At 66.3% G+C, this 55,702-nt stretch carries 59 protein-coding genes, 1 pseudogene and 1 riboswitch (1 of these 61 cut by a window edge); of the genes and pseudogenes, 32 read left to right on the top strand and 28 right to left on the bottom strand.

The features are described from left to right. Positions 1-298, top strand: the 3' end of a protein-coding gene (locus QRN34_RS13520) for an LTA synthase family protein (protein WP_285405158.1). The gene continues 1,595 nt to the left of window position 1, outside the view; 298 of the gene's 1,893 nt are visible here — the last part of the coding sequence; its start codon lies beyond the left edge, outside the window; it ends in the stop codon at positions 296-298. Between the two features lie 213 nt (positions 299-511). After that, positions 512-1,519 carry a hypothetical protein gene (locus QRN34_RS13515; protein WP_285405156.1) on the top strand — a complete coding sequence of 336 codons (1,008 nt, stop codon included), beginning with the start codon at positions 512-514 and terminating at the stop codon, positions 1,517-1,519. Positions 1,520-1,623: 104 nt separating this feature from the next. On the opposite strand, the gene QRN34_RS13510 is transcribed toward QRN34_RS13515, so the two are convergent. The 3 genes from QRN34_RS13510 to QRN34_RS13500 form a co-directional block, all read right to left on the bottom strand. After that, positions 1,624-2,535: a hypothetical protein gene (locus QRN34_RS13510; protein WP_285405154.1), complete on the bottom strand. Its 912-nt coding sequence runs from the start codon at positions 2,533-2,535 to the stop codon at positions 1,624-1,626. A 188-nt stretch (positions 2,536-2,723) separates the two neighbouring features. Beyond that, positions 2,724-4,370, bottom strand: coding sequence for a chaperonin GroEL (gene groL, locus QRN34_RS13505; protein ID WP_285405152.1), 1,647 nt, complete (start codon positions 4,368-4,370; stop codon positions 2,724-2,726). Positions 4,371-4,430: 60 nt separating this feature from the next. Then, the gene (locus QRN34_RS13500; protein WP_036110126.1) at positions 4,431-4,724 is read right to left on the bottom strand and encodes a co-chaperone GroES; all 294 of its coding nucleotides are present in this window, start codon (positions 4,722-4,724) and stop codon (positions 4,431-4,433) included. A gap of 244 nt (positions 4,725-4,968) precedes the next feature. Between QRN34_RS13500 and QRN34_RS13495 the strand changes: the two genes are divergently transcribed. The 6 genes from QRN34_RS13495 (at position 4,969) to accC (ending at position 10,818) form a co-directional block, all read left to right on the top strand. Further along, positions 4,969-7,230 carry a protein-disulfide reductase DsbD gene (locus QRN34_RS13495; RefSeq protein ID WP_285405148.1) on the top strand — a complete coding sequence of 754 codons (2,262 nt, stop codon included), beginning with the start codon at positions 4,969-4,971 and terminating at the stop codon, positions 7,228-7,230. Next, positions 7,227-7,766 (top strand): TlpA disulfide reductase family protein, encoded by a 540-nt coding sequence (locus tag QRN34_RS13490; RefSeq protein ID WP_285405147.1) that lies wholly within the window; start codon positions 7,227-7,229, stop codon positions 7,764-7,766. The genes QRN34_RS13495 and QRN34_RS13490 overlap by 4 nt, the downstream gene beginning before the upstream one ends. A gap of 20 nt (positions 7,767-7,786) precedes the next feature. After that, positions 7,787-8,341 (top strand): DUF1415 domain-containing protein, encoded by a 555-nt coding sequence (locus QRN34_RS13485; protein WP_285405145.1) that lies wholly within the window; start codon positions 7,787-7,789, stop codon positions 8,339-8,341. A gap of 129 nt (positions 8,342-8,470) precedes the next feature. Beyond that, positions 8,471-8,920 (top strand): type II 3-dehydroquinate dehydratase, encoded by a 450-nt coding sequence (gene aroQ, locus QRN34_RS13480; RefSeq protein ID WP_285405143.1) that lies wholly within the window; start codon positions 8,471-8,473, stop codon positions 8,918-8,920. A 61-nt stretch (positions 8,921-8,981) separates the two neighbouring features. Then, entirely contained in the window at positions 8,982-9,443 is a 462-nt protein-coding gene (gene accB, locus QRN34_RS13475; protein WP_285405141.1) for an acetyl-CoA carboxylase biotin carboxyl carrier protein, read from the top strand. A gap of 10 nt (positions 9,444-9,453) precedes the next feature. Beyond that, complete coding sequence (accC, locus tag QRN34_RS13470; protein ID WP_036137929.1) at positions 9,454-10,818, top strand: acetyl-CoA carboxylase biotin carboxylase subunit; 1,365 nt, start codon at positions 9,454-9,456, stop codon at positions 10,816-10,818. Positions 10,819-11,025: 207 nt separating this feature from the next. Here the strand turns inward: accC and prmA are convergent, their stop codons facing one another. After that, a complete protein-coding gene (prmA, locus tag QRN34_RS13465; RefSeq protein WP_285405140.1) occupies positions 11,026-11,925 on the bottom strand; it encodes a 50S ribosomal protein L11 methyltransferase in 900 nt (299 codons plus the stop codon). A gap of 61 nt (positions 11,926-11,986) precedes the next feature. On the opposite strand from prmA, the gene QRN34_RS13460 reads away from it, so the two are divergent. The 3 genes from QRN34_RS13460 to purH all read left to right on the top strand — a co-directional run bounded on the left by QRN34_RS13460 (position 11,987) and on the right by purH (position 14,916). Next, a complete protein-coding gene (locus QRN34_RS13460) occupies positions 11,987-12,796 on the top strand; it encodes a zinc-ribbon and DUF3426 domain-containing protein (protein WP_285405138.1) in 810 nt (269 codons plus the stop codon). Positions 12,797-13,021: 225 nt separating this feature from the next. Further along, the gene (locus QRN34_RS13455) at positions 13,022-13,255 is read left to right on the top strand and encodes a helix-turn-helix domain-containing protein (RefSeq protein ID WP_051938476.1); all 234 of its coding nucleotides are present in this window, start codon (positions 13,022-13,024) and stop codon (positions 13,253-13,255) included. A 71-nt stretch (positions 13,256-13,326) separates the two neighbouring features. Beyond that, on the top strand, positions 13,327-14,916 hold the full coding sequence (gene purH / locus QRN34_RS13450; protein WP_285405136.1) for a bifunctional phosphoribosylaminoimidazolecarboxamide formyltransferase/IMP cyclohydrolase: 1,590 nt from the start codon (positions 13,327-13,329) through the stop codon (positions 14,914-14,916). Here the strand turns inward: purH and QRN34_RS13445 are convergent. Continuing rightward, complete coding sequence (locus QRN34_RS13445) at positions 14,888-15,892, bottom strand: bile acid:sodium symporter family protein (protein ID WP_285405294.1); 1,005 nt, start codon at positions 15,890-15,892, stop codon at positions 14,888-14,890. The genes purH and QRN34_RS13445 overlap by 29 nt on opposite strands. 87 nt (positions 15,893-15,979) lie before the next feature. Here QRN34_RS13445 and QRN34_RS13440 point away from each other — a divergent pair, with 87 nt between their 5' ends. Together QRN34_RS13440 and QRN34_RS13435 are read left to right on the top strand one after the other, a co-directional pair. Continuing rightward, positions 15,980-16,870, top strand: a complete 891-nt coding sequence (locus tag QRN34_RS13440; RefSeq protein ID WP_285405134.1) for a LysR family transcriptional regulator — start codon at positions 15,980-15,982, stop codon at positions 16,868-16,870. Between the two features lie 64 nt (positions 16,871-16,934). Then, positions 16,935-17,633: a glutathione S-transferase gene (locus tag QRN34_RS13435; protein WP_285405133.1), complete on the top strand. Its 699-nt coding sequence runs from the start codon at positions 16,935-16,937 to the stop codon at positions 17,631-17,633. Between the two features lie 66 nt (positions 17,634-17,699). Here the strand turns inward: QRN34_RS13435 and QRN34_RS13430 are convergent, their stop codons facing one another. Then, positions 17,700-18,224, bottom strand: a complete 525-nt coding sequence (locus tag QRN34_RS13430; RefSeq protein WP_285405131.1) for a DUF2782 domain-containing protein — start codon at positions 18,222-18,224, stop codon at positions 17,700-17,702. Between the two features lie 96 nt (positions 18,225-18,320). On the opposite strand from QRN34_RS13430, the gene polA reads away from it, so the two are divergent. Then, positions 18,321-21,056, top strand: a complete 2,736-nt coding sequence (gene polA / locus QRN34_RS13425; RefSeq protein ID WP_285405129.1) for a DNA polymerase I — start codon at positions 18,321-18,323, stop codon at positions 21,054-21,056. A 424-nt stretch (positions 21,057-21,480) separates the two neighbouring features. Then, positions 21,481-22,137, top strand: a complete 657-nt coding sequence (locus tag QRN34_RS13420) for a VOC family protein (protein WP_285405128.1) — start codon at positions 21,481-21,483, stop codon at positions 22,135-22,137. 52 nt (positions 22,138-22,189) lie between these two features. On the opposite strand, the gene QRN34_RS13415 is transcribed toward QRN34_RS13420, so the two are convergent. The 3 genes from QRN34_RS13415 to QRN34_RS13405 form a co-directional block, all read right to left on the bottom strand. Then, positions 22,190-22,726, bottom strand: a complete 537-nt coding sequence (locus tag QRN34_RS13415) for a hypothetical protein (protein ID WP_285405126.1) — start codon at positions 22,724-22,726, stop codon at positions 22,190-22,192. A gap of 10 nt (positions 22,727-22,736) precedes the next feature. Then, entirely contained in the window at positions 22,737-23,462 is a 726-nt protein-coding gene (locus QRN34_RS13410) for a hypothetical protein (RefSeq protein WP_285405124.1), read from the bottom strand. Between the two features lie 780 nt (positions 23,463-24,242). Further along, on the bottom strand, positions 24,243-24,788 hold the full coding sequence (locus QRN34_RS13405) for a hypothetical protein (protein WP_285405122.1): 546 nt from the start codon (positions 24,786-24,788) through the stop codon (positions 24,243-24,245). Positions 24,789-25,011: 223 nt separating this feature from the next. On the opposite strand from QRN34_RS13405, the gene QRN34_RS13400 reads away from it, so the two are divergent. From QRN34_RS13400 to QRN34_RS13385, 4 genes are all read left to right on the top strand, one after another. After that, a complete protein-coding gene (locus QRN34_RS13400; protein WP_036137951.1) occupies positions 25,012-25,230 on the top strand; it encodes a hypothetical protein in 219 nt (72 codons plus the stop codon). Positions 25,231-25,272: 42 nt separating this feature from the next. Beyond that, entirely contained in the window at positions 25,273-27,480 is a 2,208-nt protein-coding gene (uvrD, locus tag QRN34_RS13395; RefSeq protein WP_036137954.1) for a DNA helicase II, read from the top strand. A 67-nt stretch (positions 27,481-27,547) separates the two neighbouring features. Continuing rightward, positions 27,548-29,263 (top strand): molecular chaperone HscC, encoded by a 1,716-nt coding sequence (locus tag QRN34_RS13390; RefSeq protein WP_285405119.1) that lies wholly within the window; start codon positions 27,548-27,550, stop codon positions 29,261-29,263. Beyond that, positions 29,260-30,465, top strand: a complete 1,206-nt coding sequence (locus QRN34_RS13385; RefSeq protein WP_285405118.1) for a hypothetical protein — start codon at positions 29,260-29,262, stop codon at positions 30,463-30,465. The genes QRN34_RS13390 and QRN34_RS13385 overlap by 4 nt, the downstream gene beginning before the upstream one ends. Before the next feature lies 1 nt (position 30,466). On the opposite strand, the gene QRN34_RS13380 is transcribed toward QRN34_RS13385, so the two are convergent. The 3 genes from QRN34_RS13380 to QRN34_RS13370 are packed head-to-tail and all read right to left on the bottom strand — an operon-like array spanning position 30,467 to position 33,745. Next, a complete protein-coding gene (locus QRN34_RS13380) occupies positions 30,467-31,720 on the bottom strand; it encodes a heme biosynthesis HemY N-terminal domain-containing protein (protein WP_285405116.1) in 1,254 nt (417 codons plus the stop codon). After that, positions 31,717-32,928: a uroporphyrinogen-III C-methyltransferase gene (locus tag QRN34_RS13375; protein WP_285405115.1), complete on the bottom strand. Its 1,212-nt coding sequence runs from the start codon at positions 32,926-32,928 to the stop codon at positions 31,717-31,719. Before QRN34_RS13375 ends, QRN34_RS13380 begins: the two co-directional genes overlap by 4 nt. A gap of 46 nt (positions 32,929-32,974) precedes the next feature. Next, a complete protein-coding gene (locus QRN34_RS13370; RefSeq protein WP_285405114.1) occupies positions 32,975-33,745 on the bottom strand; it encodes a uroporphyrinogen-III synthase in 771 nt (256 codons plus the stop codon). Positions 33,746-33,866: 121 nt separating this feature from the next. Here QRN34_RS13370 and QRN34_RS13365 point away from each other — a divergent pair, with 121 nt between their 5' ends. The 3 genes from QRN34_RS13365 to QRN34_RS13355 are packed head-to-tail and all read left to right on the top strand — an operon-like array spanning position 33,867 to position 35,268. Beyond that, on the top strand, positions 33,867-34,331 hold the full coding sequence (locus tag QRN34_RS13365) for a YiiD C-terminal domain-containing protein (protein ID WP_036137968.1): 465 nt from the start codon (positions 33,867-33,869) through the stop codon (positions 34,329-34,331). Positions 34,332-34,360: 29 nt separating this feature from the next. Beyond that, the gene (locus QRN34_RS13360; RefSeq protein ID WP_285405110.1) at positions 34,361-34,774 is read left to right on the top strand and encodes a hypothetical protein; all 414 of its coding nucleotides are present in this window, start codon (positions 34,361-34,363) and stop codon (positions 34,772-34,774) included. 47 nt (positions 34,775-34,821) lie between these two features. Continuing rightward, entirely contained in the window at positions 34,822-35,268 is a 447-nt protein-coding gene (locus QRN34_RS13355; RefSeq protein ID WP_285405108.1) for a rhodanese-like domain-containing protein, read from the top strand. Between the two features lie 34 nt (positions 35,269-35,302). On the opposite strand, the gene QRN34_RS13350 is transcribed toward QRN34_RS13355, so the two are convergent. Further along, positions 35,303-36,406 carry a 2Fe-2S iron-sulfur cluster-binding protein gene (locus tag QRN34_RS13350; RefSeq protein WP_285405106.1) on the bottom strand — a complete coding sequence of 368 codons (1,104 nt, stop codon included), beginning with the start codon at positions 36,404-36,406 and terminating at the stop codon, positions 35,303-35,305. Here QRN34_RS13350 and QRN34_RS13345 point away from each other — a divergent pair, their 5' ends adjacent. The 7 genes from QRN34_RS13345 to pssA all read left to right on the top strand — a co-directional run bounded on the left by QRN34_RS13345 (position 36,407) and on the right by pssA (position 42,477). Further along, entirely contained in the window at positions 36,407-36,859 is a 453-nt protein-coding gene (locus tag QRN34_RS13345; protein WP_285405104.1) for a hotdog fold thioesterase, read from the top strand. It begins immediately after the preceding gene. Beyond that, entirely contained in the window at positions 36,856-37,800 is a 945-nt protein-coding gene (locus tag QRN34_RS13340) for a serine/threonine protein kinase (RefSeq protein ID WP_285405102.1), read from the top strand. The genes QRN34_RS13345 and QRN34_RS13340 overlap by 4 nt, the downstream gene beginning before the upstream one ends. Positions 37,801-37,857: 57 nt before the next feature. Continuing rightward, positions 37,858-38,301 (top strand): hypothetical protein, encoded by a 444-nt coding sequence (locus QRN34_RS13335; protein ID WP_285405101.1) that lies wholly within the window; start codon positions 37,858-37,860, stop codon positions 38,299-38,301. 28 nt (positions 38,302-38,329) lie between these two features. Continuing rightward, positions 38,330-39,499 (top strand): class I SAM-dependent rRNA methyltransferase, encoded by a 1,170-nt coding sequence (locus tag QRN34_RS13330; protein ID WP_285405100.1) that lies wholly within the window; start codon positions 38,330-38,332, stop codon positions 39,497-39,499. Positions 39,500-39,546: 47 nt separating this feature from the next. After that, positions 39,547-40,629, top strand: a complete 1,083-nt coding sequence (locus QRN34_RS13325; protein WP_285405098.1) for a DNA topoisomerase IB — start codon at positions 39,547-39,549, stop codon at positions 40,627-40,629. Positions 40,630-40,770: 141 nt separating this feature from the next. Next, positions 40,771-41,616, top strand: a complete 846-nt coding sequence (locus QRN34_RS13320) for a hypothetical protein (protein ID WP_285405096.1) — start codon at positions 40,771-40,773, stop codon at positions 41,614-41,616. Between the two features lie 240 nt (positions 41,617-41,856). Next, complete coding sequence (gene pssA / locus QRN34_RS13315; protein ID WP_285405094.1) at positions 41,857-42,477, top strand: CDP-diacylglycerol--serine O-phosphatidyltransferase; 621 nt, start codon at positions 41,857-41,859, stop codon at positions 42,475-42,477. 6 nt (positions 42,478-42,483) lie between these two features. On the opposite strand, the gene pnuC is transcribed toward pssA, so the two are convergent. The 3 genes from pnuC to QRN34_RS13300 all read right to left on the bottom strand — a co-directional run bounded on the left by pnuC (position 42,484) and on the right by QRN34_RS13300 (position 46,603). Next, positions 42,484-43,071 carry a nicotinamide riboside transporter PnuC gene (gene pnuC, locus QRN34_RS13310; protein ID WP_285405092.1) on the bottom strand — a complete coding sequence of 196 codons (588 nt, stop codon included), beginning with the start codon at positions 43,069-43,071 and terminating at the stop codon, positions 42,484-42,486. Then, entirely contained in the window at positions 43,061-45,241 is a 2,181-nt protein-coding gene (locus tag QRN34_RS13305) for a TonB-dependent siderophore receptor (protein WP_285405090.1), read from the bottom strand. Before QRN34_RS13305 ends, pnuC begins: the two co-directional genes overlap by 11 nt. 56 nt (positions 45,242-45,297) lie before the next feature. Further along, a riboswitch (TPP riboswitch) is annotated at positions 45,298-45,394 on the bottom strand. A gap of 3 nt (positions 45,395-45,397) precedes the next feature. Continuing rightward, on the bottom strand, positions 45,398-46,603 hold the full coding sequence (locus tag QRN34_RS13300) for a phosphotransferase (RefSeq protein WP_345782902.1): 1,206 nt from the start codon (positions 46,601-46,603) through the stop codon (positions 45,398-45,400). A gap of 143 nt (positions 46,604-46,746) precedes the next feature. On the opposite strand from QRN34_RS13300, the gene QRN34_RS13295 reads away from it, so the two are divergent. Next, positions 46,747-47,661: an MASE1 domain-containing protein gene (locus QRN34_RS13295; RefSeq protein WP_285405088.1), complete on the top strand. Its 915-nt coding sequence runs from the start codon at positions 46,747-46,749 to the stop codon at positions 47,659-47,661. A gap of 15 nt (positions 47,662-47,676) precedes the next feature. On the opposite strand, the gene QRN34_RS13290 is transcribed toward QRN34_RS13295, so the two are convergent. From QRN34_RS13290 to QRN34_RS13250, 9 genes are all read right to left on the bottom strand, one after another. Beyond that, on the bottom strand, positions 47,677-48,135 hold the full coding sequence (locus QRN34_RS13290) for a hypothetical protein (protein ID WP_285405087.1): 459 nt from the start codon (positions 48,133-48,135) through the stop codon (positions 47,677-47,679). A gap of 135 nt (positions 48,136-48,270) precedes the next feature. Continuing rightward, positions 48,271-48,570, bottom strand: coding sequence for a hypothetical protein (locus QRN34_RS13285; protein WP_285405085.1), 300 nt, complete (start codon positions 48,568-48,570; stop codon positions 48,271-48,273). Continuing rightward, a complete protein-coding gene (locus QRN34_RS13280; protein ID WP_036137994.1) occupies positions 48,567-48,893 on the bottom strand; it encodes a hypothetical protein in 327 nt (108 codons plus the stop codon). The genes QRN34_RS13285 and QRN34_RS13280 overlap by 4 nt, the downstream gene beginning before the upstream one ends. Before the next feature lie 10 nt (positions 48,894-48,903). After that, positions 48,904-49,281, bottom strand: coding sequence for a hypothetical protein (locus QRN34_RS13275; RefSeq protein WP_285405082.1), 378 nt, complete (start codon positions 49,279-49,281; stop codon positions 48,904-48,906). 52 nt (positions 49,282-49,333) lie between these two features. Then, positions 49,334-49,597: a hypothetical protein gene (locus QRN34_RS13270; protein ID WP_285405080.1), complete on the bottom strand. Its 264-nt coding sequence runs from the start codon at positions 49,595-49,597 to the stop codon at positions 49,334-49,336. 60 nt (positions 49,598-49,657) lie between these two features. Continuing rightward, positions 49,658-50,287: a DUF2589 domain-containing protein gene (locus QRN34_RS13265; protein ID WP_285405078.1), complete on the bottom strand. Its 630-nt coding sequence runs from the start codon at positions 50,285-50,287 to the stop codon at positions 49,658-49,660. Positions 50,288-50,358: 71 nt separating this feature from the next. Next, positions 50,359-50,892, bottom strand: coding sequence for a DUF2589 domain-containing protein (locus QRN34_RS13260; RefSeq protein WP_285405076.1), 534 nt, complete (start codon positions 50,890-50,892; stop codon positions 50,359-50,361). 3 nt (positions 50,893-50,895) lie between these two features. Continuing rightward, entirely contained in the window at positions 50,896-51,453 is a 558-nt protein-coding gene (locus QRN34_RS13255) for a glycosyl hydrolase 108 family protein (protein WP_285405074.1), read from the bottom strand. Positions 51,454-51,570: 117 nt separating this feature from the next. Next, a complete protein-coding gene (locus QRN34_RS13250) occupies positions 51,571-52,290 on the bottom strand; it encodes a response regulator transcription factor (RefSeq protein ID WP_285405073.1) in 720 nt (239 codons plus the stop codon). Between the two features lie 199 nt (positions 52,291-52,489). Here QRN34_RS13250 and QRN34_RS13245 point away from each other — a divergent pair, with 199 nt between their 5' ends. After that, positions 52,490-53,230 (top strand): winged helix-turn-helix domain-containing protein, encoded by a 741-nt coding sequence (locus QRN34_RS13245; RefSeq protein WP_285405071.1) that lies wholly within the window; start codon positions 52,490-52,492, stop codon positions 53,228-53,230. A 141-nt stretch (positions 53,231-53,371) separates the two neighbouring features. On the opposite strand, the gene QRN34_RS13240 is transcribed toward QRN34_RS13245, so the two are convergent. Together QRN34_RS13240 and QRN34_RS13235 are read right to left on the bottom strand one after the other, a co-directional pair. Next, positions 53,372-54,166: a hypothetical protein gene (locus QRN34_RS13240; protein ID WP_285405069.1), complete on the bottom strand. Its 795-nt coding sequence runs from the start codon at positions 54,164-54,166 to the stop codon at positions 53,372-53,374. A 3-nt stretch (positions 54,167-54,169) separates the two neighbouring features. Next, complete coding sequence (locus tag QRN34_RS13235; protein ID WP_285405067.1) at positions 54,170-54,469, bottom strand: helix-turn-helix transcriptional regulator; 300 nt, start codon at positions 54,467-54,469, stop codon at positions 54,170-54,172. 174 nt (positions 54,470-54,643) lie between these two features. Between QRN34_RS13235 and QRN34_RS13230 the strand changes: the two genes are divergently transcribed. After that, positions 54,644-54,982, top strand: a complete 339-nt coding sequence (locus QRN34_RS13230; RefSeq protein WP_285405065.1) for a hypothetical protein — start codon at positions 54,644-54,646, stop codon at positions 54,980-54,982. A gap of 24 nt (positions 54,983-55,006) precedes the next feature. Here QRN34_RS13230 and QRN34_RS13225 read toward each other — a convergent pair. Further along, positions 55,007-55,702, bottom strand: a pseudogene (locus QRN34_RS13225) (IS3 family transposase); the annotation flags it as partial.

Raw genomic sequence — 55,702 nt, 5'->3', positions numbered from 1 at the left:
GTGGATGCTGCCTGGCAAACTGCTGGAGCAGGCCGGCATACACGACGATCCCTACTTCGCCCTCACCCAGGTTGTGGGCCAGCAGCTGGCATCGCTGACCCATGCCCCGGATGCGAAAGAGGCAGCCGAGGACGCCGGGCTGGCGTTCACCGACACGTCGATGAAGAACATCGCGATGCTCCGGATGAAGCGCAAGCTTGATCCGCTGGTAGCCAGCTATGCGCCTGCCGACGCAGGGACGACTCCCCCTCGTCAGGGCGATGCCGAACCCGCGGCGGGAGCCGGCGCCGGGCAATGATCCGCTTTCGCAACATAATGCGAAGGCGTGCCGAATTTACAGCGTGATTGCAGGCCCCTGCCGGCTATCGGTGCCCTGGATCACGAAACACCTGTCATCGCAGCGATAGCTTGGTTTTGCACCCATGGCGGTGCGGGAGCCGGGGGGACGCGCGCCGACCACCGTTGGTCGACGGCACAGGGACGACGCCCTTTCAACGCAGGAGTCGTACGCATGAAAAGGTTCGCTTCCATCGGCAAGGTCGTGGTGCGCGCAGGCATGATCGCTGCCCTGTTCTCCCTCGCGGCGGGCGCCGCCGCGGCGGATACGCCGACATTGGCACCGCTGGCCCAGCTCACCCGCGTCGGTACGATGCCGGACAGTGCCAAACCGGCCGGCATCCCCGACGATTACGTCGTCACACCCAATGGCTATTTCTCCCCCGATTGCGTGGCTACCGTGCATGCCGGGGACGAACTGCAAACGAACGGCATGATCCGCCGCGCCTCGGGCACCATGGAAAAAGCAGCCACCTGCGGCAAGGCCAATTACACCTTGCAGGGTGAACGCATCGAAGCCGACGGTCGGCGCACGCTGCGCAGCACGGCGACGCCGCCACCGGAACAGAGCGGCTGGGTGCAGTCGGCGAACTACACCAGCAGCAAACCGATCGGCCGCATCGTTGCCACGTGGACGGTGCCGAGCGCCCCCACGACGAAAGACGACCAGGTCATCTATTTCTTCCCCGGCCTGGAACAGCTGCCCACGGTGAAGTCCATCCTCCAACCGGTACTGGGCTGGAACGGCTACAACGACAAGGCCTGGACGCTGGCCAGCTGGAACTGCTGTGTCGACGGCACCACCTTCCATAGCGATCCGATTCCGGCGAGCGCGGGCGATACCGTGGTGGGCGACACTTACTCCACCTGTGCGGCGGGCCAAGCGTGCGCCACGTGGAAGATCGACTCGCGCAACACCACCACGGGCAAGACCAGTTCGCTGACCACCAACCCGTATGCCGACCTGACCTGGGTCTTCGGCGGTGTGCTGGAGGTCTACAACGTCTCCACCTGCGGCGAGTATCCCGGCGGCCCGATCACCTTTCGCAACATCCAGGTGTATGACCGCAACAACACGCGCGTCGCGTCGCCCCCGTGGCAGGGCAGCAACACCTCCGGCATCAATCCCCAGTGCAATTACGGCCTGAGCACCACGGCGACATCGGCCACGATCTCGTACTGAGCCCATGGCCTGACAGGGCTTGCCCGGCGATGACTCCGAAAGGACGGGTGGCGATGCTGCCCACCCGGAGGAGTCATCCTCCCGTCACCTGGCCTAACGAGACATCAGCGAGGGCGGAGCTCAGGCGCCTGGTCGTTCTCGCTGTAATTGAATGGGGGAACGGCATCGTTTCCTTCCAGTTTCACGATGGGCACTACACGCCCTGTCGCGGATGCGAAATCCCGCTGCCCCTTACGCGCTTCCTCGACGCCGGCGGCACCACGCTCGGCTGCGTAGAAGATGGCCTCGATCGGCAGACGGGCCGGAATGTCCTGCGGCCACTCCGCGATCATCAGTTCCATGTAACGCCTCGAGGGAATCTCCAGTCGGCCGCCCTGACGAGCGAGGATACTGAGCTCGAACGAGAAGGTATCCACGCCGAACGAGCACTGGTGCAATGCCCGACGGCGAAACGCATCGGGTGGATTCTCCGGCTCGGGCGCCACTGAGAGGTAGTGCTGTGCGAAGGCTTGCGTGGTCACGATGCCTTGCTCGGCGCAGGGCCGGCTGTCGACCGGATAATCCGCACTGGCACCGCATCCGTAGGGGCCGCGCTCCAGGCTCGTAACGGCGTCGTACGGAAACGAGCACTTCATCTGCCACACGTAGCCACCGTCCTCGCTCCAGCGATCCGCGGGTACGGCGATGAAGCCTGCCGTCTGGCCGAACAGTTCACGCGAACCGACGTCGCGGCGAAAATAACTGAACGACACACCGTAGTACTCGTCGTCGGGGCGAGGATTCCAGAAGTGATAGCTCGCTCCCAGAGCCGCATTGCGTATCAGTACGCCACTGCAGAAGTACGCGGCAGGCTGGCCACCGTCACAGGCCGATCGAACGTCGTCATAACGGGCGTTGAGCGCGGCGGCGACGTCGTCGCCTGCGGACTGCGCCTGCGGTGGGCGGGATGGTTGCCGTGTACAGGCAACGGACAACGTCAAAACGATGAACAACCAGAACCGGCCTTTCCTTGCCATGGATAGCGCTCCTGCGCGTGGGATGAGCGCCCAGATAAGCCTTCCCCGCCGCGGATCGCAAGCCCGATCGCCAGGCGTTTAAGGCCGTGCACATAGCAAACGGTTGATCGGTAGACGCATTTGCTCGGCGCATAAAAAAGGCCCCGCTTGCGCGGGGCCTCTCATGGAGCAAGCCGGAAGGCAGGGACTTAGAAGTCCATGCCGCCCATGCCGCCCATGCCGCCGCCCGCGCCACCGTGGCCGGCGCCGTCGTCCTTCTTCGGCACTTCGGTCACGGCCGCTTCGGTCGTGATGATCGAGCCGGCGACCGAGGCCGCGAACTGCAGGGCCGAACGGGTCACCTTGGTCGGGTCCAGGATGCCGAAGGCGATCATGTCGCCGAACTCACCGGTCGCGGCGTTGTAGCCGAAGTTGCCTTCGCCGGCCTTGACCTGGTTGACGATGACCGACGCTTCTTCACCGGCGTTGGTGACGATGGCGCGCAGCGGGGCCTCCAGCGTGCGACGGGTGATCGCGATGCCGAGGTCCTGGTCGGTGTTCTTGCCCTTCAGGCCTTCCAGCGCCTTCAGTGCACGGATCAGCGCAACGCCGCCGCCCGGGACCACGCCCTCTTCGACGGCTGCGCGCGTAGCGTGCAGGGCGTCTTCGACACGGGCCTTCTTTTCCTTCATCTCGACTTCCGTCGCGGCGCCGACCTTGATGACGGCCACGCCGCCGGCCAGCTTGGCCACGCGCTCCTGCAGCTTCTCACGGTCGTAGTCCGACGAGGTCTCTTCGATCTGCGCCTTGATCTGCTTGATGCGCGACTGGATGCCTTCGGCATCGCCGGCACCGTCGATGATCGTGGTGTTTTCCTTGGTGATCACGACGCGCTTGGCGCGGCCCAGATCGGTGATCGTGGCCTTGTCGAGCGCCAGGCCCACTTCCTCGGAAATGACCGTGCCGCCCGTGAGGTTGGCGATGTCTTCCAGGATGGCCTTGCGGCGATCGCCGAAGCCCGGCGCCTTGACGGCGGCGACCTTGACGATACCGCGGATGGTGTTGACGACGAGGGTGGCCAGGGCTTCGCCCTCGACTTCCTCGGCGACGATCAGCAGCGGCTTGGCGGCCTTGGCGACGGCTTCGAGCACCGGCAGCAGCTCACGGACGTTGGAGATCTTCTTGTCGTGGATGAGGATGAACGGGTCGTCCAGTTCAACCTGCTGCGACTGCTGGTTGTTGATGAAGTACGGCGAGAGGTAGCCGCGGTCGAACTGCATGCCTTCGACGACGTCCAGCTCGTTCTCGAGGCCCGAGCCTTCCTCGACCGTGATCACGCCTTCCTTGCCGACCTTGCCCATCGCCGTGGCGATGATGTCGCCGATGTTCGCATCGGAGTTGGCCGAGATGGTGCCGACCTGGGCGATGGCCTTGTCGTCGGCGGTAGGGTTGGAGAGCTTCTTCAGCTCGCCGACCGCCGCGATGACGGCCTGGTCGATACCGCGCTTGAGGTCCATCGGGTTGATGCCCGCGGCCACGGCCTTGAGGCCTTCCTGGATGAACGCCTGGGCGAGGACGGTCGCGGTCGTGGTGCCGTCACCGGCCACGTCGGAGGTCTTCGAGGCGGCTTCCTTCACGATCTGCGCGCCGATGTTCTCGTACTTGTCGGCGAGCTCGATTTCCTTCGCGACCGAGACGCCGTCCTTGGTGACGGTCGGGGCGCCGAAGCTCTTCTCGAGCACGACGTTACGGCCCTTCGGGCCCAGGGTGACCTTGACGGCGTTGGCGAGGGTGTTGACACCCTTCAGCATGCGGGCGCGGACGTCTTCGCCGAAGCGGACTTCTTTAGATGCCATGATCGTTGAATCCTTGGATATTTAGATAAGAGGAAACGCGGTGGACGAGGCGAGCGGTGCTCAGCCTTCCAGGACCGCCACGATGTCGTCTTCCTTCAGGAAGACCAGCTCTTCGCCGTCGACCTTGATTTCCTGGCCGGCGTACTTGCCGAACAGGACCACGTCGCCTTCCTTCACGCCCATCGGGCGGAGCTGGCCGCTGGCGAGCAGCAGGCCGGTACCGGCGGCGATGACCTTGCCGCGGGTGGGCTTCTCGGTGGCACTGTCGGGGATGACGATGCCACCGGCCGAGACGCGCTCTTCTTCGAGACGCTTGACGATGACGCGATCGTGCAGCGGGCGCAGTTTGCTCATGACTTCTCCAAACATGTGTTTGACGGGAAAGGATTTGTTATCACCCTGTTAGCACTTGGCCAGGGTGAGTGCCAGAATTTTAGCCAGAAGAATACGTCAACCGGAAGTCTTTCTGGATGCTCGACAGATGGCGGCGCGGACGCCGGGTTCAAGGGCGCGGTCGGAAAATAGTTGCCCGCACGGCGCGTGCAAGCCAGAGCGCGCCGGCCCGGTCATAATGTCCAACGCCTTCCCGGAGAGTCCCATGCCGTCGCTTTCCCGCCTCACGCGGAACCTCGTCGCCCTCGTCCTGCTGCTCGCCACGCTGCCCGCGCTTGCCCAGGATCCCGAGGACGGCCTGCTGCCGGTCACTCAGGCGTTCCAGCTCACCGCCGACGCCAGCCAGCCTGGCACGGTCGGGCTGCACTGGCGCATCGCTCCGGACTATTACCTGTACCGCGGGCGGATCGTCATCAAGCCGACCGATCCGGCGGCCCTGACGCTCGGTACCCCGGCGCTGCCCGACGGCCTGAAGAAGCACGACGAATACCTGGGCGACGTGGAGATCTACCACGGGGACATCCAGGCCACCGTGCCCTACACGCTGGCCGATGCCTCGATGAAGACGGTGGCGCTGGACGTGCAGTACCAGGGCTGCCACGAGGTGGAGCCGAAGATCTGCTACCCGCCGCATACCGAGCACCTCAAGCTCGTCGTCGGCGCGCCCTCGACGATCCCGGCGGCCCCTACCGCGGCGCCAGCGACAACGACGGCAGCCACGGCACCCGGCGCCGGCGCCGCACTGCTTGGCAAGCCCGCCACGCTGCCCGGGACGGATGCCCAGGCCCTCCCGGCCGACCAGGCGTTTCGCTTCGAGGCACTGGTCAAGGGTGGCGACGCGCTGCTGCTGCGCTGGACGATGCCCAAGGACTATTACCTCTACCGCGACAAGACCGCGATCAAGGTCGTATCGCCCGCTGGGGTCACCGCTGGCGAGCCTGACTGGCCCAGCGGCACGGCGCACCACGACGAGCATTTCGGCGACACCATCGTCTACTTCGACCAGGTGGAACTGCCGGTACCGCTGGCGGGTGCCGCGAAGGACGGCAAGCTCCAGCTCGACGTGTCCTACCAGGGCTGCCTGGAAAACGGCATCTGCTATCCGGTGATGACCCGCCGACTCGATGTCGACCTGGCCACCGGCGCCGTCGTCGTCGCCGCACCGGCCAGTGCGACGACCGGCACGCCGGCGACGACACCCGCCGACGTCGCCCCGACACCGCCGCCCAAGGGCCTGGTCCCGGCCGGCGCGGATGCACCGGTCGGCATCCTCGCCGCGATTGGCCTGGCCCTGCTCGGCGGCCTGGTCCTGAACCTGATGCCCTGCGTCCTGCCGGTGCTGTCACTGAAAGCCATCACCGTGCTGGAAAGCGGCGAGAGCCCGACCGCCGCGCGCAAGCATGCGCTCTGGTACACCGCGGGCGTGCTGGTCGCCTTCGCCGCGCTGGGTGTCGTCATCGTCGGCATCCGTGCCGCCGGACACGGCATCCAGTGGGGCGCGCAGTTCCAGCAGCCGGTCGCCATCGGCCTGCTGGTCTACGTCATGCTCGCGGTCGGCCTGTCGATGTCGGGCGTGTTCGAGATCGGCGGGTCGCTGGGCAACCTGGGCAGCGGCCTGGCCTCGCGCTCGGGCCCCTCGGGCGACTTCTTCACCGGCGTGCTCGCTGTCGTGGTGGCCAGTCCGTGCACGGCGCCGTTCATGGGCTCGGCCATCGCGTTCGCGTTCGCCGCGTCCGTGCCCGTTGCCTTCCTGATCTTCCTCGCCCTGGGCCTGGGCCTCGCCCTGCCCTTCCTGCTGATCGGTTTCGTGCCAGCCATCGCCCGGCTGCTGCCGCGACCGGGTCGCTGGATGGAAACCCTGAAACAGGCGCTGGCCTTCCCGATGTACCTCACCGCCGTGTGGCTGCTGTGGGTGCTGACCAAGCAGCGCGGTGCCGATGCGACGGCGCTGGTGCTCGTCGGTGCCGTGCTGCTGGCGATGGCCTTGTGGTGGTACGGCCGCAGCCGCCGCCCGGGGCTGTCGTGGGTATTCACGGCCTTGCTCGGCGCCGGCGCGCTGGCTGCCCTGTGGATGGTGCACGGTTTGCCGGCCGCCACCAGGACGGCGACGGCCACCGATGGCTCGGTGCCTTACTCGCCGGCCAGGCTGGCGGAACTGCGCGCGGCCGGTACGCCCGTGCTGGTCGACATGACCGCGGACTGGTGCATCACCTGCAAGGCGAACGAGAAAGCCGTGCTGGACACCGATGCCTTCAAGGACCTGCTCAAGCGCACCGGCACCGTCTACATGAAGGGCGACTGGACCGACGTGAACCCGACCATCGCGGCGTTCCTGGAGCAATACCATTCCGTGGGCGTGCCGCTCTACGTCGTCTACCCCAAGGGCGGCGGCGATGGCAGGAAGCTATCCACGGTGCTCACCTACGACACCGTGGCCGGGGCGCTCGATACCGCGTCGCACCCATGACCCGCGGGCCGACGTTCTGGATCGTGGTGCTGGCCATTGCCGGCGCGGCGCTGGGCGGGTATGTCGAGCACCGTCTCCAGGACCCGCCACCGCCCGAGGGCGTGACGGTGGCCGGGCCGGGGGAGCTGCCGCCCGATGCCGTCTACGTCGGCCTGGACGGCACGGCGCATCGCCTGTCCGAATGGCGCGGCAAACGCATCCTGGTCAATTTCTGGGCGTCGTGGTGCGCGCCCTGCCGTCGCGAGATGCCCTTGCTGGACGCTGCCCACGAGCGCATGGGCGCTGGCGCCTCGGGCGCCGTGATCCTCGGGGTGGCCGAGGACACCGCGGCGGACGCACGCCGTTACCTCGCGCAGCGGCCCGTCGGTTATCCGATCGTGCTGATCGACGGCCAGTCGCCCGGCGGTTCGCTGTCGCTGGGCAATACGCGCCGCGTCCTGCCTTACAGCGTCCTCATCGGCGAGGACGGCCACATCATGAAACGCCGGGTCGGCCCGCTCAGCGCGGCCGACATCGAGTCGTGGCTCGCGCCCTGAACCCACGGAGACCCTTGCCCATGGACCCTATGCCCACCGCCGACGAGACGATCGAAGCCACCCGCCAGTGGCTCGAACGCGCCGTCATCGGCCTCAACCTGTGCCCCTTCGCCAAGGCGGTGCACAAGAAAGGCCAGGTCCGTTTCGTGATCAGTGACGCCGAGCAGCCGCTACCCCTGCACGATGAACTGGTTCGCGAGCTGAAGTTCCTGCGCGACGCCGATCCGGAGGTCGTCGACACCACGCTGCTGATCCATCCCCGCGTGCTGGGCGACTTCATGGACTTCAACGATTTCCTGGAGATCGCCGACGACACCGTCGCGGAGCTGTCGCTGGACGGCCAGATCCAGGTCGCCAGCTTTCATCCGGACTTCCAGTTCGAAGGCACGGCGCCTGACGACATCACGAACTACACGAATCGCTCACCGTTCCCGACCCTGCACCTGCTGCGCGAGGCCAGCATCGACCGCGCGGTGGCCGCGTTCCCGGACGCGGCAAGTATCTTCGAAGCCAACATGGCCACCCTGGACGCGCTCGGCCACGACGGCTGGCGCGCGCTCTTTCCCAAGGCCTGACCATACGGCGGCGTCTGGAAAGTCGCTATCTCCAGCGAACTGCGTCGATCTTCACCGAACTGGACAAGGCGGGACGACAGGCGCACACTGCGCGGCGTTCCGGAACTCCGGACCCAAGGCAGGTGAACAGTGGCCAGGCTCCTCGTCCTTCACGGACCCAACCTCAACCTCCTCGGCGTACGCGAGCCCGCGGTGTACGGGCGCGAGACGCTCGCCGACATCAACGCGTCGCTGCAGGCGCGCGTGCAGGGCACCGGCCACGACATCAGCTGGTTCCAGTCCAACGCCGAGCACGAGCTGATCGCGCGGGTCCACCAGGCCCGCGACGAAGGCATGGCCTGGATCCTGATCAATCCCGCCGCGTTCACCCATACCTCGGTGGCGCTGCGCGACGCCTTGTCCGGCGTGGCCATCCCGTTCATCGAGATCCACCTGTCCAATCCGCATGCGCGTGAGCCGTTCCGGCACCATTCCTACCTTTCCGACATCGCCGCCGGCGTGATCTGCGGCTTCGGCGGCGACAGCTACCGCCTCGCGCTGGAAGCGGCGTTGCTGCGCCTCGCGGTGCCCGCCGCCTGACATCCCCTTCGCGGCGCGCCCTCCGGCGCCCGCACCTCCACCACTGACTAAGGGTTGCCCCATGGACCTGCGCAAGATCAAGAAGCTCATCGACCTGCTCGAGGAATCGAACCTCGCGGAGCTGGAAATCAAGGAAGGCGAGGAAGTCGTCCGCCTGTCACGCGTGCCCAAGGGCACGGCCGTCGCCCAGCCGATGTACGCGGCACCGCCCGCGCCGGCGCCTGTCGCCGCCGCACCGGTAGCCGCCGCTGCCGCGCCCGCTCCGGCCGCCGAACCCGGCCTGCCGGCCGGCCATGTGGTCAAGGCGCCGATGGTCGGTACGTTCTACGCCGCCTCCACCCCCGGCTCACCGGCGTTCGCCAGCGTGGGCCAGCAGGTCAAGGCCGGCGAGACGCTGGGCATCATCGAAGCCATGAAGATGTTCAACCAGATCGAAGCCGACGTGGCCGGTACGGTCGTCGCGGTCCTGGTCGAGAACGGCCAGCCGGTCGAATTCGACGAACCGATGTTCGTCATCGCCTGAGGCCACACCCATGCTCGAGAAGGTCGTCATCGCCAACCGCGGCGAAATCGCGCTGCGCGTGCTGCGCGCATGCCACGCGCTGGGCATCAAGACGGTCGCGGTGCATTCCACCGTGGACCGCAACCTGAAACACGTCGGCCTGGCCGATGAATCGGTGTGCATCGGCCCGGGCCCCTCCGCCGAAAGCTACCTGAACATTCCGCGGATCATCGCCGCCGCCGAGATCACCGACGCCGCCGCGATCCACCCGGGCTACGGCTTCCTGTCCGAGAACGCGAACTTCGCGGAGCAGGTCGAGCAGTCGGGCTTCATCTTCATCGGCCCCACCGCCGACGTCATCCGCCTGATGGGCGACAAGGTCGAGGCAATCCGCGCCATGAAGGCCGCCGGCGTGCCGTGCGTGCCCGGCTCCGGTGGCCCGCTGGGCGATGACGTGGACGAGAACGCGCGTATCGCGCTGGAGATCGGCTACCCGGTCATCATCAAGGCGTCCGGCGGTGGCGGCGGTCGCGGCATGCGCGTCGTGCGCACCGAGGCCCACCTCGCCAACTCCATCGTCATGACCAAGCAGGAAGCCAAGGCGGCTTTCAGCAACGATCAGGTCTACATGGAGAAGTTCCTGGAAAATCCGCGCCACGTGGAGATCCAGGTGCTGGCCGACGGCCAGGGCAATGCCGTCCACCTGGGCGAACGCGACTGCTCGATGCAGCGCCGCCACCAGAAGGTGGTGGAAGAAGCCCCGGCACCGGGCATCACGCCGGAACTGCGCGCGGAAATCGGCAAGGTCTGCGTCGATGCCTGCCTGCGTATCGGCTATCGCGGCGCGGGCACGTTCGAGTTCCTGTTCGAAGGTGGCCGCTTCTACTTCATCGAGATGAACACCCGCATCCAGGTGGAGCATCCGGTGACGGAGCTGGTCACCGGCATCGACCTCGTGCGCGAACAGCTGCTGATCGCCGGCGGTGAGAAGCTGTCCATCCGTCAGGAAGACATCGTGCTCACCGGCCATGCCATCGAGTGCCGCGTCAACGCCGAAGACCCCGACACCTTCATGCCCAGCCCCGGCACGGTGAAGCGTTTCGAGGCGCCGGGTGGCCCGGGCGTGCGCGTGGATACCCACCTGTACGACGGCTACCGCATCCCGCCCAACTACGACTCGATGATCGGCAAGATCATCGTGCACGGCCCGGATCGCGCCACCGCCATCGCGCGCATGCGCATGGCACTGAACGAGACGGTGATCGAAGGCGTGAAGTGCAACATCCCGCTACAGCAGCGCATCATGGCCGACGTCGGCTTCCAACTCGGTGGACAGAACATCCACTACCTGGAAAAACGCATGGCCGAACAAAAGGAAACGCCGCCCTCGGCGTGATACGAAAATCCCGCCAACCGGCGGGATTTTTTTTGCATGCGCATCGGCAACCGTGCCACAACGGCAACGGCGACCGTCGTAGGAGCGCACGATGTGCGCGACATGTCTTCGCGGTGACCATGGGCTGGCGCGCCAACTCCATGTCTCGGCCTCAACACATGTCGCGCACATCGTGCGCTCCTACGCCACGCGGATCCCCTGGGGTAATCAACGCTTCCGGAGGCCGCTGATGCGGACCCAGTCTTCCAGCTGGCGGATTTCCAGGTTGTCGAACCATTCCGCATAGCGCGTCAGCAGTTCCTCGTGCTGGCCGAAGAGGATGCCCGAGATCGCGAACGGCGCGCCCGGCTTCACGGCCGCGGCGAAGGTCGGCGCGAGATCGCCGAGGGGGCCGGCAAGGATGTTCGCCACCAGCACGTCGGCGAGTTCGACCGGTGCTTCGCCTGGCAGGTAGACGGCCAGGTCGGCCTGTACGCCATTGCGCTCCGCGTTGTCGTGCGAGGAGACGATGGCCTGCGGGTCGTTGTCGATGCCCACGGCACGCACGGCGCCCAGCTTCAGTGCGGCGATGGCGAGGATGCCCGAGCCGCAACCGAAGTCCAGCACCGACTTGCAGGCCAGCTGCTGGCCGTCCAGCCACTCCAGGCACATCGCCGTGGTCGGGTGCGTGCCCGTGCCGAAGGCGAGGCCGGGATCGAGACGGACGACCACGATGTCGCCATCGACCGGCGGTTCGATGTTCGACGGATACACCCACAGGCGACGACCGAAGGGCATCGGCTTGTAGTCTTCCATCCACACACGCGTCCAGTCCTGGTCGCCCACGTCACGCCATGCGATCTGCGCGGGCTCGATGAAGGGCAGGTCGTCGGCGATCGCCGCCGTGAGGCCGCGACGATCGGCGTCCGCCTCGAACAGCGCGTTCAGCACGATCTGGTTCCACAAGGGCAGCTCGCCCACGCCCGGCTCGAAGATGGCTTCCTCGTCGGGCGTTTCGGCGTCCGCGTCCTGCAGGGTGATGGAGAGTGCGCCCAGGTCCTCCAGCGCGGCTTCGACGCGCGGCTGCTCGGCGGCGCGGATCGTCAGGGAAAGTTCGAGCCAGGGCATGGGGTAGCCAATCGGTGGGCGGGGAGACGATTCTAGCGGGCCCGCACGTTATGATCGAACGATGTACACGCAGTGTCCCGGGTGCCTCACCGTCTACAAGCTCGACGCCGCGGCGCTCGTGCCCGCCTGCGGCTGCGTGCGTTGCGAGCATTGCGACACGGTGTTCAACGCGCTCGGCACCCTGGCGGCGCAGCTGCCGCCCGAGCCGTTCACGCGACTTCAGGAACATGCGCTGGACCGCGAGCCGCCGACGGCCGGCGTGGCGGTGTTCCGCCCGCGCGCACTGCCCGACGAGCCGTTACCGGTCGCCCCCTCACCGGCGGACGACGAGCCGGGCGACGACGCCACTGACTTCTCCGGCCTCACCTTCACGCCGCGGTTCGCGCGACGGCCGCGCCGTTCGTGGCGCACCGCGATGTGGGTGGTCGTCTGCGTGGCGCTGATGCTCGGCCTGGGCGCACAGCTGGCCTGGGCCAAGCGCGACGTGCTCGTCGCCGATCCCACCGTGGGCCCGCTGCTGGCGGCGGGTTGTGCCGTCGTCGGCTGCCACCTCCCGCTGGTCGCGGCGCCGTCCCAACTCCGCCTGCTGGCGCGCGATGTCGAGCAGCATCCCTCCGTGCGCGACGGGCTGCTGATCACTGCCAGCGTACGCAACGACGCCTCGTTCGCGCAGCCCTACCCCGTCGTCACCATCGTGCTTGCCGACGCCAACGGCCAACGCCTGGCCATGCGGCGATTCCAGCCGGCCGATTACGTCGGCGACGCGGATGTGCGCGAGCGCGGCCTGCCTGGCGGGGCCACTACCGCGATGGTGTTCGAGGTGCAAGACCCGGGCCAGCGCGCGGTCGCCTTCGCGTTTTCGTTCGACTGAACCGGCAAATAAATTTTCTTTTTGCAAGCCTGCACTTCACCGCCCGGGACGAGTACACTCGGTTCCCTTCGCGACGCCAGACCCCCGTTCACGGCGTGTCCCAGTCGTAGCCCAAGCGACCATCATCATCAAGAACCGACCGAGGACCCGCGCCCCGGCCTGCGAGAGGGGAATGCCTTGAACGCTGTGAGACTGACTGCCGGCGAGGCCGCCAACGAGACCTCCATGCAGAGCGCCCTCAGCGAATGCGTCAGCCGCACCGTGCTTCGTTACCTCGCCGACATCGGCGACACCGAAGGCGGTGAAGGCCTGCATGCCCTGGTCATCCGCGAGGTCGAAGGCCCGCTGCTGCGCGAGGTGCTGGCCTTCCACGAAGGCAACCAGAGCCGCGCCGCCGTCGCGCTGGGCATCAATCGTGCCACCCTCCGCAAGAAGCTGGCGGCCCACGGCCTGTCCTGAGTGCCGCCACGGCCAAGCCGCACGGCCATCCGGGCGGCTATAATGGAGCGCTTTCCGCCCCGGAAGTGCCCATGCCCACGCCCGATCTCGTTCCCGTCCGCCGCGCGCTCGTCAGCGTTTCCGACAAGCAGGGCCTGACGGAACTCGGCCGCCGCCTCGCGGCCGCGAACATCGACATCCTCTCCACCGGCGGTTCCGCCAAGGCACTGCGCGATGCCGGCATCCCCGTGCGCGATGTGGGCGATCTCACCGGCTTCCCGGAAATCATGGCGGGTCGCGTGAAGACCCTGCACCCGCGCGTGCACGGCGGCCTGCTCGGCCGCCGCGGCACCGACGACGCCGTGATGGCCGAGCACGGCATCCTGCCGATCGACCTGCTTGTGCTGAACCTGTATCCGTTCGAGCACACCGTGGCCGATCCCGCATGCTCGCTGGATGACGCGATCGAGAACATCGACATCGGTGGTCCCGCCATGTTGCGTGCCGCCGCCAAGAACTGGAACGACGTCGGCGTGCTGACCGACCCCGCGCAATACGACGCCGCGCTCGCGGAGATCGAAGGCCGGGGCGGTTTATCCCGCGCCACGCGTTTCGCGCTATCGGTGGCTGCGTTCAACCGGGTGTCCAGCTACGATGCGGCCATCAGCGATTACCTGTCCGGCGTGACCCTCGACGACACGCACACCACCGTCGCCTCGCGCGCCGAATTCCCGCAGCAGTCCAACGGACGCTTCGTCAAGGTCATGGACCTGCGCTACGGCGAAAACCCGCACCAGGCCGGCGCGTTCTATCGCGACCTGTACCCCGCGCCCGGCACGCTCGCCACGTTCCGCCAGCTGCAGGGCAAGGAACTGTCGTTCAACAACATCGCCGATGCGGATGCCGCGTGGGAATGCGTGCGCCAGTTCGATGCGCCGGCCTGCGTCATCGTCAAGCATGCCAACCCCTGTGGTGTCGCCGTTGCCGCCGATCCGCTCGCCGCGTACGAACTCGCCTATGCCACCGACCCCACTTCGGCTTTCGGCGGCATCATCGCGTTCAACCGTCCGCTGGATGCGGCCACGGCGAAGGTGATCCTGAAGCGTCAGTTCGTCGAGGTGCTGATCGCTCCGGCCGTGGATGCGGGCGCGGTGGAAGAAGCGACGAAGAAGGCGAATGTGCGCGTGCTCGAGATTCCGCCGGGTGAAGGGCGTAATACGCACGACGTGAAACGCGTCGGCTCCGGCCTGCTGGTGCAGACCGCCGATCACCGCCAGGTGGGCCGCGACGAACTGACCGTGGTCAGCAAGCGCCAGCCCAGCGCACAGGAAATCGATGACCTGCTGTTCGCCTGGCGCGTGGCCAAGATGGTCAAGTCCAACGCGATCGTCTACGCGAAGGACAACCGCACGGTCGGCATCGGCGCCGGGCAGATGAGCCGCGTGGTCAGCGCGAAGATCGCCGGCATCAAGGCCGAGGAAGCCGGCCTCACGGTGCCCGGCAGCGCCATGGCCTCGGACGCGTTCTTCCCCTTCCGCGACGGCATCGACGCCGCCGCCGCCGCGGGCATCCGTGCGGTCATCCAGCCCGGTGGTTCCATGCGCGACAGCGAGGTGATCGCCGCCGCGGACGAGAACGACATGGCGATGGTGTTCACGGGCGTGCGCCACTTCCGGCACTGAGCTCCTGCACCGGGTCGCGGCGCAGCGCATAGCGCCGCGCCAGCACCGCGCAGGTCATCAGCTGGATCTGGTGGAACAGCATGATCGGCAGCACGATCAGCCCCAGCGGGTGGCCGGCGAACAACACCTTCGCCATCGGCACGCCGGACGCCAGGCTTTTCTTCGAGCCGCAGAAGACAATGGTGATCTCGTCTTCCGCGGCGAAGCCTAGCGCCCGCGCCCCGTAGCGCGTGGCCAGCAGCGCACAGGCCAGCAGCACGATGTTCACCAGCACCAGGCCGCCCAGCACCGGCGGCGGCAACTGGTGCCACAGGCCCTGCAGCACCGCCGCGCTGAACGCGGTGTAGACCACGAGCAGGATCGAACCGCGATCGACATACGTCAGCAGCGTGGCGTGCCGACGCACCCAGCCACCGATCCAGCGCTGCGCCACCTGCCCGGCCACGAACGGCACGAACAACTGCAGCACGATGGCCCCGACCGAATGCCACGACAGGCCGCCCTGCCCGGTGCCGGCAATCATCGCGCCGACCAGCAGTGGCGTAATGAAGATACCGAGCAGGCTCGACGCGGAGGCCGAGACGATCGCCGCAGGTACGTTGCCCCGCGCGATCGAGGTGAAGGCGATGGACGACTGCACGGTGGAGGGCAGCGTGCACAGGAACAGGATGCCCAGGTAAAGGTCCGGCGTCACCAGTGGCGACAGGATCGGCTTCAGCAGCAGGCCCAGCAGCGGAAACAGGATGAACGTGCTGGCCAGCACGGTCAGGTGCAGGCGCCAGTTCGTCATGCCCGCCACCACGGCCTCGCGGGACAGCTTGGCGCCATGCAGGAAGAACAACAGGGCGATGGCGATGTCGGTCACGACCTCGAACACACCGGCTGCAGCGCCGCGGCAGGGCAGCAGGCTGGCCAGGACCACAGTGGCGATCAGGGACAGGGTGAATCCGTCGGGAAGGAAACGGCGCATGGCGATCAGCCTGGGAATATCGAGGCACCCATTGCAGCGCCGGTCGCTTGATAAGACAAATCGTTTTATCTGATCCGGTGATACATTAATCGCATGAATGTCTCCCTGCGCCAGTTGCGTGCGTTCCTCGCCGTCGCGGACCAGCGGCATTTCCGGCGTGCGGCCGACGCACTGCACCTCACCCAGCCGGCCGTCAGCCGCCTGGTGGCCGACCTGGAAAGCGAGCTGGACGTCCGCCTGTTCGATCGCAGCACGCGCGAGGTCGTGCCCACCGAGGCCGGCCGCTACCTGGAGCAGGCGCTGGCCCGGGTGCTCGACGAACTGGACGGGGTGCTCGCGCATGCCCGCACCCAGGCCGATCCGTTACGCGGCCGTGTCCGCCTCGCGGCGGTGCCCACCCTGGCGGCCGGGCTGGTGCCACCCTGCATCGCCTGGTGCGCGCGGCACCACCCGGCGCTGGAGATCATCCTGCGCGACCAGAACCAGGCCCAGGTGCTGGATGCCGTGCGTGGCGGCGAGGTGGACTTCGGCCTGACGGTGGAGCCGGCCACGGTGGAAGAATTCGACACCGAGACACTCATGCAGGACCCGTTCGTCGTGGTCTCGCCCCCGGACCATGCCTTTGCCACGCGTCGCACCGTGCCGTGGGAGGCCTTGGCCGATCAGCCGCTGGTGCTGCTGGATCATGCATCGGGCAGCCGCCGCCTCATCGATGCCGCGTTCGCGCGGGCGAACATCCCCATGCGGGTCGTGCTCGAGGTCGGTCATCCCCATACCGCCTTCCGCATGGTGGAAGCGGGGCTCGGCATCACCGTCACGCCCCGGCTTTCGCTGGATGCCCTGCGCTCCGGCCTGGTCGCCACGCCGCTCACGCCACGACGCGGCCGCGCGGTGACACTGGTGCGGCGTCGCGCGCGCTCGCTGTCGCCCCCGGCGCAGACGGTATGGGAAGCCTTTCGCGACATCGCGCTCACGCGGACTTAATCGCGCTCACGCGGACTTAAACGGGCGTTGCGCATGCTCGGCGCTTTACCGCAGGAGCCCGCCGATGAGCTACGCGCTTTACTACTGGACCGGACTGCAGGGCCGCGGCGAATTCGTCCGCCTGTGCCTGGAGGATGCCGGCGCCACGTATACCGACGTGGCACGCGTCGAAGGCAACGAGGCGATGACGTCCTTCCTCGAAGGCCAGCATGAGGGTGCGCTGCCGTTCGCGCCACCGTTCCTCACGTCAGGCCACCTGGTGATCGCGCAGGTCGCCAATATCCTGCAGTACCTCGGCCCGCGACACGACCTGGTGCCGGAAAGCGAGTCCAGGCGCCTGTATGCCCATCAACTCCAGCTGACCGTCAGCGATATCGTGGCCGAGGCGCACGATACGCATCACCCCGTATCCACGGCGCAGTACTACGAGGACCAGCGCGACGAGGCGAAGAAGCGCGCGAAGGACTTTCGTGAACAGCGTATTCCCAAATACCTGGGCTATTTCGAGAAGGCACTGGAGCGTGGTGGCGGCCGGTTCGTGCTGCACCAGCATTCCTACGTCGACCTGTCGTTGTTCCAGCTGATGGCGGGCCTGGAATACGCGTTCCCTAAAGCGATGGCGAAGCAGGAGCTGCCGCTGCTGCGCGATCTGGCCCGGCGTGTGGCTGACCGCCCGAACATCGCCGCCTATCTGGCCTCCGATCGCCGCGTGCCATTCAACACCACGGGTATTTTCCGCCACTACCCCGAACTGGACGGCTGAGCGTCCTACCAGGCGTGGCCAGCGTCACGCCCCCTGATCCAGGGGCATGACGCTGGCGCTCGTCGATCAGTTCCTGTCGACGGGCTTGGGCGCCGCGCCCCATTCGTAGACCTTGTAGTAAACCGGATTGACCGGACCGTTCTTCGGGTCGTTGTGCAACTTGCCGTCCGGGTCGGCCATGTACGTCTGCGGCACGCCGTTCTTGGGCGTCACCACGACCATGAACAGCCGGCCACCCGTACGGTATTCCTCAACGCGGTCGTCGCCCTGCTGGCGCACGGTCACCTGCGGCGCCTGCTGGCCGCGCGCATCCACCGCGCCGTGGTCCTGCATGGCCGGCAGGTCGACCGGCGAGCGCACGCCCTGGGCATCGGAGGTCGCCGGAGTGGACTTGCCGTCCTGGGCCTCGTCGTAGGTGACCGGGCGGTCCACGGGCTTCTGGCCTGAGCGGTCCGGCTCGCCGGGTTTGACGCCCGGATCGTTCAGGCCCGGCGGCGGCGGCAGCGGCGCGAACTTCGTGGCGGTCTGGGCGAAGGCAGGCAGCGCCAGGGCGAGGGCAAGCGCAGCGACGAGGATGGGCGAGCGGTTCATGGGATGTCTCTCCTGGCGGGGTGCCGAGAATAGCAAGCCGACACCGGCTTTCCACGTGAACGAACCCTGCGCGACCGGCCATGAGAGAATCCGGGGATGCCTACACTCACGCTCATCGACGGGTCCTCGTACCTGTATCGCGCCTTCCACGCGCTGCCGCCCCTGACCAACGCCTTCGGCGAGCCCACGGGCGCACTGTTCGGCATCGTCAACATGTTGCGCACGACGATGAAATCCGGCCCCGACTACGTGGCGTTCGTCTGCGATGCGCCAGGGCGCACGTTCCGCGACGATCTCTACCCGGAGTACAAGGCCAACCGTCCGTCGATGCCGGACGACCTGCGCGCCCAGGTCGAGCCCATGATGAAGATCGTCGGGGCGCTCGGCTTCCCCATCCTGTGCGTGCCCGGCGTGGAGGCAGACGATGTGATCGGCACGCTGGCCCGCCAGGCCGCCGAGCAGGGCATCGACACGATCATCTCCACGGGCGACAAGGATTTCGCGCAGATGGTCGGCAAGCACACGCTGCTGATCAACACGATGACCAACACCACGCTGGATACCGACGGCGTGATCGCAAAATTCGGCGTGCGCCCGGACCAGATCGTCGATTACCTCTCGCTCATGGGCGACAGCATCGACAACGTGCCGGGCGTTGAAAAATGCGGCCCGAAAACCGCCGCCAAGTGGCTGGCCGAGTACGGCAACCTCGACGCCCTGCTCGCCAACGCCGACAGGATCGGCGGCAAGATCGGCGAGAACCTGCGCGCGGCCATCCCGCGACTGCCGCTATCGCGCGAACTGGTCACGATCCGCACCGACGTGCCGCTGGAATTCGCCCCCGTGGACCTCGCCCTGCGCGATCGCGACGTGGAAGCACTGCGCGAGCTGTATGCGCGCTACGACTTCAAGGCGGCGCTGAAGGATCTCGACGCCGGTGTCGATGCGCCGGTGCGTGGTGCCGGGGCCATCGCCGCTTCGCCGGCCGGCGCGCTCGTCGCCACCCCCGACGCGTCGCTGTCGCACGCGGGCGAGTACGAACTGGTCCTCACCGAGGCCCGTTTCGCCGCGTGGCTGGAGAAGCTCGAGACCGCCACGCTGATCGCCTTCGACACGGAAACCACCAGCATCGATGCGATGCAGGCGGAGATCGTCGGCGTCTCGCTCGCGGTGGAACCGGGCAAGGCGGCGTACATCCCGCTCACCCACGATTATCCCGGCGCGCCGGCGCAGCTGCCGAGGGATCACGTGCTGGGCGCGCTCAAGCCGATCTTCGAAGACCCGCGCCGTCGCAAGGTGGGCCAGCACGGCAAATACGATATCAACGTGCTGTCGCACTACGGGATCGAACTGCGCGGGCTGGCACACGACACCATGCTGGAGTCGTACATCTTCAACGCCACCGCCACGCGCCACGACATGGATTCCCTGGCGCAACGTTACCTGGGCTACACCACGATCAAGTACGAGCAGGTGGCCGGCAAGGGCGCCAAGCAGATTCCGTTCTCGCAGGTGGACTGCGACACGGCCTGCCGCTACGCCGCGGAGGATGCCGACATCACGCTGCGCCTGCACCACGCGCTGTGGCCGAAGCTGGAAGCCGAGCCGTCGCTGCGTGATGTCTACCAGGACATCGAGATCCCGCTGGTGCCCGTGCTGGCGAAGATGGAACGCACCGGCGTCTTGATCGATGCGCACGTGCTGCGCCTGCAGAGCCAGCAGCTGGGCAAGCGCATGCTCGAACTGCAGACGCTGGCCCATGCCTCGGCGGGTCACGAGTTCAACCTGGATTCGCCCAAGCAACTGCAGGCCGTACTGTTCGACGAACTGGGCCTGGCCGCGAAGGTCAAGACACCCACGGGCCAGCCGTCCACGAACGAGGAAGCCCTGGAGGCGATCGCCGAGACCCACGAGCTGCCGCGCCTGATCCTGGAGTACCGGGGCCTCGCCAAGCTGCGCTCCACGTACACCGACAAGCTGGCCGGCATCGTCAATCCGCGCACGGGCCGCGTGCACACCAGCTATCACCAGGGCGCCGTGGCCACCGGCCGGCTGAGTTCGTCCGACCCCAACCTGCAGAACATCCCCGTGCGCACCGAGGAAGGCAGGCGCATCCGCCAAGCCTTCGTCGCCCCGCCCGGCTGGCGCATCGTCGCGGCCGATTACTCGCAGATCGAACTGCGCATCATGGCCCACCTGTCGGGTGACGAAGGCCTGGTGCGCGCCTTCCGCGACGGCGGCGACGTGCACCGCACCACGGCGGCCGAGGTGTTCGGGGTGACCGCCGCGGAGGTCACCACCAACCAGCGTCGCGCCGCCAAGGCGATCAACTTCGGCCTGATGTACGGCATGAGCGCCTTCGGACTGGCCAAGCAGCTCGGCGTGGACCGTGGCGAAGCGTCCGATTACATGGCGCTGTATTTCGCCCGCTACCCGGGCGTGCGTGCCTTCATGGACGCCACGCGCGAGCAGGCGCACCGCGACGGCTTCGTCCAGACCCTGTTCGGCCGCCGCCTGTACCTGGACAACCTCACCTCCCGTAACCAGGCCTTCCGTGCTGGCGCCGAACGCGCGGCCATCAACGCGCCCATGCAGGGCACCGCCGCGGACATCATCAAGCGCGCCATGATCGTCGTGGCCGCGTGGATCGCCCCGCGCGACGATGTACGCCTGCTCATGCAGGTGCACGATGAACTGGTCTTCGAAGTACGCGAGGACGCGGTTGACGAGATCCGGGCCGGCATCGAAACGCACATGACGGCGGCCGCCACGCTCAGCGTGCCCCTGCAGGTGGACATCGGCGTGGGCGCGAACTGGGACGAGGCGCATTGAGCCTACCTACAACCGATTGATTGGGAAGGGGAAATAATTATTCCCCAACTTTCTTTCGGTCAGACTGAAACTTTGTCCGTATTCGGGCGTCTATATATTCGGGCGCACGCAACGGCGTCCCATCGGTGGGTTCCACCTCCCTGGGACCACCCTCAGGACGACCCGATCATCCCCTGGATCGGGTTATCCACCCCACCCCGGCGGCTCCCCTGGCCTCCGGGGTTTTTTTTGGTCCTTCACCATGACCGTGAAAGGCGGCGCGAATCGTCTTGAAGACGTATTCGAGGCCGTGAACGCGGCGTCCGCTCAGTGAACTGGCCAAACGACACGGTTGCCACTAGCCCAAACAACTGCGCGTTTTGGCGGCGATGTTGATACAGCCCATAATTGGGCGATCACATCACAGGACTAAAGGGAATCGACGATGGAACTGGATCACATTTTTATCTGTGTGGATGATGACGGTCGAGGCGCTGATGCGCTGACAGCCCTTGGACTCATCGAAGGAGCACCGAACACACATCCAGGCCAAGGCACTGCCAATCGGAGATTCTTCTTCCGAAATTCTTTCATCGAGCTTTTACATCTTGTCGATGAGTCAGAAGCTCAAAGTCAGTTAACAGCACCAACCCAGCTCTTTGATCGCTTCAAGTGCGCGGATGGAGTCGCCGCGCCCTTCGGCGTTTGCTTCAGACCATCCACCGCAGGCGAGAAGCCAGCATTTCCGGCTTGGGAGTATCGACCTGTTTACTTACCACCTGCCCTGAAAGTCGACGTGGGATATGCGCCTGTATCCGAACCGATGTGGTTTTTTCTTTCGTTTGCCAGGAGACCCGATGAGGCTCCGATTGAGCGCGCCCAGCCGTTAGAACACGCCAACGGCTTTCGCGACATGACATCTGTACGGGTTACCACCCCCTACAGCCAGGCTTTTTCTGCACCCGCCAATTGCGCAAACCAGCTGCAAGGATTTGACATTGCTCATGGCGATGAGCATCTAGTCGTATTGGAAATCGATCATGGCGCAAGCGGCCAGACACACGACTTACGTCCAGGGTTACCGATGATTATAAACTGGTGATGTAAAGCCAAGTCATACGTAAAAAAGCTTTTTTTGGTGCTGGGGCCGCCGCTCACGGATCGAGGCGTACCCAGCGTTTGTCGACTTTCGCGCAAACGTGGTCGCCACCGCTCGGGCAGAGGCCGAGCCGGCCGGATGTCTGTGCGGCGTTGATCTGCTTCACCCAGCGCGTGGCACGCGATGCCTCGTGTGCTTCCCATAGCGCATAGCCCGCGACGCCGATCAACGCGACCGACCCCAGCGCCGACACAGCGAACGCCTTCCACGCAAAAGCCGCCTGCAGCTTGCCCACCGAAAGCATGCGCGCCTCAAGCCGCTGGGCCGCACCCTCCAGCCGACGTTCCGATGCGCGCACCACCTCGCTAAATCGCTCGATCGCCTTACGGGTGCCGCCGTCCAACGCGTCGCTGGCCGCGCGATGCACGCCCGCCGATACCTGCTCCGAGGCCGCCAGCGATTGTTGCGCCTGCAGGCCCATGGCCTGGCTCGCGCGCATCGTCTCGCGTGCCACCCCGTCCATGCGCTTCTCAATCCGGTCCGTCACCGCCGCCAGTTTCACCGTCAGCGACCTCACATCCTTTTCGTCCATGTATCGCTCCTTACATCGTCATACTCATTACCGGACCCTGCTGAGCCTGCGCTTGTGCCTGTGCCTGCTGCAGGGCCAGATCCTGCTGGCGATTCGCTTCCTGGCCGGCTTGCAGGAACGCCTGGTCCTCCGGGGATTGCAGGTATTCCTGGCCAATCGTTTCGAACGCCTTGTCGTCGTTGGCAACCGTTGCCGCGTAGAGACGTTCAAAGGGATCGTCGCTCACGGCGGTGAGTGGACGATCGAACGTTCCGAAAGGCGCCTGCGTCCAATCACGTTTTGGAAGCTCCCGTGAGATCTCTTTGTTCAGATCACTCCCGGGCACGGGATCACGGATGGTACGAAAGTCGTTCGGCGTGAGGATCGGTAGGTAACTGTGCTTCCCATCCACCCCATGTGGCTCGAGGTGACCGATGTGCCCGTGCGTGCGCTGGATGCCAGCATGATTCAACGCGGCCCACGTGTAGTCCACGCAATTGTTTCGAATGTCTTTGTAGGTCAGGTCGAAGCCGAAGCGGCCGGGGTTTGGGCCGAACTCGTATAACTTGTCGTACTGATCCTTTGATATCTCCATCGTTCTCTCAAAGAATGGATCCATATATCGCTTATCGTCATCATTAAACGGCCTTCCAGGACCATTGATATCGCCGTGACTTTCCGGAGCAAATCCCCAGCTCTTTTTTTCAACCCCGTCGGTTATGGTGTAAAAAACGTGACCCGTGATAGATCGATCCATAGCCGAGATATCCACCGCCGCGGCTCCACGGTCTCCACGGATCGGAGTTCCGGGAGCGGCGGCGTGAATAGTTACCGTGTATCGCCGATTATCCATTAGTCACCTTATTTTCCATGGGGGAATTCGCGTTCGACTGTCAGCCAAGTCGGAACGGCTCCTAAGATCGGCATATCCGACACGGTCGATACCTCGATTCGATAACGTCCATAATCAGGAAAGCGAAAAGACACGACCTGCATATGCGCAACGTCTCGGAGCTGTCCACTTGACGATACGTACGCGATGTCTGTTCCTCGCTCACACATCGAAGGCAGGAATGTATAGGTGTCAGTTCGGATGTCGTAATCGAAGTCGTAATCGTTGACGTCGACGGGAATTTCACTGCCCTCGACCTGGCGGAAGATTCGCACCCGGAGATAAAGCCTGGCTTTGGGCGGAGATCCTCGCAGTTGGTCCGCCGGCCCATGCAAACTTCCATCCTTTATGTAGAAGCCAACCATGTAGACGTTGTGGATGTTTGCGTTGTCCGGAGTAATGGTTACAGGAATGCTTACAGATTCCCCCGCCCTGCTCGCATCGAACCGCACAGATGCAAGCGGAGGAAAAGAGCCCTTGTGACATGCGCCGACGCACCACGCCAGCCCAAGAACTACCGCCGTACGTGTCAACGCCCGGACAAGGACGCCGCTCCTGGCACTAGACATTCGCAGTCGCTTTCTCGACGCGCCCACCACTACTGCGCAGACTTTGAAGGTGCCCCCTCTCGCATCCGTGCACTCGTCACTTGCCATGACGGTACTGTCGTTCAACAGTCAACCACGATGCAATCGGCTCGAAGATCACTAGATCGTCAACCGTTTCGACATCAAACCGATAGCTCCCATAATGTGGAAGCTTGAAAAATACGATCTCCATATCGACGATATCGCGCCGGGTGCCATGTATATCGACGTTGAAAACGTCTGGTCCGTAAGCACGGGCGGCTTCAACGCTCCCGTCTTGATTGTCGTAGTCATGAAGGACGACATCCTCCTCTCTGCCTTTCTCGCCCATGGACACCAGTCTCACTTTTAAGAACAGGTGTGCACCCCGCGGCCTGCTCCAGAACATGAGCAACGGATCGCCCATCTCTGGCATGAGGTATTTGAAGGAGAGCATGTACGTGTACTCCAGCGGAGCAGACGGAGGCACCGTGAACGGAATGCTCAAGAAGTTTCCAGTTCGTGCCACGGAAAACGGTGCGCTCGCAAATGGCGGCACAGCCTTATCGGCACAGCCAGACAACACCGCGCATACAGCCACCATGGCCAACATCGACTTCCTCATACCGCGCTCCCTTGTCGAGTTGCGGAGCATGCCGATATGCGGCCGCCCTGTAAACACCTAAAGTATTGAGAAATAAGGACATTGAGAGTGTTCTCACGAAGGCGCGCCATCTAGATCGCTACATAACGCGCTCGTTGCGCCGAACGAGCACAGACCATCCCCACGCCGCCCTCACATTCGTCAACGCATGCTCCCGCCACCGATCAAAACAGGGAAAAACCACATGCGCGCAGGTCTTATCGTCGTTGGCATCATTCTTGTCGCGGCAGGTATCTGGGTCACCATCGGCAACGGCAGCTACCAGAAGACCGACACTGTCGCGTCGATCGGCTCGGCCAAGATCGAGGCCACCCATGACAAGTCCATCCCGCAGTGGGTGGGTATCGCGGGTATCGTGATCGGTGGCATCGTCGCCGTCGCGGGTATCGCCCAGAAGCGTTAAGCAGCCGGGCCACGGTGGGAGCCCATTCGCTACACTAGGCGGATGGATGTATCCCACCTTCTCGACGATCTCAACGACGCCCAGCGGGAGGCCGTCAGCGCCCCTCCCGGGCATTACCTGATCCTCGCGGGCGCCGGTTCCGGCAAGACCCGCGTGCTGATCAACCGGATCGGCTGGCTGACCCAGGTCGAGCGTGTGCCGTCCTGGGCCATCCTGGCGGTCACCTTCACCAACAAGGCCGCAGGCGAGATGCGCTCCCGCCTGGATGGCATCATCCCGGGCGGCACGCAGGGACTCACAGTCGGCACCTTCCACGGCATCGCGCATCGCCTGTTGCGGCGCCACTGGCGTGAAGCCGGGTTGGTGGAAGGCTTCCAGATCCTCGATTCCGACGACCAGCAGCGCCTGATCAAACGGGTGATCGCCGGCATGGGGCTGGACGAAGCGCGCTTCCCGCCGCGCCAGGCCGCCTGGCAGATCAACAACTGGAAGGACGAAGGCAAGCGCCCCGACGGCATCGAGCACCGCGACCATCCGGTGACGCGCACCTTCGTCGAGGTGTACAAGGCCTACGAGCAGCAGTGCCAGCGCGCCGGTCTGGTGGATTTCGCCGAGTTGCTGCTGCGCGCGCACGAGTTGTGGCTGAAGGATCCCCAGGTTCTCAAGCACTACCAGGACCGCTGGCGCTACCTGCTGATCGACGAGTTCCAGGACACCAATACGCTGCAGTACGCCTGGATCCGCGTGCTGGCGGGCAGCACCGGGCAAGTGTTCGTCGTGGGTGACGACGACCAGGCCATCTATGGCTGGCGCGGTGCGAAGGTGGAGAACGTGCAGCAGTTCCTGCGCGATTTCCAGGGCGCGAAGACGATCCGCCTCGAGCAGAACTACCGCTCCACGTCCACCATCCTCAACGCCGCCAACGCCGTCATCGCGCGCAACGGCGGCCGCCTGGGCAAGCAGCTGTGGACCGACGGCGGCGCGGGCGAGCGCATCGCGCTGTACGCGGCCTACAACGAGCAGGACGAAGCGCGCTTCGTCATCGAGCGCATCCGCGAGCACGTGGCCGAGCACGGCAACGCGCGCGATTGCGCCATCCTCTATCGCTCCAACGCGCAGTCGCGCAACTTCGAGGAACAGCTGATCCAGCGCGACCTGCCCTACCGTGTCTACGGGGGCCTGCGCTTCTTCGAGCGTGCCGAGATCAAGGACGCCCTGGCCTACCTGCGCCTCGCCTCCAACCGCCACGACGACGCCGCGTTCGAGCGCGCCGTGAACACGCCGCCGCGCGGCATCGGCGACCGCACGCTCGACGAACTGCGTCGCCGTGCACGCAGCGACGGCAGCTCGATGTGGGAAGCCACGCTGACCGAGGCCTCCATCGGCGGCCTGGCCGGGCGGGCCAAGAATGCCCTGAAGGCGTTCATCGGCCTGATCGACAACCTGGCGCGCACGTTCGGCGGCCACGACAACGTCAGCGGCGACGAATCCCCCACCGCGCTCAACCTGGCCGAGCAGATCGAGCACGCGATCCTGCACACCACGCTGCGCGATTTCTACGAGAACGACAAGCGCGGCAACGGCGAGGCGCGCGTCGAGAACCTCGACGAGCTGGTCAACGTGGCCAGCCGCTTCGAGATGACGCCGGAGGACATCGACGCCGGCCTCAACGAACTCTCCGCCTTCCTCTCGCATGCCACGCTGGAAGCCGGCGAAGGCCAGGGCGAGGCCTGGGACGATTGCGTGCAACTGATGACGCTGCACTCGGCCAAGGGCCTGGAGTTTCCTGTGGTGTTCCTGGTCGGCATGGAGGAAGGCCTGTTCCCGAGCCAGCGCTCAACCGAGGAAGAAAACCGCCTCGAGGAGGAACGCCGCCTGGCCTATGTCGGCATCACACGCGCGCGTGAACGGCTGTTCCTCTCCCATGCGGAGTCCCGGCGCATGCACGGTACCGAGATGCTGGCGCGGCCCTCGCGCTTCCTCGGCGAGATCCCGCCCGAGCTGATCGACGAACTGCGCCCCCGCGTGCAGGTGTCGCGTCCTGCCTACGCCGACCGCTTCTCGGGTGGTTCGTCACTGGAGGAGGCCTCGCCCATCCGCCTCGGCCAGCGCGTCAGCCATCCGAAGTTCGGCGAAGGCACCCTCGTCAGCGCCGAAGGTGCGGGTTCGCACATGCGCGTGCAGGTGAACTTCGAGGATGCCGGCAGCAAGTGGTTGGTTTACGCTTACGCCAATCTGACCGTGTTGTAAGGGGCGCCAGGGCCATCGATCGGCCGGGGCCGCAACGCGGCCCATGGACGCCGGGGGAAAACGATACATGATCGTCGGGATCGATCTGGGCACCACCAACAGCCTCGTGGCCGCATGGGTCGACGGCGTGCCTCGGCTCATACCGAATGCGCTCGGTCGCACGATCACGCCGTCCTGCGTAGGCATCGACGACGACGGCCGTGTCCTGGTCGGCGAAGCCGCCCGCGAGCGCCTGCAGACCCATCCCCAGCTCACCGCCTCGCTGTTCAAGCGTTACATGGGCAGCACGCGCTGCGTGCGCCTGGGCGACCGCGACTACCGCCCGGAAGAACTGTCCGCCCTCGTGCTGCGCTCGCTGAAGGCGGACGCGGAGGCTCACCTCGGCCAGCCCGTCACCGAGGCGATCGTCACGGTGCCGGCGTATTTCTCCGATGCCCAACGCAAGGCGACGCGTCTTGCCGGCGAACTGGCCGGCCTGAAGGTGGAGCGGCTGCTCAACGAGCCCACTGCGGCCGCGCTCGCTTATGGCCTGCACGACGACGGCGGCGAAACCCAGTTCCTGGTCTTCGATCTGGGCGGCGGCACCTTCGACGTATCGGTGCTGGAGATGTTCGACGGCGTGATGGAAGTGCGGGCGAGCGCCGGCGACAACATGCTCGGCGGTGAGGATGTCACCGCACTGATCGTAGATCTCGCCTTTACCCAGGGCCTGCCCGAAGCGGCGCGCAACGATGCCGTATTCATGCAGCGCCTGTCGGCCCGCGCCGAGGTCGCCAAACATGCGCTGACGACCCGCGGAAGCGTTGCCTTCGAGATGGCCTGGCAGGACACCGCGGTGCTGGTTGCGGTCGACACCGGCATGCTGGAGACGGCGGCGCAGCCGCTGCTCAACCGGCTCTGGCGCCCGATCGAGCGGGCCCTGCGCGACGCGCGCATTCGCGCAGCCGACCTGGACAACATCGTGCTGGCCGGCGGCGCCACGCGCATGCCGATGATCCGCGCGCTGGTCACGCGGATGTTCGGCCGTTTTCCCGCGGTGGGTCACAACCCCGATGAAGTGGTCGCCCTCGGCGCCGCCGTGCAGGCCGGCCTGAAGATGAAGGACAAGGCGCTCGACGAGCGGGTGATGACGGATGTCTGCCCTTACACGCTCGGCACCGAGGTAGCCCGCTTCCTCGACGACGGCTCGCAGACGCCCGGCTTCTACGCGCCGGTGATCGAACGCAATGCCGTAGTGCCCGTGAGCCGCGTGCAGCGATTCGTTCCGGTATCGCCGCAGCAGAAGCAGATCCGCATAGGCATCTACCAGGGCGAGTCGCGCATGGTCCGCGACAATATCGCGCTGGGCGAGGTTACCGTGCCGCTGTCGCCCGGCCCCGGTCATGCCGAGGGCGTGGATGTACGGTTCACCTACGACGTCAACGGCCTGCTCGAGGTGGAAGTAACCGTAGTGGCCACGGGTGAGGTGGCGCGCGCGGTGATCGAGAGCGGCGATGCGCACATGTCCGCCGACGAGGTGGCCCGGCGCCTGGCCGCACTGGCCGAACTCAAGATCCATCCGCGCGACACGCTGGAGAACCGCACCCTGCTGGCGCGGGCAGACCGGCTCTACGAACAGCTGCTGGGTGAGGTTCGCGAGCGTCTCGGCGAGCGCATCCTGCGCTTCGAGCAGGTGCTGGCCACCCAGGACCCTCGGCTGATTTCCCGGGACAGTACCGCGTTCCGCGAAACGGTGGACGCCATCGAACACGACCACCGCTTCGCCGTGCCACCCTCGGAATGAGCACGCCCCCGTCGACACCGTGGCACCTGGAGGCGCTGGGCCTGCCCGCGCACGCCGACCGCGTGGCGGTCCGCCGCGCCTATGCGGCCGCACTGCGCCGTATCGACCCGGCGGTGGACCCGCGGGGGTTTGCGCACCTGCGCGAGGCTTACGAGGCGGCCCGCGCGTGGTGCGAGGCCATGGCCGCCGACGCTGCGGCAGCGGAAGCTGCCGTCGAGGCGCCAGCGGAGATGCCGTGCGAGGCGGTCGACCCTGTCGACGCACCACCGTCCGGCAACGCACCGGCCGATGTCGCCGTCCCGTCGGGTGACGACGTGGATGACGAGGCCGTCGCTTCCGCGACCGATCCCACGATTGCCCTGGCCTGGCGATTTGCCGCTGACGTGGCGGCGCAGACGCCCGATGAAGTGGCGACATCGCTCACGCAGGCCCTGGCGGAAGTACGCACGCAGTACATCGACGCGCCCGGACGCTTCGAGGAACACCTGATCGACCTGATCGGCCTGCAGCGCATCAGCCATCGCGCGGCGGTGTTCGCGGCGATGGAGGAGCAGTGCCACTGGCGTGAGGTCGGCCACCTGGCGTCCCTCGGCGAACGCGGCCGCTGGATCGAAACCGTAATGGTGCAGCGCGACGCCTGGGCCCAACTCGCCAGCGACTGGCGCGAGGCGTGGCTGGCACGCTTCGTCCGTGCGGAAGCGGGCCTCGATCGCTCGCTGCTGCGAGACTGGCCCGACGTGGCGCGACTCCACCAGCGCTACCCGGCCTGGATCGGCCTGCACCTTTCCGCGGCCACGCTGAGCGCATGGCAGGCATTGTTCGACGCACAATCGCCCTCGACGCGCGACGAGCTGACGCGCATGGCCGCGCCGGATTCGGCCTACCTGCCCGCCCATGTGGTCCGGGCACGGCAGCGATCCGGGCAACGGTCCACCCGGCTGACCGTCAGCGGATTCGTGTTGGCCGCGCTGGTGGGCATCGCCAACCTCGTCTCCACCGGCTTGCGCCAGGGCGGTACCGCACCTTACGGCTATTCCACGCTGCCCGCGGACACGCCGCGCCAGTGCGTCGAACTCTACGTCGAACTGGACGCACCCGATGCGCTGAAAGACCGATCACCCGAGGACGTAAAACGCCTCAAGACACGGGCCGATCGCTGCGCGGATGCGGGGCACTGGCATCCGCCGGCGCCCCCTCGCTGATTCAGGGCGACAGCCGCGGCACGCCGTGCTGGTCGCGCTCTTCCACTGCGGTCACGCGGGTATCGATGCGACGCGTGCGCACCTCGGGCAGTGCCTCGGTCGCCTCGCCACGCGCAAGCGCCAGGGCATTGCGATAGCAACGCTGGGCAATGTCGGCGTGATCCTCACCCACGTACACGTCGCCCAGGGCCTCCCAGGCGTCGGCACTCGGCGCGATGGCAAGCGCCCGCTCGAGGTACGGCCTGGCCTTGCCCCACAGGCGCACGCGCACACACATGCGGCCCACGGCGGTCAACAAGGCGGCATCGTTGGGATGCGTGTCGATCCAGGCTTCCGCCTTGCGCAGCCGCTGGTCGATGTCTTCGGCGCCCATGCCGCCGTATGTCGCGACCAGGGTCGGCGACCACTCGCGACGCAGCGCGGTTTCGATCTCGTCCATGGCGGCCATGGTCTGGCCATGCCGTGCAGCGTGCCGCGCGTAGGCGTCGACCACGGCGGGCAGGCGGCGCTGGCCCTTCGGCAGTTGCGACCAAGCCGCGGACAACGAGGCACCATCGGGCGTGCCGGCGATGTACGCGGCCACGACGCGCGACTCAAGCTCGGCCATGGCGCGTGTACCCAGTTCACCGCTCTTCTGCAGCGGCTCGACGGCCCGCAGCGCATTACGCGTGTCGCCCGTTTCCAGCGACGCCTCGGCGAACTCGATCCAGCCCGCGGGCGTAAGCGCACCGCTGTCGGCTTCGGGCGCCAGCAAGGCCGTGGCTTCCGCCGCCCGGCCCGCACGACGCAACAGACGTGCGCGCAGCACGCGCGCCGCACGGGGCGTTTCCTGCGCTGCCTGGTCCAGTGTTTCCAGCGCACGCGTGGATTCGCCATGCCGCTCCGCTGCTTCCGCGGCCGCCAGCAGCGCCGGGCCGCGGACCGAGGGATAACGCGCCGCGCGGTTGAGGTCGCGCTCGGCTTCGCCGTGGCGGCCTTCGACCAGCGACACCAGGCCATCGGACAGGCGCCGGCGACTCAGGTGGCGATGACGCCGTGTCATGGCGCCGAACGGCCAGCGGATCAGGGCGACCAGCAGCGTGATGGCGGCCCATGCCAGCAGGAGGATGGCCACGGCCGTGACCACGGTCATCTGCACATTGGTGCCGCGCAGATGGATGAGCACATAGCCCGGGTCGTCCGCCACCCAGTGCCACGCGAACGCGGCGATGGCCGCCACGAGAATCAGACCGACGATCCAGCGCCAGAGCTTCATGGCGTGGCCTTCGGCGCGGACGCCGCCGAGGTGGCGGGCACGGGCGCGGCAGGGGGCGTCGCGTTGGGGGCCACCGGAGTCGCCGTTGCGGCAGGTGCCGACGTGCTGCCGGCATGGGCCGGGGCCGCGGTGTCACCGCCCTTGAGGGCGTGCACCGAGCGGAGACTGCGCAGTTCGGTCAGCGCGGCACCAAGCTTAGGCTGGTTACCCTTCGAAGGGCTGGCGAGCAGCGCGGCCACCCGCGACCGGGCCGCCTGCACCGCGGGCGATGCCGCATCGAAGCGGGCGGACAGGGCGGCATCCACGCGCTTGAGCGCGGCCTGCCGACCCGTGTCGTCATAGGCCAGCACCGCCGCTTCGGCGTTGGCGACATCCAGGGCCGCCAGTTCGCGAGCGATACGATCGTCCGCCAGGCCCAGCGGCGTGCCGTCGTCATGGCTGACCTTGACGATGCTGCCAAGTGCGTCGCCGGCACGCTGCCAGAAACCGCGATCCTGCGCGGCGTCGGCCGGGGTGTCGGTGTTCCTCAGCGGCAGCGTGGGCAGCTGCGCGCGCAGGTCCGCCAGCGCCGCCAGATCGCTGGCCCGCGCCGGCGGTGCGATCCCGTTCAGCGCCTCGCGCTCGGCGGACAGGCTTTGGCGCACCGCGGAGAACGCGGCATCGTTCACCGCGGCCAGCGTCGTGTCGGCCAGGTCATAGGCGGCCAGCGCCCCGTTGGCGTCACCGAACAGGGCGAAGCGTTCCTTTGCCATGCGCAGCAGCGACTCGGCCTCGTCGAGCAGCATCGCATCGTGGCCGCTCAGGCTGCGCTCGGACAGGTTCGCCACCGCGTCCTCGAGATTTTTCGTACGCTCGGACATGCCCTGGATGGCCTCACGCGCCGAGCGGTTCACGCCATCGGCATCGCCCACGCGGCGGCGAAGATTGGCGTTGTCGTCGCGCAGGCCGTCCACCGCGGCTTGCAGCGTGTCGACCTGACCACGCAGGCCGTTGGCGGCGCCGATGTCCTGGCGCATGGTCCAGACGGTCCAGCCCGCATAACCGGCGGCACCCAGCGCGGCCAGCGAGAACAGGATCGCTATCGCCAGTGCACCGCTGCCGCGGCGTGGCGCGGGATCGGGCGCACGCGTGACGCGCGCGGTCGGGGGCACGGCGGCCGGGGCGGGCTGCGCCGGAACGGAATCGCTCAGGGGGGTCTCGGTCGTCATGGGGCGCATGCTAGCAGGCCATACGCCAACGCATGGACTACATCCCTCAACGGCGCGTGAACGACACCTGGCTGGCTGCGGCGAGGAGATCCGAGGGCATGGCCGAATCGGCGACCACCACACGCTCGAAACCCACTGCCGTGGCGATATCGCGCAGGCGCTCGCTGCTGACCACGGCCACGGCCTGGACCAGCCGGCGCCAGGCCGGCGCGATCAGCGCACGGTGCAGGTGATCCAGGGCCTCGGCGCTGGAAAGCAGCACCGCCGAGCGCCGGGTGAGCTTCAGCAGGGGATCGATATGGCGGCGATCCAGTCGGGGCGCCACGCGATGGTACACATGGATCTCGCTGAGCCGGGCGCCGCGTGCCGCCAGTTGTTCACGCAACACGCCGCGCCCGCCGGGTGCGCCGATCAGGGCCACGTGACGCCCCTGGATGTCGGCCAGTTCGGGCAGCCCCAGCACGCCTTCGCTGTTCTGCGAGGCCTCGGGAAACCGGGCATCCGGCAGGTTGGCGGTGCGCAGGGCGCGGGCCGTGCCGCGACCCACGGCGATGACGACCGCACGGGTGGCGAGAGGCAGGACATCGGCAGCGAAGCGCACGGCGGCGGGGCTGGTGAACACCAGCACGTCGCCCTCCAGCGCCCGGCGCAGTTCCGCGTCCACGGCGCTGGCGTCCTCGGTGGCGCGCAGGGAAAGGCCGGGCACGCTGACGGGAATGCCGCCCAGCTTGCGCACACGCCGGCTCATCGGCCCCGCCGTGCCGGCGGGGCGGGTGATGACGACCGTGACGTTACGAAGCGGCTGGGTACGGCTCACGTGAGGGCATCCTGCGGGTGATACGGGAGCATAGGAATATGGGGTCGACTGCACCAATGCCGAAGGTTGGGTCGCCATACGGATGCGAACGGTTTGCCTCGCCTCGTAGACTTGCCCGCTTATGACCTCGACAACCCACGATCTCGCCCTTCTCGAGCGTTTCATCCTCGACGGCATCCCCCTCGCGCAGGCCATGCAGGTGCGCCTTGCCGAGTTCGATGGCGAGCGCCTGGTCATGACGGCCCCGCTTGCGCCCAACATCAACGACAAGGCCTGCGCCTTCGGCGGCAGCCTGGTCACCCTGATGACCCTGGCGTGCTGGAGCCTGGTCGAGACCATGCTGCGCCGGCGTGGCAGCGACTGCGACGTGTTCGTGGCCGATTCGACGGTGCGCTACCTCGACCCGGTCTGGACCGATCTGCGCGCCGAGGCCCGGCTGGCGCCCGGCGCGCGCTGGACCTCGTTCTTCGCCATGCTGGACGGCAAGGGCCGCGCCCGCGCGGACTTCACCTGCATCGTACCGGGCGACGACGGCAAGCCGCTGGCCAGCATGGACGCGCGCTTCGTGGCCAAGCGCCGGGCATAATGCCGGCCGACGCCCCGAAGGACACCGCCATGCGCCGACTTGCCCTGCCCGCTCTTTGCTTCGCCCTGCTCAGCCTCAGCGGCTGCGCCACGGACAAGCGCAACCAGGCGCTGACGACCACCCTGCAGAATTATGCCGGCTCGATCCGCTGGGGCGATTTCACGGGTGCCCAGATCTACATCGACCCGACCTACGCCGAAGAGCATCCGCTCAGCTCGATCGAACAGGGTCGCCTGGCCCAGCTCCGCGTCACCGGCTACGACGAAGGCGGCGGCCCTCGCCCTGACGGCGAAGACGAAGTGGTGCAGGTGGTCCAGATCAGTGTCGTCAACATCAATACGCAGGCGGAGCGCAGCATCGTCGACCGCCAGCGCTGGCATTACGACCGCGAGAAGGGCAAATGGCGGCTGATGACCGGGCTGCCGGACTTCACGGTGCACTGAAGCCGCTATAATCGACCGTTTAGCCCTGTTGGCACGCGGAAGACCCGATGAACGACGTACTGCACAAGTTGCCCGAGTTCGTGAGCAACCATACCGCGCTGGTGGCGCTGTTCGTGGTCATCCTGGCCGTGTTGATCGGCGGTGAGGTGTCCCGTCTCTTCCGCAAGTGGAAGGGCCTGACCCCGGCCGGGCTCACCCAGCTCATCAACCGCGACACGCCGCTCATCATCGACCTCTCCGCCAGCGCGGACTTCGAGAAAGCGCACGTGCCCGGCGCGAAGAACGTGGCCATGAGCCAGTTCGATCCGGAAACGCACAAAGACCTGAGCAAGGCCCGGGAGATGCCGGTCGTGCTGATCGACAAGGACGGCCGTGGCGTGGGCAAGGCCGCCAACCGCCTGGTCAAGGCCGGCTTCGCCCGCGTGTTCGTGCTGGAGGGCGGTACCTACGCCTGGCAGGCCGCGCAGCTGCCCACGGCCAAGGGCAAACGCTAAAAGCCTCCGGAACACCGGTAGCCCCGGCGCGTCACTACATGCCGTGGATGCCCGCTCGGCTGCGCAGGATCGCATCCAGCACGTCGGGCGCCAGGTCGAACGAATCGAAATACAGCCGGTCTTCCGGCAGGCCCGCCTCGACGAACCGCTGCCGCCCGGCGGCGATCATCGGCGGCGGGCCGCTCATGTAGAGGTCCACGCCGGCCAGGTCCGGATGGTCGGCCAGCAGCGCCTCATGCACCAGTCCCTCGCGCATGCCGCCGGCCCGAGCTGCTTCGGCATCGGAAAGTACCGGGGTGAAGGTCAGGTTGGGCACCTTGTCGGCCCATGAGCGGACCAGGTCCCGCAGGTAGAGGTCGGCCGCGATACGCGCGCCCCAGTACACATGCATCGGGCGACGCGTGCCCAGCGCGATGAAGTGCTCGACGATGGCCTTCACCGGCGCGAAGCCGGTGCCGCCCGCCATGAACAGCATCGGGCGCTCCGAATCCTCACGCGGCACGAAGGTGCCCAGCGGCGCCTCGATGGCCAGGCGATCCCCGGTCTGCAACGACTCGTAGACCCAGGACGTAAACCCGCCGCTCGGCACGTGGCGCACATGCAGTTCGATCAGGCCATCGCGGCGCGGACCGCTGGCGATCGAGAACGGGCGATGCTTGCCGTCTTCCAGGATGACATCGAGGTACTGGCCGGGCAGCCAGTTCAGGCGCTGGCCGTCCACGGGCTTCAGCCAGATACCCACCACGTCGGGGGCGAGCATGCGCCGCTCGGCCACCGCCGTGTCCAGCCGGCGGTGCGGAATGTCCTCCACCGAAGCGATCTCGCGCACGCGGATGGCGATGTCGCCACGCGGCACGGCCTGGCACAACAGGATGGCGTGATGCTCGCTCTCCGAGGCGGACAACGCCACGGGCGGATGGTGCGGGTAGCCGCAATCGCCCTCGACGAGGGTCGCCTTGCAACTGCCGCAGACGCCGCCACGGCAGGAGTACGGCAAGGCGATGCCCGCACGCTGCGCGGCTTCGAGCACGGTTTCGTCGGTGTCGGCGTCGAAGCGCTTGCCGGACGTGGTCAGGGTTACGGTGGGCACCCGCACATTGTAGGACAATGACAGCTTGCCCATGGGACGACGCTGCATATGGCCATCTGGAAACACCCTGTCGACCTCGACCGCCTCAACGGCTGGAGCCGCGGCACGATGATGGAAACCCTCGACATCCGGTTCATCGCCTCGGGTGACGACTGGCTGCGCGGCACCATGCCGGTGGATCACCGCACGCAGCAGCCGTTCGGCCTGCTGCACGGGGGCGCATCGGTGGTGCTGGCCGAAACGCTGGGCAGTTCGGCCGCCCTGCTGACGCTGGACGTCGAGAAGCAGGTGGCGGTGGGCCTGGACATCAACGCGAACCATATCCGCGGCGTGCGCGGTGGCCTGGTGACCGGTACGGCGCGTGCGGCGCACCTGGGCCGGACCACGCAGGTGTGGGAGATTCGCATCGAGGACGAGGATGGCAAGCTGGTCTGCCTGTCACGCCTGACCATGGCCGTGGTCGCGGCGCACGGCCGTGCTCTGGGAAACCTTCGCTCGTGAGCGAAGGCGCGCCCTACGCCGCACTCTCACCCGATGTCGTGCTCGCGGCCGTGGATGCCACGGGCCGCTGGAGTGATGGCCGGCTGCTCACGCTGAACAGCTACGAGAACCGCGTCTTCCAGGTGGGACTGGAAGACGGTGGTTTCGTAGTGGTGAAGTTCTATCGTCCGGGCCGCTGGACCGATGCGGCCATCGAAGAGGAACACGCCTTCGCCCGCGAGCTGGCTGGGGCGGAACTGCCGATGGTGGACCCGCTGGTATTCGACGGTCGCAGCATGCTGGTCCATGCCGGTTACCGCTACGCGGTGTATCCACGCCGCGGCGGGCGGGCGCCTTCGCTGGAATCGCCCGACCAGCTCATGTGGCTGGGCCGGCTGCTCGCCCGCATGCATGCCCTCGGCGCACGCGAGCCATTCCGTGCCCGTGGCACGCTGGACCGGGCGACGATGATCGACGCGCCGGTGCGGGCCACGCTGGGCTCGGATCTGTTGCCCGCCCATCTGTTCGACGCCTATCGCCATGCCGCCGAGCGTGTCGCGGAGGCCGTGGGGAACCGCATCGAGGCGGTGGGACCCGTGCACCGCATCCGCCTGCATGGCGACTGCCACCCCGGCAACGTGCTGTGGACCGACGCGGGGCCGCACTTCGTCGACCTGGACGACGCGCGCATGGGGCCGGCCGTGCAGGACCTGTGGATGCTTGCCGGCGACGACGCCATGATGGATGCCCTGCTCGAGGGCTACGGCCAGTTCCGTGACTTCGACCCCACCGAGCTGGCGCTGGTGCCGGCCTTGCGCGCGATGCGCCAGGTGCACTACGCCGGATGGATCGCCGAGCGCTGGCACGATCCCGCGTTCCCCGCCGCGTTTCCTTTCGCGGCCGAGTCGCGCTGGTGGGAACAGCACATCGCCGACCTGCACGACATAGCCGACGAGCTCTGATACCCGCCCGCCTTTTCGTTCCTGCCCTTGTACCCCCTGTATTCGTGGAGACCGCCTTTGAATTCCTTCTTCACCCGTGTCATCGCCGTGTTCGAGATCGCCGGCGGCCTGTTCGGCCTGGTCCACCAATTCGAGCGCCTGCTCAACGGCCGCTTCAGCGGCGTGGATGCCATCGTCGCCGTGCTGGGCGTGCTGCTGTTCGGCTTCATCCTCGTGGCGGGCGTGCTGCTGGCCAGCAACGACGGGCGTGGCACCTCGATGTCCATCTGGGCGCAGTTCCTGCAGGCGCCGCTGGTGGCCACGCCGGTGTTCAGCTACGCGCTGTCCAGCGGCGCATTCGCCAATGTATCGCTGACCTTGCAGCGCTCGCCGCATCTCGGCTTCGACTGGGCCATCGCCGAGCACGGCTGGCTGCTGGCGCTCGGCGGGCCCTCGGCCGCGCACCTGGGCATCAACGTGCTGGCACTGGTTTCCTGGCTGGTGCTTCGTTTCGGCCGCTGAACCGAGGCATCCCCGCTATCATGGGCGGATGAACACGTCCTCGCTGCCCGTCATCCGCCTCAAGACCGACCGCCTGCCCGGCCACCCGTGGGTCTGGTCCGCCCAGATCGTCAAGCCCGACGATCGCCTGCCGCCCGGCACCGTCGTCGACGTGCACGACGCGAAGGGCCGCTTCGTCGGCCGCGGCTTCTGGAACGGGCATGCCCGCGTCGCCCTGCGCCTGCTCACCACGGATCCCGACCAGGCCGTCGACGAGGGCTGGATCGCCGCACGCATCGCGCGCGCCGTGGAACTGCGGCGCGGGCTGCTCCGCCTGGACGAGGTGAGCGACGCCTGGCGCGTGGTGCACAGTGAGGGCGACGGCCTGTCGGGCCTCGTGGTCGACCGCTATGCCGACCATCTCGTGGTGGAGTATTTCGCCGCCGGCATGTGGCGCTTCCGCGAGGTCGTCCATGCCGAGCTGCAGAAGCACTTCCCCAATGCCTCGCTGTACTGGTTCGCCGAGCAGCATGTGCAGCGCCAGGAATCGTTCGACGTACGCTCCAATGACGCCCCCGCCGCCGTGGACGTGAAGGAGCACGGCCTGTCGTTCCACGCGGCACCCGGGCTGGGCCACAAGACCGGCTTCTTCGCCGACCAGCGCGACAACCGGCTGCGCTTCGCCCGGCTGGCCCAGGGTCGTCGCGTGCTGGACCTGTGCTGCAACGCCGGCGGCTTCGCCGTCCACGCGATGAAGGCCGGCGCACGCTCGGCCATCGGCGTCGATGCGGACGCCGCCATCCTCGAGGTGGCCCGCGAGAACGCCCGCATGAACGATGTCGAGGCCAGCTTCGAGCAGGGCGACGTGTTCGAGTGGCTGCGCGCCGCGATCGCCCGCGGCGACACCTGGGACGCCATCGTGCTCGATCCGCCCAAGCTCACCCGCGACCGCAACCAGGTGGTCAACGCGCTGAAGAAATACTTCGCCATGAACCGCACGGCGCTGGATGTGCTGGCCCCTGGCGGCATCCTGCTGACCTGCTCGTGTACCGGGCTGGTCGGCGAGGACGATTTCCTCGAGATGATCCGTCGCGTAGCCCTCAACGCGGGCCGCGATATCCAGGTCCTTCACGTGGATGGCGCCGGCGCGGATCACCCGGTGGCGAGCAACGTGCCGGAGAACCGTTACCTCAAGGCGGTGTTCTGCCGCGTGGGCTGACGCCGCGTTCACCGGGCCTTGATCGCCCGCCGGATCACACTCCGGCCATGTCCCGAAAGCCGCCCTCCGACGCCCTTGTGGTCGTCTCCGCCGAACAGGCCCACGCGAAAGCGGCGGGCCTTGTCTACGTCTGCGATACCGACCAGGGCATCACGCGATGCAAGCGGGGCCGGGCGTTCGCCTACCTGGACGCGAACGGCAAACGGGTCACCGACGAGCAGGTGTTGACCCGGATTCGCTCCCTGGCCATTCCGCCGGCGTATAGCCGCGTGTGGATCTGCCCGGACGAGCGTGGGCACCTGCAGGCCACGGGACGGGACGCGCGGGCACGCAAGCAGTACCGGTACCACGTGGAATGGCGAAACGTGCGCGACCGCGGCAAGTTCGAGCGCATCCTGGAGTTCGGCAAGGTGCTGCCCACCCTGCGGCGGCGGCTGCGCAAGGACCTGGCGCTGCCCGGCCTGCCCCGGGAAAAGGTGCTCGCCCTGATCGTCAGCCTGCTCGAGGAAACGATGATCCGCATCGGCAACGATGTCTATGCGAAGCAGAACAAGTCGTTCGGCCTGACCACCTTGCTGTCGCGCCATGTCGCCGTGCACCGCGGCCGTATCGACTTCCATTTCCGCGGCAAGAGCGGGCAATGGCGCGATGTTCAGCTGGACGATCCGCGCCTGGTCAAGGCGGTGCGCCGGGTGCAGGAATTGCCCGGGCAACGCCTGTTTCAGTACCTGGACGACGAGGGGCACCGACAGCCCGTCGATTCCGGCATGGTCAACGACTACCTGCGCGAAGTCACCGGCGGCGAATTCACCGCCAAGGACTTCCGCACCTGGGGCGGCACGGTGAACGCGGTGGCCACGCTGGCCGGCACGCCGCATCCCGAAAAAGGCGGTGACACGGCACTGCGCGCCACCCTGGCCGGCGCGGTCAAGCAGGTGGCGGCGGTACTGGGCAACACGCCAGCGGTCTGCCGCGCCTCGTATATCCATCCGGAAGTGTTCGCGGGTTGGCTGGACGGCGAACTGCACCGGCATGTGCCGCCGACCGGGGCACATGCCTCGCGCAAGCTGGAGGCCTTGACACTCGCATTCCTGCGCCGCCGCCTGCGTGCATCCACCCGCTCCCGCTGAGCCCGGCGGATGGCTATAGTGCACGCAAGGGGGATCGGGTTCCATTTTTCAGGGGTTGGTTTGACGATGTGGCGGTGGAAGGCGTTTCCCGTAGTGTTCGGCCTGGCAAGCGCATCCGGTGCCATGGCGCAGGAGGCGCCCGTGGCGCCACCGATGGTATTTCCCGATGCGCAGAGCCATCGCGGTGTCGTCGACGACACCTGGATCGTCGCGCTCAAGCGTCTCCCGGGCGCCAGCCTCATGGCCGTGAAGAACTACGCGGACGAGGGCGACATCGCCGCCGGTGTATCGCTGCGTTATCACCTCGACGATGCCGACTGGATCATCGCCGACGTCTTCATCTACCCCGCCGGTGAAGGCGATACGACGAAAATGCTCAAGCAGGCCGCCGACGATTTTCGCGAATCCGTGGCCTACGCGGAGCGTCAGGAGATCTACCGGAACGTGTGGTGGGGCGACGAATCTCCCTACACGGCGGCACTGGGGGGCGGCAGGAAACTCCAGGGCCGCTTCCTGCCGATCGTGTTCGATGCACAGCAGGACATGCTCACCTCGCGCGCCTACCTGTTCTATCGCAAGCTGTACTACATCAAGATCCGGCTGAGCACGACGGTGGAGGCGGTCGACTCCCTGGCCGAGCGTGCGGACGGATTCATCGGCAGCCTGCTCAACGGCGTGGACATCGTCAGTGTCGGCGGCTGCGGGCGAAAGATGGATATCGTGGCCCTGCCCAGCGGCCAGCGCGCACCGGCGGATTTCACCGACGGCGTGAGCCCGGATGGCTTCGGTATCGCCATCGCGATGTCCCGACCGGGTGGACCGACGTACGCCACACAGATGAGCAAGGCCATGGTGACCGCGGCGAGGCGCCAGCTGGCGACGGGCTGCACCTCGCTGGATTACAAGCCGCCGGGTGACGACGCCACGCATGCGGTGCTTCACCTGAAGTTCGGCCCGAACGACTGGGGTGCGTCACCCAGGCATTGAAGGAAGAAGCGGCCGGGACGCGTCCCACGCCCGGCCGCTGACGTTCGCCGATGGCGGCCGGGCTCAAATCCTTGAGCCACACCGCGCCACCGGCGGCGACAGCAACATCATGCCCGCCGATATCGCGTCGGGCTATGGAAGGATTCTGAAAAATCGCGCGTCTTCGCCTGCGACCCGCCTGCACGCCATGCCGACCGCCGGCCCTTGTAGACTGGCGCCCCGTCCCGCCCGAGCCTGCCGATGAACCCGAAACCGCGACCGTTCTCCATGATCCGCGACTTCGCGCTGGCCGACTGGTTCACGCTCGGCAACGCAGCCAGCGGCGTGGGCGCGCTGTTCTCGACCATGACCTACCTGCAGGAAGGCGGTGTGTGGCACCTGTATATGGCGTGCGGACTGGTGTTGCTGGCACTGGTGTTCGACGTGCTCGACGGGCGCATCGCCCGCTGGCGCCAGCGGGCATCGTTGCTCGGCCGTGAACTGGACTCGCTGGCCGACGTCATCTCCTTCGGCGTCGCGCCCGCCGTCATCGGTTACGGCTGCGGCATGCAGGGCGGCCTGGACCGCGCCATTCTGCTCATGTTCGTCTGCTGCGGCGTGTCGCGCCTGGCCCGTTACAACGTCACCGCGGAAGGACTGGCCAACGACGAGGGCAAGGTCACCCACTTCGAGGGCACGCCCATCCCCACCTCGATCCTGCTGGTGGCGGTACTCTGCGCCGCGGCCGGTGCCGGCGCACTGCACGACGCGCTGTGGCTGGGCAGCGTGCGCCTGGCCACGCTGACGTTGCATCCGCTGTCGCTCATGTTCGCCGTATCCGGTGCACTGATGGTCAGCCGCATCCGCATTCCCAAGCTCTGAGGCCGCTCAGGCTGCCGACGCCGGTCCGACCACGGGCACGCGACGCCACGCGCGCAGGCCCATCACCGCCAGCACCACGAAGGCGGCATAGAGCACCGCCGTGATAGGCAAGGCCTTGTACACGTATTCGCCCACATAGATCACGTCGACCACGATCCACAGCCACCAGGCCGCCACGTGCCGACGTGCCTGCCACCACTGTGCGACGAGGCTGAAGGCGGTCAGCCCGGCGTCCAGCCAGGGAAGCGACGCATCCGTCCAGCGATGCATGGCGTAGCCCAGCGCGAGCGCGGCCGCCAGGCCCACCCCCAGGTGCAGCGCGGCGCGTCGTGGCTCCAGCGCGGCGACGCGCACATGGCCGTCGTCGTCCAGGTGGCGACGCCAGCGATGCCAGCCGTAGAGGATCAACGCCGCGAAGATCGCCTGCAGGAGCGTGTCCGAGTAAAGCTTCGCGTCGATGAAGATCCACGCATACGCAACGACGGACACCAGTCCCACGGGCCAGCACCAGGGATGGCGCTGCGCGGTCAGCCACACGGCCGCCGCGCTGACCAGGGCAGCGGCACCTTCGAACCACGACAGCTCAAAGCTCATACGTCACCGACAGGCGCGCAAGGCGCGGCAGGCCGGGAAACAGGTAGGCATCGCCACCGGACGTGCCCGTGTCACGCCAGTAGAACCGGTTGAACACGTTGTCGACATTGAGGCGCCAGGTCATCGCATGGCCGCCGACGGCGGTGGTATACCGCAACCCGGCGTCCACCACGTGGTACGCCGGCACCCGGGTGGAACCGTCGGGCGTGGCCACGTTGCTGCTGGCATAGCGCCAGCCGCCCAGGACGGCGAGCCCGGGCGCGAAGGGCAGGCTGTAATCGGCATACACGGCGGTGCGCCACCGCGGCACGTTGACCACCTGGTGATCTTCGTAGGTGGGTGCACCGGTGTTTTCCGCGCGCGCGCGGATGACGTTGGCACTGGCGGTGATCCGCAGGCGATCGGTGACACGGCCGGCCAGGTTCATCTCGATGCCCGTATGGACCTCCTGCCCCTGCTGCACGAAGGTGAAGCCCTCCGCCGTGCCGTCGGGGCGCGCGAACTGATACGACTGGCGAATGCGATAGAGCGCGGCCTGCAGGTCCAGGGCATCGTTCACGGCGTACTTGATGCCGGCTTCCGCCTGGCGGGAATGCAGCGGCGCCAGCGTCGTGCCGCCGTTGGAGGTCCAGTACGGCGCCTCGCGGCCCAGCGAAAGGCCTTCGCCATAGCTGACGTAGGTGGTCAGCGGTGCGGTCGGCTGCCACAGCACGGCGGCCTGCGGCAGCGTCTTCGTCTGGCGGGTGGCACGCTCCAGGGCGCCGGCACTGTCATACGCCCGCTCGTCCAGCCGGACCAGGCGCGCGCCAGCCAATACCTGCCATTGCTCACCCAGGTGGACCCGGTCGATCGCGAACAGCGTGCGCTGCCAGCTGGTCAGCCGGCGCACCGAGGCGCCGGGCTGGTTCGGCGAGGGATCGAACACGGGCACCACCGGATCGTCGATGTTGGCGGTGCCCACGTAATCGTAGACGTAGGGACGCTGGTCGACGGTACGCCGGAACGCCGTGGCACCCAGGTTCACCTCGTGGTCCAGCGCCCCCGTGGCGAAACTGCCCGTGACCACGCCGCGCACTTCGTCGTTCTGCCGCGTGTCGTCGGGGCTGCGGAAGTCGTAGACGTCATAGTCGCCGTTGGGCGCGAAGAAATAACCCGGCGTGGCGCCCGAGGCGCACGACGCGGCGTAAAAACAGCCATAAGCGAAAGCGACGTTGTCGTCGATCGCCGTATGGCTATGTCCTGCCGACACCTGCGCGTTCCAGGTGTCACTGAACCGGTAATTGAAGCGAAGCGACGTATTGCTCGAATGGATGCCGACCGGGCGCTGCCATGGCTGGTAACCCAGCAGGCGCGTGCGATGCGGGTGCGGCGGGATATCGGTACCGCCCAGCAACTGGTAGCCGGAGGCCGAGCGCCCGCCGCTGGTCTGGTAGTCGGTATCCAGCAGCAGCGTGGCCCGGTCGCCGATCTTCCAGTCCGCGCCGATCGAGACGAAACTGCGCCGGGCATCGGTGTGCTCGACCACGCCGTGGGTCTTTTCGTTGGCGGCGTTGACGCGCACGCCAAACGTGGGCGTGAACCATGTACCCAGGTCGAGTGCCTGGTACGCGGAACCATGCGAGTCGGTGCCCAGCGTCAGCGTGTTGACCTCGGCCGGACGCTTGCTGACATAGTTGATCAGCCCGCCCGGCTCGACGACGCCGGCCTCCAGGCCGCCGAGGCCCTTCAGCACTTCCACACGTTCCTTGCCTTCCAGCGCCTGCAACTGTTCCGCCGACATGATCATGCCGTTGAAGCGGAAACCCGTGGCAAGGTCCAGCGGAAAACCGCGGATGGACACGTCCTGGTAGTAGCCGGCCGGCGCGTAGTTGTCGTTGATGGCGGCGTCGCCGCGGACCAGTTCGCTCAGCGAACGCGGCTGGCGATCGTCGATCTGCGCGCGGGTGATGACGGTGATGGCCGCTGGCGTGTCGTGCAACGTGGCACTGCCGAAGCTGCCGAAGGTATCCAGCTGCGAATCCGCTGCGCGATACCCGTCCGCCGTGTTGGCGTGCACGTCGACTGTGGGCAAGGTGCGCGCCTGCGCGGGCGGCGCGGTGTCGTCGGCCGCCCATGCCGACGGGGCGAGCGCGATCAGGGCGAGGGCAAGGCAGGTACGGGCAAGGGTCATCGTCGTCTTCGTGGGCAGGAACGAAGCGACGGCGCACCGCGCCGCCCGCAAGGACGTCCGTGGTGCAGCAAGCTCCCTACGCCGGTATTAACCGGGTCAGGTTCCAAGGGACTCTCTCAGCCCGGCATTCGCCCGGCACCCCCGCTTCTAGAACGCCTATTGAACCACGAAAGCACGATCGGCGTGGTGCAGGGCCTTGAGCAGCGCCTGCCCTTCATCGCCGGCGAACCACCGCGCATGACCCAGGAGGAACGTGTAGTAAGCCACGTCGGCATGGTCGCGGCGGCGCGTGACGCCTTCGAAATACTCCACTTCGGAGAGGGCGAAATCCACGTGGACCACCGGCAGCACGTCGGCGAGCACGGCAAGGTCGTCCGCGCCGAGGGGCCGCACGGAGCGGTAACCTTCCACGAGGGCCAGCGCCAGGTCGGTACGCGCGATCGCCTCCTGCCCCAGGTCGAGCCAGGCGATGGCATTGCGCTCGATGGCGGTGGCCAGGTCGAACAGGGCGAAGGTGCGTGCGCAGAGGCCGAAATCCAGCACGTCGGTGATCCGTGCCTCGTCGCCGGCGTCACTCCAGCACAGGTTGGACACGTGCCAGTCGCCATGTGTCCACAGGGGGGGCTGGCGGGCGATCCCGGCGGCAGAGCGCACCTGCCAGGGCTGGAGGGCCGCCGCGATCTCGCTGCGCCAGTCGCGTTCGTGCAGGTAGGCCGCCAGTGCCGGCCGCATCGGCAGCTGGGCCGCCAGCGTACCCAGCGCATCCCGTGCGCCGAGGATGTCCGCGCGGGCCACCAGCAGCTGCGTGCCCCGCTGGGGCGCGTCGAAGCCCTCGGCGGCGAGGTGCAGGCGGGCCAACATGGCGCCGGCGACCCTTGCGTGTGCGATGCCGCCGATGGGCGACCACGAGAACGCATCGCGGTAGACGTCCGTGCCGGTGGCGCATCGGTGCACCTCGTAGACCCAGTCGCCCTGGGCGACGGCGGAGTGCCCCGCGGCGTCGGCCAGCACCGCCGGCACGGGTATGCCCCGTGCGCGCACATGCCCGGCGAAGCGATGTTCCTCGCGCAGCGTAAGGACGTCACGTACCCGCCGGTGATGCCGCTTGACGAAGACCTCGCCGCCCGCCGTGGCGACCCGGGCCGCCGCGGACAGCGGACGTGGGCTGTGCCAGAGGATGGGGCCCGTCGCACACAGCGCCGGATAGCCCACCAGTACCGACGAGACCTCGTCTGCAGCCAGGGGCGGCCAGTCGGGAACCTGCTGGTCGCCGGCCAATCCATGGGTGAAATGCGCGTCGTCGATCATGGGTCCAGTGTAGCGATGGGCGCCTTCCGCGTGCCGAATCGGCAAATTTGTCAAATTTCGCTCCATTCGATGGCGATGGCGCCGATAACCCTTCAGACTAGAACCGTGGATCGTGGAAAGTGCCGCTTCCGGCAACTTCGATCGATCCAATCGGGAGGCTGGTGGGGGCGGATGTGAGAGCAAACAACACGGAGTCGTTGGACTGGGGGCGTAGCATCGCCGTGGCGGGCGCGTATGCGGCCTGCTATGAGCTCACCCGGAATGTCTCGTTCTCGCACTGGATGCTCCCAGCTGGCCTGCGCCTGGCGTGCCTGCTGCTGGTGCCCCGCCGTTTCTGGCCGGCCCTGGCGGTCGGCGAGTTCCTGCCGATCGCCGAGATGTCGGCGCTGCACGCCTCCATGCTGGGCGTGATGTGGGCGGTGCTCAACTCGTTTCCTCCGATCGTCATGTGCATGCCCGCCGTGATCTGGGTGCAGCGGCGGGCATCCCTGCTTCGCGCCGACGGCAGGATCAACATGGGCATGATCCTTACCGCCACGCTGCTTTGTTCGCTTTCGGTGACCGCTGGCAACATCGTGGCCTACCTGACGGTGACGCCAGGCGACGGCTCGCCCCCTCCCGATCTCACTGCCCAGATCGTGCTGGCCTGGCTGCTGGGATGCTACCTCGGTGCGCTGGCGCTGACCCCTACGATCCTCGCTCTGCGCGAGCGGCTGATCGATGCCGGACACAAGGTGAACTGGCGCGACGTGATGACCAGCCCGCTCATGCGCGACATGGTGTTGATCGCCGTGCCATGCCTGGTCGGCGCCATGGTCGCCGCCTCGTTGACGGAAGGCGCCTGGCTGCAGGTGGCACGTATCGCCATGGCTGTTCCCATCCTTGCGCTGACCCTGCGCCACGGGTGGCACGGCACGGCCATCACGGGGTTGCTGGCCAGCGCCGCCATGGCCAGTACCTCGTTCGAACTGCAGGACCCGTCGATGATTCGCGCGCAGGTGGTGATTGCCTTCGTGCTGTCGACCGCCCTGCTGTTCGGCGTCCGGGTGGCTCGCCGCCTGGCGGCGAGCCACGTTCCGGCTATTCAGGGGGCGGGTTCGCGTACCGGCTGAAACCGCCTCTGATCGTTACGGGCCCTTGGATGTGCACTCCGATGCGTTCTTGCAGTCCGCCTGGGCCGCCATCAACCGCACGGTTCCATCCGCCTGCGGTGCGATGAATACCTGCACCGTCTCATCCTTGTAGACCGTCTCGCCAGATGTGCTCGCGGCGACCGGAAGCGGCTCGTCGGGGGTCGCCACATTCGTGGCATCCGAACCGACCGGCGTACCGACCAGGGCATAGGGAGTGCGGGCTACGGCACCCCGCACCTTGCCCGTGGTGTCGTTGACCTGGATGTAGCGCGTAGTCCCGCGCTGGAACACGTAGACGTGGTAGTTCGGACTCAGGCTGACGTCGGTGGTGCCGGGCCAGGACTGGCCGAGGCCCGACGATGCGGCGGGGGCCTGGTTTTGTGCATGGGCTAGGCCAAGACCGAGCGTGGCGACCACGAGAACTGCAAGGGTGGAACGGACATGGCTGTACATGGATGACTCCTTTGGGGGTTGGATGGAACGCGTCGGTCGCGGGACATCCACGACCGACGCGTCCACTGTCCCTCAACGCTTCCGGCGGCCATGAGCCGGCTGCCGAATACGCTCACAGCTGGAGTCTCTTAACACTCAGGGCGCGGTTTCGATCTCCGTGGCGCGTGCAAGCCAACCCTTGAGAGCCCAGCGCCCGAGCAGTACCGCAGCCCCGACATTGAGCACGGCTTCGGTCGGCCACGTCATGGGATGGCTGGGTTGCATGTTGGCGAAGGCCACCCACAACGCGTTCACGTTGACCAGGGAACCACAGCAGATGATGCCGCAGCATATTCGAGCCCCTCTCGCCTTGGTGCTATCGGTGACCAGCCACAAGGCACTGATCGCGATCAGGCAACACGAGATGAGGTTGATGAGAACGAGTGCCACGATCACTTGTCTGCTCCCTTGAAGATGCCACCGAGAAAACGACTGGCTGCCGCTTCGCCATATTGATCCAGCAACTTCTGCGCGAGGATCGTCACGTTGAGGCCGAAGCAGCCGACGAGGAATGCCACGGCCGCCTTGAGGTCGAGGTCGGCATCGGGCAGGTATTGCTTGTTGAGCGCAGGGGACAGGAACACGGCGAGCATCGCGCCGCAGATCACACGAACGATGGCCCTGCCCTGCGACTTGCCGCCGTACAACGCGACCGGCATGATCGCGCCGCCCACCGCCGCCATGAGCAACCACAGACTTGCGATGCCTTCCATGCTCATCATCGTCTCCTTATGGGTCCCCGACACGTTCCAGCGTGCCGCTCCAGGCTATCTCGCCGCGATCGAAGCGCACGCCGATCGATCCTGTCGCCAACGACGTGAGCGTCAACTCGCCCGGATAGAGCAGCCTGCAAAACGCGCCGCCGTTCTGCGACACCTTGAAACGAAAGGTGTGGACATCGGCATGCGCATCGAGCGGGGTGGCAACGATGCGGCAGGCCGCCGGCTCGCCGAAACGAAGCGATACCGAGTCGCCATCGAAACCCGCCACCACATGCATGGCCCTTCCTTTCGTGCTGTTCGCCACGCCAGCCCACATGGTGCCGCTCGCGAGTGGCGGAACGGATGCCACGGCATCGAAAACGAACAGACCGGCGACGATTGCCATCGCAACGCGCCCTTTGATTGATATCGACATATGTCGCCTCCCTCCTTTTGATTTACTTTTCGTCGCCGAGCCACACGGGCTTTCGGGTGAACCCGACGTGGTAGCAGATCCACTGCAACACGACCTGGTGCTCGCCGATCTGCAGGATGGTGAAACTCTTTTCCAGGCCCACGATGCTCCCCTTGGGCGACTCGCTCAGACAGCGATTCAATAGCGCCCTTGCCTCTTCCACCTGGTCGTCGGTACTCATCTGGCTCGGGTTGTTGCTGCCGACGACGATGCGCTTGACGAAGCGGATGTCGGAAAGATCGAACATGGTTGCTCCTTCGCGTGATGAACCGCGACGCGTCCCTGCGTCGCGGTCGCTACGTCACCGTCAGGCGGTGGCCGGTTCCTGCCTGCCCTCGGCGACGGGCGGCGCCAGGCTCCTGACCCGGGGCTCGCACGCGGTCTGCATGATGTCCATCACGCGTGCCAGACCTTCGGGCATACCCTTGTCCTCGGCTTTGACGTTGAGGTGGTACTTGGCCGAGTTGTCCGACGAACGCGTGTTCTGCATGTGCGAGGACACCGACCCGGCCACCTTGGCGTTCAGCGAGAACGCACCGACCTTGAACCCCGTCTCCACGCTGAAATCGGCGTTTTTCTTCTTCTCATTGGTTTCCGCGAAAGACGACTTCACCTCCATGTCGAACGTGATGTCCACCGTGCTCACCGCAAGGTTGGGCACCTTGACGATGGAGAGCAGCGGGACGTCCATCGATACTTCTTCCTCGCCGCTGGTGCCGTCGGGATTGATCACCGGCCGCTTGAAGCGGAACGCGGCGGTACGCGTTTCTTCCGAGGTGCCGTCGGCGCTCTTCTGGAAACCCACGGTGCGGATGAAGTCCGCCGTGGCCTGCGCGAGCTTGATCTGCGCGTCGCAGGCGGCACCTAGCGGCGCACCGATGAGGTCTCCCATCGGCAGGCCCTGGAATTGCTGGGCGATGTTGACCATTTCGGACATGTGAAGCTCCTTTTCTGTGGTTTACGACGTGACACACGCCATGTGCATCACGGCCCGGTACGCGGGTGGCATCACTCCTCGTACCTGAACGTCTGGAACACGCCCTGGGTCTGTGCCAGGTGGTTCATGAGGCGCGCCGTGCCTTCCGTGGGATCGGTACCCTCCACACGCATCACCACGTGCACCGAGCCGGACTTGTGCTCGCTGGAACGAATGGTGGTGTCGACCTGCACGGTGGGACGCTTGCGCTCGCCACGCCGCCCCCAGGCCAGCGCGTCCTTGATGGTGTCGCCTTCGGATACAGCCTCCGCGGCGCTGTCGGTGAGGCTGCCGATATCGACATCGAAGCTGATCTCGACATCCTTGATACGCAGCAGGTTCGTGGATACCAGGGGAAGCAATGGCGCGCGATAGAGGTCTTCATCGTCCTCTGTCGCATCCGGACGCATTGACGGCATGCGGATCACGATGCTCTTGGGTCGGTTGTCCTCGTCGAAATAGTCGCCCAGGTAAGCCATCTGCCGCTTCTCGATGCGATCCTGGGCGTCGATGACGGCACTGGCCATGGCTTCGATCAGGCCGGGTAATGGCGTTTGCGTGGGCATCGGTCAGGCACTCCGCGTCGTGTCGGAGGTAACGTCGAAACTATCCACGCGACGCAACCAGCCCTTGAGGAAGCGAGCCAGGCTTGGCCGCAGCGTCACCAGGTTGCGGTAGTAGTCGCGACGACCTTCCTGGAAGAGCGCCTGCACACGATGCGCATCCGCCTCCCGCAATGCCTTCATCGTCGCTTTTCCCACCCTGCCGTCGACATGCAGGCGCGGCTGCGCACCGAGGCTGTTGAGCACGCGTTGCAACAGCCGCGCCGAAGCGGCTCCGGCGTTGACCTGGAAGTCGCACACCATGTTGGCGAGGTGCTGCGAAGCGAACTCGTCACCACGTATCGCGTCCCAGTACAGTGCCTTGTAGATCGTCGCCGCCTGCATCTCGGTGAGTTCGCGCAAGGCGTCGATCGTTGGAGCGATGCCCAGCAGCTCGCGTGCGCAATGGGCGAATGTCGCCAGCGTGATGCCACGGTTCGTGGCACCGCCCGGATCGTTCGGGTCGTTGACGTAACCACCTTCGTGCTTGAAGAGAATGGGGGCGAATCGATGAAAATCGGCCATGATGCTTTGCTTTCCTTGGCGTTGTCTGCCGTTGGGTGAACTATGCGCGACCACTCGCATCACGCATATCGGTCGCGCACTGATTTGCAGTTAGGTGGGCGGTGGCTACGATATCGATCACGCATCCAGCGCAACCAGGCCCTCGCGAATGGCGTAGCGCGTCAGCTTTGCTATGCCACGCACGCCGAGCTTCTCCATCACATGATCGCGATGCGTACCCACCGTCTTCATGCTGAGGTGAAGCTTTGCAGCGATCTCGCGCGTGCCGAGACCTTCGGCATATAGCCTTGCCACCTCGCGCTCGCGTGCACTGAGGCGGGTGACGCGTGCATCCGGCATGCCGCATCGCGAACGAAAACCATCCACGAGGACATGCGCGATATCGGGACTGACGTAACAGCCGCAGCGAAAAACGTGTTCGATGGCTTCGGCAAGCACCGCGAACGAACAACGCTTGGCCACATAGCCGTGCACACCCGCATCGAACGCCGCGCGCACTGAAGGCGCGTCGTCGTGGGATGAGAGACACAGCATGCGTAATCGTGGCCGATACGCGGCCATGCGACGAACGACGTCGATGCCACGCGATCCTGCCGACAGGCTGCCGAAGATGATGAGGTCGGCGTCGTCGCGCATGCCGAGCCGCGCGCATTCGTCGCCGTCACTGGTGCTACCGACGATGGCGATGCCGGCGTGCCTGGCCAGCAAGGCGGCGACACCTTCGCGGACGACGGCCTGCTCGTCCGCAAGAATGACGTTCAGACGTCCATCCGGACCCGAGCCAGGAGGGAAACGGATGGACGAGGCGCGTGTCGACTGGGTGGCACATGGATTCATGGACATCGATGACATGGGGATGTTTCCGGGGGAGGAATGCCGGAGCGTGGCCGTCGCGGCCATGCCCTGTCCTTCCGGAAACCTTACGAGCCCCACTTTTCCATGGTCGACGAGGAGTTAAGGCCGTTGTCATCGGCGCAACCAAGCGATGAAACCACTTAGAGACGCCACCGATGCGTTTACGTTGGGCGATTGGACAGTGCGTCCGCGCCAGGCCGTGCTGGAGCGCGGCGAGGTGCGAACGTCACTCGAGCCCAAGCATCTTGATGTGCTCCTGTGCCTGGTCGAGGCTGCCGGCGATGTCGTCAGCATCGACCGGTTGCTCGATCGCTGCTGGCCCGGCGAATTCCATGGCGACAATCCGGTGCACAAGGCGGTCGCCATGCTGCGCAAGGGGCTGGGCGACGACGCGAGGGCACCGCGCTACGTGGCTACCGTGCGCAAGCGCGGCTATCGCATCGTCGCACCGATCGCCGATCTCACAGACGGGCAGGCGCGGAGGTGCGGAAGCGCCGGGACAGGGCAGTGGCTGTTCGATGGCGCCCACGTATGCCGTCCCATGGCAACGCGACATGCCGCGCGCTGGCTGCAGAACCAGGCGTGCTTTGCGGTGACGCTGTCCTATACGCGTCCCATCGCCACCAGGCACCGTGCGCGGGCCCGGGAAGGGCACCCGGAGGCCGACCGCAGGGATGATTCGCGATCCACGCGCACGCGATCAGCCGCGCGCGCCGCATTGTTGCTGTGCATGAGCTCGACGATCCTTTCGTTGACGCTCTGCACGTGGCTGGCCGTCATGGACGCACGACGCGCCATCGCACGCGCTGATCTACTCCACCGACGCGCCGAGGCGATCATTGCGTGCCACGATCGGCGTGTCGCCGAGGATCGGCCGACCGACGCCTGCAACGATCCTCAAGACAAAAGAAAAGGGCCCTGATTGCTCAGGGCCCTTTCTTGTTTGGCTGGGAGACTAGGACATGCATAAAACAGTCCCCAACCAATTGATTTCAGGCCGTATGGCGCTCGATGTCACCCGGAAGGGATTGCTCTCCAAGTTTGACCAAGTTTGCGAAGGGTATCACGGGCTCCCTCGTGCGGGATTCGTATCTCGATTCACAGAGTGGCCTCCGAAGTCCAAGCCGTGAACATCTGCGATTCTGGCCGCAGCCCTGTTCGATTCGGAAGGCGCTCGATAAAGGAGCGCATTTCCACCCTCCAGGGAAAGCAGTCGCCAATCATCGGCTTTGTCGTTGGGTCCATGGGCCACGACGAGGTGCGTAGTAGCAGCGGTAGCGTCCCTCTCACCGTCGAGATTTCCCACGGTGGACGGGATGTAGATGAATAGGGCCGAGGTCATCAAATGGCCAATGAAAAACTGGCTGCGCAAACGATCTGCCTCGCCTCTTGACACGCGATCAAGGGCCGCGACCACGGTCATGCCTAGGCTACCACCGTAAAGTGGTTGAACGGCCTCGCGACAGAAAGTGATGAGCCCGGTCGGCATCCAGGAAATCTTAAGCAACGCCAACGTCAGAGCGAGGACCGCGGACACGTCCAGCACGATGAGCAACCGCCGCAGACCCCGATGGGGGTTTTCGTCGGTCAATAAAGTTAGCCCGATCACCATGAGCCCCCCAAGGATTGCGGGCCAGACGATTGCTCCGCCTGCTCGAAGAAAGGTGGCGGTGCTGATTTCTGAAATCAGCCAAGGAACGTCCAGTCGACGAAGATAGGCTACGTAGTATTGATATCCGAGAAGGATCCCTGCCGCTGTAAGGCCGGCTGCCGCGGTTCCGAAACCGACCAACGCCTTCCAGAGTGGCTGGGCCTCGGCCGCCAATCCTGATTCCGGAAGCGGGCTCTCCTCGGTCATCGGCTACCCCCTCTTCACCAACTCGCTGGCGGGACGGGGAAGCACCTGAAGGCGGCGCTCCAGTTCCTCGACAAAGGCTGGCCAGTCGGCCCCGTAGACGGCAACTAGCCGACGACACACCAGAAGATCCACGCCCCGCTGTCCCAGTTCGATCTCCGAGATGGTCGTCTGGCTGGTTCCCATCTGTTCGGCTACCTGGTCCTGGCGCAGCCCCGTAGCCAGCCGAAGTTCGCGCAGCAGCGAGCAAAGCACCTGCTGCTCGTGCTTATGGACCGATGTCAGTTTGGGAACGTGCTTGGGCATGCGGACCTCGACGGGAACCCGCACGCTACGGAATCGGCGTGTTTACACTATTTTCAGGCATACACCCGAAAAACAGGTGTAACCTCCGTGACGCGCCGCTGATGGCGCTCTTCAGGAACAGGGACCATGTTGGATTGGATGTTTGGTGGCAGAAGCCGCCGGCCGGGTTGCACCTTGGTTTTGGCCATTACCGGGACGTGGGCCTGCTCTGCCCAGGCCGCCACGCACTACCTCACGCTCATCAACGACGACGCCGTCTCGGCCGTAGCCATCGAGGCCGCGCCCACAGGAAGCACCGACTACCGGACGCTGGACACCGCGGGCTCGCTCCAGGGCGGCCGGGCGGGCCAAGTCATGGTGGCCTTCCCGGACGGCCAGTGCGTGTTCGATCTCCGGGTGAGTTACCCCGACCGGGGGCCGCTGACCGTTACCGGCTGGAATATCTGCCGCCAGCCCACGTTGTATCTGGGCAAGGCCCGACGAGCCGGCATCCGCCAAGCCGAATCGCACTAAGCACCCCTCGACGTCCCCCCGCCTTCAGTAGCGGTCCGATTTGAGTCCGGGGTTAATGTAACTGTTTCGCGTAAGCGGCGGGAGTCAGCCCGCCGAGTGCCCTCTTCGGTCGCTCTTCGTTGTATTCCCGTCGCCAGTTTTCGATCTCGGTTCGGGCATGCAGCAGGCTGGGAAACCAGTGTTCGTTGAGACACTCATCGCGAAGCCTTCCGTTGAATGATTCGATGTAGGCGTTCTGATTCGGCTTGCCAGGCTCGATCAGGCGCAGCTGCACGCCGCGCTCGTGTGCCCATGCGACCATGGCCTTGCCACAGAACTCCTTTCCGTTGTCGCTGCGAATGATCTTCGGCAGGCCTCGAGTGACAGCCAGGCGATCCATGACGCGCGTGACGCCGATGCCTGAGATGGCCCGCTCGATCTCGATGGCGACTGCCTCATGCGTGGCGTCATCGACGATCGTCAGGCACTTCAATACGCGCCCTTCGGCGGTGCGATCGAAGACGAAATCGATGGACCAGACCTCATTTGCGGCCGCGGGCCGGAGCAGTGGCTGCCTGTCGGTCGGAGGCACCTTTTTCCTTTTGCGACGGCGCACCTGCAGGTTCGCCTCCTGGTACAGGCGCTCAACTCGCTTGTAGTTGACCATCTGACCGGCCTGGCGGAGTTTCAGGTAGATCATGCCGACGCCGTAGCGTTTATGGCGATTGGCCAGCGCGCAGA

Origin of the sequence: Luteibacter sp. ME-Dv--P-043b, assembly GCF_030209605.1 — a bacterium.
Lineage (GTDB): Bacteria > Pseudomonadota > Gammaproteobacteria > Xanthomonadales > Rhodanobacteraceae > Luteibacter.
This window is presented reverse-complemented; position numbering and strand designations above follow the sequence as displayed.

Coding starts and splice junctions, on each gene's coding strand:
- QRN34_RS13515 (WP_285405156.1), top strand. CDS start 512: ATGAAAAGGTTCGCTTCCATCGGCAAGGTCGTGGTGCGCGCAGGCATG.
- QRN34_RS13510 (WP_285405154.1), bottom strand. CDS start 2,535: ATGGCAAGGAAAGGCCGGTTCTGGTTGTTCATCGTTTTGACGTTGTCC.
- groL (WP_285405152.1), bottom strand. CDS start 4,370: ATGGCATCTAAAGAAGTCCGCTTCGGCGAAGACGTCCGCGCCCGCATG.
- QRN34_RS13500 (WP_036110126.1), bottom strand. CDS start 4,724: ATGAGCAAACTGCGCCCGCTGCACGATCGCGTCATCGTCAAGCGTCTC.
- QRN34_RS13495 (WP_285405148.1), top strand. CDS start 4,969: ATGCCGTCGCTTTCCCGCCTCACGCGGAACCTCGTCGCCCTCGTCCTG.
- QRN34_RS13490 (WP_285405147.1), top strand. CDS start 7,227: ATGACCCGCGGGCCGACGTTCTGGATCGTGGTGCTGGCCATTGCCGGC.
- QRN34_RS13485 (WP_285405145.1), top strand. CDS start 7,787: ATGGACCCTATGCCCACCGCCGACGAGACGATCGAAGCCACCCGCCAG.
- accB (WP_285405141.1), top strand. CDS start 8,982: ATGGACCTGCGCAAGATCAAGAAGCTCATCGACCTGCTCGAGGAATCG.
- accC (WP_036137929.1), top strand. CDS start 9,454: ATGCTCGAGAAGGTCGTCATCGCCAACCGCGGCGAAATCGCGCTGCGC.
- prmA (WP_285405140.1), bottom strand. CDS start 11,925: ATGCCCTGGCTCGAACTTTCCCTGACGATCCGCGCCGCCGAGCAGCCG.
- QRN34_RS13460 (WP_285405138.1), top strand. CDS start 11,987: ATGTACACGCAGTGTCCCGGGTGCCTCACCGTCTACAAGCTCGACGCC.
- QRN34_RS13455 (WP_051938476.1), top strand. CDS start 13,022: ATGCAGAGCGCCCTCAGCGAATGCGTCAGCCGCACCGTGCTTCGTTAC.
- purH (WP_285405136.1), top strand. CDS start 13,327: ATGCCCACGCCCGATCTCGTTCCCGTCCGCCGCGCGCTCGTCAGCGTT.
- QRN34_RS13440 (WP_285405134.1), top strand. CDS start 15,980: ATGAATGTCTCCCTGCGCCAGTTGCGTGCGTTCCTCGCCGTCGCGGAC.
- QRN34_RS13435 (WP_285405133.1), top strand. CDS start 16,935: ATGAGCTACGCGCTTTACTACTGGACCGGACTGCAGGGCCGCGGCGAA.
- QRN34_RS13430 (WP_285405131.1), bottom strand. CDS start 18,224: ATGAACCGCTCGCCCATCCTCGTCGCTGCGCTTGCCCTCGCCCTGGCG.
- polA (WP_285405129.1), top strand. CDS start 18,321: ATGCCTACACTCACGCTCATCGACGGGTCCTCGTACCTGTATCGCGCC.
- QRN34_RS13420 (WP_285405128.1), top strand. CDS start 21,481: ATGGAACTGGATCACATTTTTATCTGTGTGGATGATGACGGTCGAGGC.
- QRN34_RS13415 (WP_285405126.1), bottom strand. CDS start 22,726: ATGGACGAAAAGGATGTGAGGTCGCTGACGGTGAAACTGGCGGCGGTG.
- QRN34_RS13410 (WP_285405124.1), bottom strand. CDS start 23,462: ATGGATCGATCTATCACGGGTCACGTTTTTTACACCATAACCGACGGG.
- QRN34_RS13405 (WP_285405122.1), bottom strand. CDS start 24,788: ATGAGGAAGTCGATGTTGGCCATGGTGGCTGTATGCGCGGTGTTGTCT.
- QRN34_RS13400 (WP_036137951.1), top strand. CDS start 25,012: ATGCGCGCAGGTCTTATCGTCGTTGGCATCATTCTTGTCGCGGCAGGT.
- uvrD (WP_036137954.1), top strand. CDS start 25,273: ATGGATGTATCCCACCTTCTCGACGATCTCAACGACGCCCAGCGGGAG.
- QRN34_RS13390 (WP_285405119.1), top strand. CDS start 27,548: ATGATCGTCGGGATCGATCTGGGCACCACCAACAGCCTCGTGGCCGCA.
- QRN34_RS13385 (WP_285405118.1), top strand. CDS start 29,260: ATGAGCACGCCCCCGTCGACACCGTGGCACCTGGAGGCGCTGGGCCTG.
- QRN34_RS13380 (WP_285405116.1), bottom strand. CDS start 31,720: ATGAAGCTCTGGCGCTGGATCGTCGGTCTGATTCTCGTGGCGGCCATC.
- QRN34_RS13375 (WP_285405115.1), bottom strand. CDS start 32,928: ATGACGACCGAGACCCCCCTGAGCGATTCCGTTCCGGCGCAGCCCGCC.
- QRN34_RS13365 (WP_036137968.1), top strand. CDS start 33,867: ATGACCTCGACAACCCACGATCTCGCCCTTCTCGAGCGTTTCATCCTC.
- QRN34_RS13360 (WP_285405110.1), top strand. CDS start 34,361: ATGCGCCGACTTGCCCTGCCCGCTCTTTGCTTCGCCCTGCTCAGCCTC.
- QRN34_RS13355 (WP_285405108.1), top strand. CDS start 34,822: ATGAACGACGTACTGCACAAGTTGCCCGAGTTCGTGAGCAACCATACC.
- QRN34_RS13350 (WP_285405106.1), bottom strand. CDS start 36,406: ATGCAGCGTCGTCCCATGGGCAAGCTGTCATTGTCCTACAATGTGCGG.
- QRN34_RS13345 (WP_285405104.1), top strand. CDS start 36,407: ATGGCCATCTGGAAACACCCTGTCGACCTCGACCGCCTCAACGGCTGG.
- QRN34_RS13330 (WP_285405100.1), top strand. CDS start 38,330: ATGAACACGTCCTCGCTGCCCGTCATCCGCCTCAAGACCGACCGCCTG.
- QRN34_RS13325 (WP_285405098.1), top strand. CDS start 39,547: ATGTCCCGAAAGCCGCCCTCCGACGCCCTTGTGGTCGTCTCCGCCGAA.
- pssA (WP_285405094.1), top strand. CDS start 41,857: ATGAACCCGAAACCGCGACCGTTCTCCATGATCCGCGACTTCGCGCTG.
- pnuC (WP_285405092.1), bottom strand. CDS start 43,071: ATGAGCTTTGAGCTGTCGTGGTTCGAAGGTGCCGCTGCCCTGGTCAGC.
- QRN34_RS13305 (WP_285405090.1), bottom strand. CDS start 45,241: ATGACCCTTGCCCGTACCTGCCTTGCCCTCGCCCTGATCGCGCTCGCC.
- QRN34_RS13290 (WP_285405087.1), bottom strand. CDS start 48,135: ATGTACAGCCATGTCCGTTCCACCCTTGCAGTTCTCGTGGTCGCCACG.
- QRN34_RS13280 (WP_036137994.1), bottom strand. CDS start 48,893: ATGAGCATGGAAGGCATCGCAAGTCTGTGGTTGCTCATGGCGGCGGTG.
- QRN34_RS13275 (WP_285405082.1), bottom strand. CDS start 49,281: ATGGCAATCGTCGCCGGTCTGTTCGTTTTCGATGCCGTGGCATCCGTT.
- QRN34_RS13270 (WP_285405080.1), bottom strand. CDS start 49,597: ATGTTCGATCTTTCCGACATCCGCTTCGTCAAGCGCATCGTCGTCGGC.
- QRN34_RS13265 (WP_285405078.1), bottom strand. CDS start 50,287: ATGTCCGAAATGGTCAACATCGCCCAGCAATTCCAGGGCCTGCCGATG.
- QRN34_RS13260 (WP_285405076.1), bottom strand. CDS start 50,892: ATGCCCACGCAAACGCCATTACCCGGCCTGATCGAAGCCATGGCCAGT.
- QRN34_RS13255 (WP_285405074.1), bottom strand. CDS start 51,453: ATGGCCGATTTTCATCGATTCGCCCCCATTCTCTTCAAGCACGAAGGT.
- QRN34_RS13250 (WP_285405073.1), bottom strand. CDS start 52,290: ATGAATCCATGTGCCACCCAGTCGACACGCGCCTCGTCCATCCGTTTC.
- QRN34_RS13240 (WP_285405069.1), bottom strand. CDS start 54,166: ATGACCGAGGAGAGCCCGCTTCCGGAATCAGGATTGGCGGCCGAGGCC.
- QRN34_RS13235 (WP_285405067.1), bottom strand. CDS start 54,469: ATGCCCAAGCACGTTCCCAAACTGACATCGGTCCATAAGCACGAGCAG.